The 57,270-nt window shown below is 62.7% G+C and carries 49 protein-coding genes and 1 pseudogene (1 of these 50 only partly in view); 22 read left to right on the top strand and 28 right to left on the bottom strand.

Going from position 1 to position 57,270, the window contains the following annotated elements:
• On the bottom strand, positions 1-730 hold the 5' portion of the coding sequence (locus G7009_RS20600; RefSeq protein WP_181131942.1) for an SDR family oxidoreductase. It extends 179 nt beyond the left edge of the window; only the first 730 of its 909 coding nucleotides appear in the window; the start codon lies at positions 728-730; its stop codon lies beyond the left edge, outside the window.
• Between the two features lie 185 nt (positions 731-915).
• Here G7009_RS20600 and G7009_RS20595 point away from each other — a divergent pair, with 185 nt between their 5' ends.
• Genes G7009_RS20595 through G7009_RS20585 form a run of 3 tightly spaced genes read left to right on the top strand, consistent with a single transcriptional unit; the run spans position 916 to position 2,398 of the window.
• Positions 916-1,419 carry a CinA family protein gene (locus tag G7009_RS20595; RefSeq protein WP_181131941.1) on the top strand — a complete coding sequence of 168 codons (504 nt, stop codon included), beginning with the start codon at positions 916-918 and terminating at the stop codon, positions 1,417-1,419.
• Between the two features lie 14 nt (positions 1,420-1,433).
• On the top strand, positions 1,434-1,940 hold the full coding sequence (locus tag G7009_RS20590) for a hypothetical protein (protein ID WP_181131940.1): 507 nt from the start codon (positions 1,434-1,436) through the stop codon (positions 1,938-1,940).
• Positions 1,941-1,948: 8 nt separating this feature from the next.
• Entirely contained in the window at positions 1,949-2,398 is a 450-nt protein-coding gene (locus G7009_RS20585; RefSeq protein ID WP_181131939.1) for a DUF421 domain-containing protein, read from the top strand.
• A 109-nt stretch (positions 2,399-2,507) separates the two neighbouring features.
• Here the strand turns inward: G7009_RS20585 and G7009_RS20580 are convergent, their stop codons facing one another.
• From G7009_RS20580 to G7009_RS20550, 7 genes are all read right to left on the bottom strand, one after another.
• A complete protein-coding gene (locus G7009_RS20580; RefSeq protein ID WP_181131938.1) occupies positions 2,508-3,470 on the bottom strand; it encodes a methyltransferase in 963 nt (320 codons plus the stop codon).
• Positions 3,470-4,807 carry an iron-containing redox enzyme family protein gene (locus G7009_RS20575; protein ID WP_181131937.1) on the bottom strand — a complete coding sequence of 446 codons (1,338 nt, stop codon included), beginning with the start codon at positions 4,805-4,807 and terminating at the stop codon, positions 3,470-3,472. Before G7009_RS20575 ends, G7009_RS20580 begins: the two co-directional genes overlap by 1 nt.
• Before the next feature lie 19 nt (positions 4,808-4,826).
• Positions 4,827-5,018, bottom strand: a complete 192-nt coding sequence (locus G7009_RS20570) for a hypothetical protein (protein WP_181131936.1) — start codon at positions 5,016-5,018, stop codon at positions 4,827-4,829.
• 65 nt (positions 5,019-5,083) lie between these two features.
• Entirely contained in the window at positions 5,084-5,248 is a 165-nt protein-coding gene (locus G7009_RS20565) for a KGG domain-containing protein (protein ID WP_181131935.1), read from the bottom strand.
• Between the two features lie 237 nt (positions 5,249-5,485).
• Entirely contained in the window at positions 5,486-6,784 is a 1,299-nt protein-coding gene (locus G7009_RS20560; protein ID WP_181131934.1) for an NTP/NDP exchange transporter, read from the bottom strand.
• Between the two features lie 4 nt (positions 6,785-6,788).
• The gene (locus G7009_RS20555; RefSeq protein ID WP_181131933.1) at positions 6,789-7,706 is read right to left on the bottom strand and encodes an aldo/keto reductase; all 918 of its coding nucleotides are present in this window, start codon (positions 7,704-7,706) and stop codon (positions 6,789-6,791) included.
• An 87-nt stretch (positions 7,707-7,793) separates the two neighbouring features.
• Positions 7,794-8,675 carry a Dyp-type peroxidase gene (locus G7009_RS20550; RefSeq protein ID WP_181131932.1) on the bottom strand — a complete coding sequence of 294 codons (882 nt, stop codon included), beginning with the start codon at positions 8,673-8,675 and terminating at the stop codon, positions 7,794-7,796.
• A 151-nt stretch (positions 8,676-8,826) separates the two neighbouring features.
• Here G7009_RS20550 and G7009_RS20545 point away from each other — a divergent pair, with 151 nt between their 5' ends.
• Positions 8,827-9,723, top strand: a complete 897-nt coding sequence (locus tag G7009_RS20545) for a bile acid:sodium symporter family protein (RefSeq protein WP_181131931.1) — start codon at positions 8,827-8,829, stop codon at positions 9,721-9,723.
• Between the two features lie 6 nt (positions 9,724-9,729).
• On the opposite strand, the gene G7009_RS20540 is transcribed toward G7009_RS20545, so the two are convergent.
• Positions 9,730-10,194, bottom strand: coding sequence for a sterol desaturase family protein (locus G7009_RS20540; protein WP_181132001.1), 465 nt, complete (start codon positions 10,192-10,194; stop codon positions 9,730-9,732).
• A gap of 558 nt (positions 10,195-10,752) precedes the next feature.
• On the opposite strand from G7009_RS20540, the pseudogene G7009_RS20535 reads away from it, so the two are divergent.
• Positions 10,753-11,139: pseudogene (locus G7009_RS20535) on the top strand (MgtC/SapB family protein); the annotation flags it as partial.
• Here G7009_RS20535 and G7009_RS20530 read toward each other — a convergent pair.
• Genes G7009_RS20530 through G7009_RS20520 form a run of 3 tightly spaced genes read right to left on the bottom strand, consistent with a single transcriptional unit; the run spans position 11,136 to position 13,796 of the window.
• Positions 11,136-12,710, bottom strand: a complete 1,575-nt coding sequence (locus G7009_RS20530) for a GGDEF domain-containing protein (protein WP_181131930.1) — start codon at positions 12,708-12,710, stop codon at positions 11,136-11,138. The pseudogene G7009_RS20535 and the gene G7009_RS20530 sit on opposite strands and share 4 nt — an antisense overlap.
• Before the next feature lie 45 nt (positions 12,711-12,755).
• Positions 12,756-13,550 (bottom strand): exodeoxyribonuclease III, encoded by a 795-nt coding sequence (xth, locus tag G7009_RS20525; protein ID WP_181131929.1) that lies wholly within the window; start codon positions 13,548-13,550, stop codon positions 12,756-12,758.
• A gap of 3 nt (positions 13,551-13,553) precedes the next feature.
• On the bottom strand, positions 13,554-13,796 hold the full coding sequence (locus tag G7009_RS20520; protein ID WP_181131928.1) for a hypothetical protein: 243 nt from the start codon (positions 13,794-13,796) through the stop codon (positions 13,554-13,556).
• A 169-nt stretch (positions 13,797-13,965) separates the two neighbouring features.
• On the opposite strand from G7009_RS20520, the gene G7009_RS20515 reads away from it, so the two are divergent.
• Together G7009_RS20515 and G7009_RS20510 are read left to right on the top strand one after the other, a co-directional pair.
• Complete coding sequence (locus tag G7009_RS20515) at positions 13,966-14,469, top strand: DUF4142 domain-containing protein (protein WP_181131927.1); 504 nt, start codon at positions 13,966-13,968, stop codon at positions 14,467-14,469.
• A 32-nt stretch (positions 14,470-14,501) separates the two neighbouring features.
• The gene (locus G7009_RS20510) at positions 14,502-14,753 is read left to right on the top strand and encodes a hypothetical protein (protein WP_181131926.1); all 252 of its coding nucleotides are present in this window, start codon (positions 14,502-14,504) and stop codon (positions 14,751-14,753) included.
• Between the two features lie 38 nt (positions 14,754-14,791).
• On the opposite strand, the gene G7009_RS20505 is transcribed toward G7009_RS20510, so the two are convergent.
• Complete coding sequence (locus tag G7009_RS20505) at positions 14,792-14,959, bottom strand: DUF6021 family protein (protein ID WP_181131925.1); 168 nt, start codon at positions 14,957-14,959, stop codon at positions 14,792-14,794.
• 24 nt (positions 14,960-14,983) lie between these two features.
• Positions 14,984-16,759, bottom strand: coding sequence for a thiamine pyrophosphate-requiring protein (locus G7009_RS20500; RefSeq protein WP_181131924.1), 1,776 nt, complete (start codon positions 16,757-16,759; stop codon positions 14,984-14,986).
• Between the two features lie 226 nt (positions 16,760-16,985).
• Between G7009_RS20500 and G7009_RS20495 the strand changes: the two genes are divergently transcribed.
• Both G7009_RS20495 and G7009_RS20490 read left to right on the top strand, forming a co-directional pair.
• Positions 16,986-17,366, top strand: coding sequence for a RidA family protein (locus tag G7009_RS20495; RefSeq protein WP_181131923.1), 381 nt, complete (start codon positions 16,986-16,988; stop codon positions 17,364-17,366).
• Positions 17,367-17,436: 70 nt separating this feature from the next.
• A complete protein-coding gene (locus tag G7009_RS20490) occupies positions 17,437-19,557 on the top strand; it encodes a TonB-dependent receptor family protein (protein WP_181131922.1) in 2,121 nt (706 codons plus the stop codon).
• 428 nt (positions 19,558-19,985) lie between these two features.
• Here G7009_RS20490 and G7009_RS20485 read toward each other — a convergent pair whose 3' ends face one another.
• From G7009_RS20485 to G7009_RS20460, 6 genes are all read right to left on the bottom strand, one after another.
• Positions 19,986-22,190, bottom strand: a complete 2,205-nt coding sequence (locus G7009_RS20485; protein ID WP_181131921.1) for a xanthine dehydrogenase family protein molybdopterin-binding subunit — start codon at positions 22,188-22,190, stop codon at positions 19,986-19,988.
• Entirely contained in the window at positions 22,190-23,176 is a 987-nt protein-coding gene (locus G7009_RS20480; RefSeq protein ID WP_181131920.1) for an FAD binding domain-containing protein, read from the bottom strand. The genes G7009_RS20485 and G7009_RS20480 overlap by 1 nt, the downstream gene beginning before the upstream one ends.
• Positions 23,176-23,697 (bottom strand): (2Fe-2S)-binding protein, encoded by a 522-nt coding sequence (locus G7009_RS20475; protein ID WP_181131919.1) that lies wholly within the window; start codon positions 23,695-23,697, stop codon positions 23,176-23,178. Before G7009_RS20475 ends, G7009_RS20480 begins: the two co-directional genes overlap by 1 nt.
• 473 nt (positions 23,698-24,170) lie before the next feature.
• Positions 24,171-25,604: an aldehyde dehydrogenase gene (gene aldA / locus G7009_RS20470; RefSeq protein WP_181131918.1), complete on the bottom strand. Its 1,434-nt coding sequence runs from the start codon at positions 25,602-25,604 to the stop codon at positions 24,171-24,173.
• A 7-nt stretch (positions 25,605-25,611) separates the two neighbouring features.
• Positions 25,612-27,831 carry a PQQ-dependent dehydrogenase, methanol/ethanol family gene (locus G7009_RS20465; RefSeq protein WP_181131917.1) on the bottom strand — a complete coding sequence of 740 codons (2,220 nt, stop codon included), beginning with the start codon at positions 27,829-27,831 and terminating at the stop codon, positions 25,612-25,614.
• 258 nt (positions 27,832-28,089) lie between these two features.
• Positions 28,090-28,320, bottom strand: a complete 231-nt coding sequence (locus G7009_RS20460; protein WP_181131916.1) for a hypothetical protein — start codon at positions 28,318-28,320, stop codon at positions 28,090-28,092.
• 209 nt (positions 28,321-28,529) lie between these two features.
• Here G7009_RS20460 and G7009_RS20455 point away from each other — a divergent pair, with 209 nt between their 5' ends.
• Positions 28,530-28,997 (top strand): hypothetical protein, encoded by a 468-nt coding sequence (locus G7009_RS20455; RefSeq protein WP_181131915.1) that lies wholly within the window; start codon positions 28,530-28,532, stop codon positions 28,995-28,997.
• On the opposite strand, the gene G7009_RS20450 is transcribed toward G7009_RS20455, so the two are convergent.
• The gene (locus G7009_RS20450) at positions 28,994-29,884 is read right to left on the bottom strand and encodes a polyprenyl synthetase family protein (protein ID WP_258198003.1); all 891 of its coding nucleotides are present in this window, start codon (positions 29,882-29,884) and stop codon (positions 28,994-28,996) included. The two genes, G7009_RS20455 and G7009_RS20450, sit on opposite strands and share 4 nt — an antisense overlap.
• Positions 29,885-30,123: 239 nt before the next feature.
• Between G7009_RS20450 and fni the strand changes: the two genes are divergently transcribed.
• From fni to G7009_RS20425, 5 genes are read left to right on the top strand one after another with little or no spacing between them, the layout of a single operon-like run.
• Positions 30,124-31,152 carry a type 2 isopentenyl-diphosphate Delta-isomerase gene (gene fni / locus G7009_RS20445; RefSeq protein WP_181131913.1) on the top strand — a complete coding sequence of 343 codons (1,029 nt, stop codon included), beginning with the start codon at positions 30,124-30,126 and terminating at the stop codon, positions 31,150-31,152.
• The gene (locus G7009_RS20440; protein WP_181131912.1) at positions 31,149-32,429 is read left to right on the top strand and encodes a glycosyltransferase; all 1,281 of its coding nucleotides are present in this window, start codon (positions 31,149-31,151) and stop codon (positions 32,427-32,429) included. The genes fni and G7009_RS20440 overlap by 4 nt, the downstream gene beginning before the upstream one ends.
• Positions 32,419-33,585 (top strand): lycopene beta-cyclase CrtY, encoded by a 1,167-nt coding sequence (crtY, locus tag G7009_RS20435; protein WP_181131911.1) that lies wholly within the window; start codon positions 32,419-32,421, stop codon positions 33,583-33,585. The genes G7009_RS20440 and crtY overlap by 11 nt, the downstream gene beginning before the upstream one ends.
• Complete coding sequence (locus tag G7009_RS20430; protein ID WP_181131910.1) at positions 33,582-35,072, top strand: phytoene desaturase; 1,491 nt, start codon at positions 33,582-33,584, stop codon at positions 35,070-35,072. The genes crtY and G7009_RS20430 overlap by 4 nt, the downstream gene beginning before the upstream one ends.
• Positions 35,069-36,064, top strand: coding sequence for a phytoene/squalene synthase family protein (locus G7009_RS20425; RefSeq protein WP_181131909.1), 996 nt, complete (start codon positions 35,069-35,071; stop codon positions 36,062-36,064). The genes G7009_RS20430 and G7009_RS20425 overlap by 4 nt, the downstream gene beginning before the upstream one ends.
• Here G7009_RS20425 and G7009_RS20420 read toward each other — a convergent pair.
• Positions 35,946-36,482, bottom strand: coding sequence for a sterol desaturase family protein (locus G7009_RS20420; protein WP_181131908.1), 537 nt, complete (start codon positions 36,480-36,482; stop codon positions 35,946-35,948). The two genes, G7009_RS20425 and G7009_RS20420, sit on opposite strands and share 119 nt — an antisense overlap.
• A 159-nt stretch (positions 36,483-36,641) precedes the next feature.
• Between G7009_RS20420 and G7009_RS20415 the strand changes: the two genes are divergently transcribed.
• The 4 genes from G7009_RS20415 (at position 36,642) to G7009_RS20400 (ending at position 44,518) form a co-directional block, all read left to right on the top strand.
• Positions 36,642-36,803, top strand: a complete 162-nt coding sequence (locus G7009_RS20415) for a hypothetical protein (RefSeq protein ID WP_181131907.1) — start codon at positions 36,642-36,644, stop codon at positions 36,801-36,803.
• Positions 36,804-38,034: 1,231 nt separating this feature from the next.
• On the top strand, positions 38,035-38,175 hold the full coding sequence (locus tag G7009_RS20410) for a hypothetical protein (RefSeq protein WP_258198002.1): 141 nt from the start codon (positions 38,035-38,037) through the stop codon (positions 38,173-38,175).
• Between the two features lie 399 nt (positions 38,176-38,574).
• Positions 38,575-39,435 (top strand): CAP domain-containing protein, encoded by an 861-nt coding sequence (locus G7009_RS20405; protein ID WP_181131906.1) that lies wholly within the window; start codon positions 38,575-38,577, stop codon positions 39,433-39,435.
• A 199-nt stretch (positions 39,436-39,634) separates the two neighbouring features.
• Positions 39,635-44,518 (top strand): NEL-type E3 ubiquitin ligase domain-containing protein, encoded by a 4,884-nt coding sequence (locus G7009_RS20400; protein WP_181131905.1) that lies wholly within the window; start codon positions 39,635-39,637, stop codon positions 44,516-44,518.
• Positions 44,519-44,560: 42 nt separating this feature from the next.
• On the opposite strand, the gene G7009_RS20395 is transcribed toward G7009_RS20400, so the two are convergent.
• Positions 44,561-47,065, bottom strand: a complete 2,505-nt coding sequence (locus G7009_RS20395; protein WP_181131904.1) for a UvrD-helicase domain-containing protein — start codon at positions 47,063-47,065, stop codon at positions 44,561-44,563.
• Positions 47,066-47,493: 428 nt separating this feature from the next.
• Here G7009_RS20395 and G7009_RS20390 point away from each other — a divergent pair, with 428 nt between their 5' ends.
• Together G7009_RS20390 and G7009_RS20385 are read left to right on the top strand one after the other, a co-directional pair.
• On the top strand, positions 47,494-48,192 hold the full coding sequence (locus G7009_RS20390; RefSeq protein WP_181131903.1) for a pirin family protein: 699 nt from the start codon (positions 47,494-47,496) through the stop codon (positions 48,190-48,192).
• Between the two features lie 126 nt (positions 48,193-48,318).
• On the top strand, positions 48,319-49,209 hold the full coding sequence (locus G7009_RS20385) for a universal stress protein (protein ID WP_181131902.1): 891 nt from the start codon (positions 48,319-48,321) through the stop codon (positions 49,207-49,209).
• A 13-nt stretch (positions 49,210-49,222) separates the two neighbouring features.
• Here G7009_RS20385 and G7009_RS20380 read toward each other — a convergent pair whose 3' ends face one another.
• Positions 49,223-49,966 (bottom strand): phytanoyl-CoA dioxygenase family protein, encoded by a 744-nt coding sequence (locus tag G7009_RS20380; protein WP_181131901.1) that lies wholly within the window; start codon positions 49,964-49,966, stop codon positions 49,223-49,225.
• A complete protein-coding gene (gene ptrR, locus G7009_RS20375) occupies positions 49,963-50,832 on the bottom strand; it encodes a putrescine utilization regulator PtrR (RefSeq protein WP_181131900.1) in 870 nt (289 codons plus the stop codon). The genes G7009_RS20380 and ptrR overlap by 4 nt, the downstream gene beginning before the upstream one ends.
• 105 nt (positions 50,833-50,937) lie before the next feature.
• Between ptrR and G7009_RS20370 the strand changes: the two genes are divergently transcribed.
• Positions 50,938-52,329 carry an aldehyde dehydrogenase family protein gene (locus G7009_RS20370; protein ID WP_181131899.1) on the top strand — a complete coding sequence of 464 codons (1,392 nt, stop codon included), beginning with the start codon at positions 50,938-50,940 and terminating at the stop codon, positions 52,327-52,329.
• An 85-nt stretch (positions 52,330-52,414) separates the two neighbouring features.
• On the opposite strand, the gene G7009_RS20365 is transcribed toward G7009_RS20370, so the two are convergent.
• The 3 genes from G7009_RS20365 to G7009_RS27530 all read right to left on the bottom strand — a co-directional run.
• The gene (locus G7009_RS20365; protein WP_181131898.1) at positions 52,415-54,319 is read right to left on the bottom strand and encodes an acyltransferase family protein; all 1,905 of its coding nucleotides are present in this window, start codon (positions 54,317-54,319) and stop codon (positions 52,415-52,417) included.
• A gap of 252 nt (positions 54,320-54,571) precedes the next feature.
• Positions 54,572-56,824 (bottom strand): catalase/peroxidase HPI, encoded by a 2,253-nt coding sequence (katG, locus tag G7009_RS20360; protein ID WP_181131897.1) that lies wholly within the window; start codon positions 56,822-56,824, stop codon positions 54,572-54,574.
• Between the two features lie 266 nt (positions 56,825-57,090).
• On the bottom strand, positions 57,091-57,270 hold a 180-nt coding region (locus G7009_RS27530), incomplete at its 5' end, for a hypothetical protein (RefSeq protein ID WP_219856706.1).

Genomic DNA, 57,270 nt, shown 5'->3' with positions numbered 1-57,270 from the left:
AGACGGTCCAGATCGGGCCTGGCGCCACGGCGTTGACTCGAATGCCGCGGTCGATGACCTGCTTGGCCAGGGCCTTGGTAAAGGCGACGATCGCGGCCTTGGTAGTGGCGTAATCCAACAGCGTGGCCGAAGGCTGATAGGACTGGATGGACGCGGTATTGATGATGGTGGCGCCCGCTGGCATCAGCGGCACGGCCGCCTGGCACAGCCAGAACAAGGCGTAGATATTGGTCTTGAGCGTATCGTCGAACTGCTGGCTGGTGATTTCGCCGATGTCCTTGCGCGCTTCCTGCTTGCCGGCGACGTTCACCAGGATGTCCAGCCCACCGAGCGAGCGAGCCGCCTCGGCTACCAGATTCCTGCAGAAACCTTCGTCCTTGAGATCACCAGGCAGTGCGACGGCCTTGCGCCCTTGCGCTTCGATCAGCTTGATCACTTCATCGGCATCGCGCTGTTCGGTCGGCATGTAGTTCAAGACGATATCGGCGCCTTCACGGGCGAAAGCGATGGCTGTCGCCCTGCCGATACCGGAATCCGCGCCAGTGATCAACGCCTTGCGGCCTTTCAGCCGGCCAAAGCCTATGTAGGTCTTTTCGCCATGGTCGGGCTCGGGATCCATTTTCGCATCCAGCCCTGGCGCCGCTTGTGTCTGAGCCGGGAACGGCGGCTGCGGATACTGGGTCAGCGGATCCTGCATGCTGAATTGATCCTGGGGTTTGCTAGTGGACATGAGCCATCTCCTCAAGTGTCGTGGGACGTTACTAAGTTCGAGAAAGCGTCTAGCTCGAAGGTTTGCTCGAATCCTGTCACGGACCGACAGGTGGTCTGCCTGACAAGCGCCCTGCATGCCTGCATGCCTTCTGAACCTTGACCCGACGCCAGCGTCAATCGCAAAAGGAACTTGAGGAACGGACCATGTCTATCGATGCAGTCCAGGCCGTGCTGGACTATCTCAAGGAGCACGAGCTGCTGTTGACTACCGCCGAATCCTGCACCGCCGGCCGTATGGTCGCGCTGTTGTCGGAGATACCGGGCAGTGGCGAGGTGCTCGAAAGCGGTTATGTCGTCTACTCGCCGACGGCAAAGCAACGCCTGCTGCGCGTCAGCGCCGACACCATCGAGCAATTCGGCCTGACCAGCGTGCAGGTCGCTAGGGAAATGGCGGTGGGTGCCCTGCAGGATAGCCCAGCGAACGTCGCCGTGGCGACCACGGGGGTAGCCGGACCCGAGCCCCAAGGCGATATCAAGCCAGGCACGCTGTGCTTCGCCTGGGCCTTTGCCGGGGAGCCGATCGCGGTCTTCACACGGACCTTGCACTTTGACGGCGACCGCGAAGCCGTGATGCACAAGTCCTCGCTACACGGCCTGGAACAGGTGCGGAACTTTCACCAACGTTGGCTGCGCGGCGAACGCGCCTGATGGAGCATGACAACATGACCGTCAAGGAGGAGGTCTCGCGTCGCCAGCCGGTCGAGGAGGACATGCGCCGGCAACATCGGGCATGGCGTTTCGAACGACTGGGCTGGTACGGCTTGGTGTTGATCGTGGTCATGGCTCTGGCCGGTGTATTCGGTCATGGCCCGCTCAGTGAGCAATCAGTGGCCAGTGTCGATGGCCGGCTACAGGTCGACTACCAGCGCTTCAGTCGCAACGGTTCTGTGGAGAACCTGAAAATCCGAGTCAAAGGTCAGCCTTCGGCTCAGGTGGCGTTGCTGCTCGACGGTCCACTGGTTCGCGAGGCCACTATCGAGACCCTGCAACCTGAGCCATTGATGTCGCAATCCCAGGGTCGTGCGTTACTTTTGCACTTGGCCACGGATGCTGAAGGCGAGGCGGCTCTCTATCTCAGCTTGCAATACGAAGGGATTGGCCCGCTACGCGCGCGGGCCCGGGTCGGCTCTACCAGCGCGGTCACTTTCACCACTTTCATCTATCCCTAGGAGCAGGCATGGAATCCATTTTTCGCGCCGCAGGCATGTATCTGGCCCTGATGATCCTGTTCCGCATTGCCGGCCGTCGTTCGCTCGCCGACCTGACCACGTTCGATTTCGTCCTGTTGTTGATCATTGGCGAAGCCACGCAGCAGGCGCTCCTTGGCGAAGACTTCTCCTTCACCAACGCGGTGCTGGTGATCACGACGTTGTTCGTGCTGGATATAGGGTTCTCGCTAGCCAAGCTCAGTTCCCTGCGGCTGTCGAGGCTGATGGACGGCCAGGCCCTGGTAGTGGTCGAGGAAGGTCGTTTCCTGCATACGCGCATGCGTCACTCACGCCTGACCGAGGACGACATCCTGGAATCGGCGCGTAGTACTCAAGGCATCGAAAACGTCAGCCAGATCAAATACGCCATCGTCGAGCGCAATGGCACGCTTTCTTTCATCCAGCGTGACGAAGAGTGACAAGACTGCCTTCGCGCCCCACTCTACTGGATTCGCAACCGCCGCTACCTCTGGTGCAGGAGATCCCATGTAGCATGGGATCTCCTGCACCAGATTTGTAAAAGCCCTGTCACGCCGGGCCCATGCTCCGGGTCACGCTGAGGCCAACCGCGGCGATGCGTTCCACGCGCTCGTAGCCAGGCTCCAGCAACTGTTCGCCAAATACGTCCGGATCGATCTCGTGGTAGTGCCACCGCCACTCTTTACCCGCCAGCCGCAAACGAACAGCTTCCAGCAACGCATCGCGACCTTCGACGATGGCCACGCCGGTATAGAGCAACAAGGTACCGCCAGGGCTCAGGCGGCCACACGACTCCTCGAGGATACGCAAGGACAGGTCCACGCCGAGGGAGCCGCCCCCATGGCGATAGGTACGCTCCGCGGCATCGAACATGTAGGGCGGATTGGCCACGATCAGGTCGAACCGGCCGGTGATTCCGTTCAGCACATCACTGGTCGCCACCGAGACGTTTTCCAGACCGGCCAAGGCAGCGTTGATCGTCGTATAGCGCAACGCCAGCGGGTTGATGTCGACGGCCGTAACTTGCGCATGGCGCGCCGCGCTAGCGATCAGCAACGCCCCTATGCCGCTTCCGCAGCCAATGTCCACGGCATGCTCGACCGGTGCGAAACGGTGCTGCAGGTGATCGCTGATGAATTGCGCGAAACGGTAGCTGTCGGGGCCGAAGAAGACCGCGTCCTGGGCATCGGTGGGATAACCCGAGTGCACCAGCAGCAGGTCGTCGAGCGTTGCCCAGCGCACTTGACTGTGCAGTAATCCGCCTTCCTCGCGCAGGGCCTGCGCCGACCACAATTGCTCCAGCTCGTCGGCGGAAATCAGGGACGGCGGGAAAGGCCTGTTCCAGCCAAAGGCGTCCCGCAAGGTATGGGCTTCCTGCGACCCTTCCCTTTGGTTATTGCGCGCCTGAGTGGCCGGAGTCACACACGTGAAGCGGTATCCATCCGCGCGCAGGCGCTGGCCGAGCTCGAGCAAGGCCTGGTCGGCCTGCGCCTGTTGTTGGTCAAGCTGCATCAGCAGGGTCTCCCGTAGGCAAGTCCGGTGAGTTGTGTATAGGCCTGGGTGGCACGCAGTCCCTGCGGGAGTGCGTGACGATTGCCAGCCATGGCCTCGATGAGTTCGTCGACATTGTCCGAAGGCGGCGGCGCGTCACCCGCCGACAGATGGCTGACGCTGTCTTCCCAACTGCCCGGCCGCAGCCGACGGGCCGGTGGAGCCTGCCAGTCGCCCGCGATCCAGTCATGCCAGAGCTGCATCTCGTAAGGGCTGAAGATCCCGAACATGGCCGCTGTGGGGCCGTCGATGATTTTCCAGAAACGACTCGTAGTCGGATCTTCATGACGCCGAACCCAGCCTTGGGCCTGCAGTGCCTGGAGAAAGTCGGGCATGCGTCCTGGTGTTGCCAGCCATTGGTTGATGGTCTGCCCTTGTAGACGGCAATGATCGGAGTGCATGTAGCGACCGAACCCGCGCTTGCGCTCCAGCGCCGCCACGAGTTCGGCTTCCAGGTCGAATTCCGCGATCAATGTCGGGGTATCGATACCCAGGTCGTTCAGACGAAAACCTCTGATAACACGCCTGTAGAACACGTCCGACTCGATCTGAGGACACAGCTGCCACAACGCATGGACAGACTTCTGGGCATGCCCACTGGCGGCGTTGTCGATAGTGATGTGCAGCCGGAAGTAGTGAGCATCGATACCCAGCTCGGCAAGCTCATGGGTGGTGATCAGCAGGTGCAGGGGCGGCTGTTCGTAGCCCAGGTTGTAGCCGATCACTTCAGGCAGGAACTCGTCGGCGTTGTATCCGAGCGCCAGTTGGATGGCACCTTGCAGATACCTCTCATCTGCCAACGGCACGGGCTCCAGGCAACCCAGGTGACTGAGCAGTCGCTGGTACACCAGCACATGATTGCAGCGTGGGTCACCGTCGCCCAGTTCCTCGAGGTAGGTTCGGATCAGACCATGGTAGCGCGGGTCCTGCCAATGGCGGAGGGTACCGTAAAGCCAGGCGCCGTCCACGGCCTTGGTGGGCGCGACCTGCTGGATGAAATAGATGGCCTGGGAACGGGTGGCGAAGTAACGACGCGGCGCGCCTTGCTGGCGCGCTTCAAGATAGGCCGCGAACGCTTTGGCGACCTGGGCAGATTTTCGGGCACTCCATTGCATCAGCGCCGTGGGCGAAACAGGAAGTTCGTCAGGCAGTTGATCGGCACGCTCCAGTTGCTCGGCAAGCCACTGTGCGCTGTCCGCACCGGGGCCCTCGAGCAGGGTCCGGTAACGCCCTTCCAGCCCTGTACAGATGGGCGAGGCCAATGCCCCGGGGGCGGCCTCGCGGGTCATGACCGTCATGCCTCGGCCCTCCGATGATTCAATTATCTTTTTCTTGGGACGTTATCGGCTGCTGGGCAGGCTGGCCCTCGCCGATCGTCGTGTCGGGCTTTTGCATCTGCAAGGACGGCTTGCTCTGGTCGGCGTCCTTGGCGGGGTGATCGCTGCGATCGAAGCACCCGGAGACCAGCGTCATGCTGCCAAGAAGACATATCAAAGAGGCTGTGCGCATGAGATCTTCTCCGTATTGCCGAGGTGATCGCAGTGCCAGACGAACCGGCACTGCGTTGCCTTCACTTACGAGCGGCCACCCTTCTGGCCGGACTCTTGATGGCTGCCACGTCCGGAGCTGGACTGGCCACCTTTCTTGCCTGCTTCGGATGCTTTCTCGCGGTCATTTGCGAAATTGCCAGAATTCTTCTGACCACCCTCTTTACCGGACTTGCCTTGGTTGTTAGCCATGATCTCGACCTCATTTGGGTTCAGGTACGCACGGCACCATGCCGTGCATAAGATCGGATTACGCGCTTGCCGGGTGATTCGCTTTTTTTACAGGAGCCCGGACCAGCGGCGTTAAATAATCGAACGGACACATTTGGTGCCCTAATGATCCGCTTGTGCTGTGGACCCTGCGTCGGCTGGGACAGTTCCGCGGATTTATCACACACTGTCTACTTGCAGGCAGCCCTGATCAAAAGGTCAGAAGCGTTCGGAATCATTGGCCTGGAGACGTTCGGCCTGTCGCTGACGCTTGCCGAGCCAACCGCCTGTGACGCCCCAGCACAGCGCGATGACCGCGCCGATCAGCATGGCCACCTGCGGATGATCGCCCATCACGTCCAGCGCCCGCTTGACCCAGCCGCTCAGCGCATCGCCGCCGCGGTAGACGACCGTATCGATGAAGTTCTTCGCCTTGTATTTGTCGCCTGCGGGCAGGACCGTGAACAGCATCTCTCGACCAGGCCGCACCAGCGCATATTCCCCGGCCCTGCGCACCACCATCACGACCACGAATACGGCGAATACCGGCGCAAGGGAAAGCCACAGAAAACCCGCCGCCATGATCAACGGTACCGCCACCAGCAACACGCTGACCCCCAGGCACCGCGCCAGGCGTCCGGTGATGAACAGCTGGGTGAGAATGGCCAGGACCTGGACCACCGCGTCGATGAGTCCGAACACCTGGGTCTGTCGGGTGCGATCACTGAAGGTCTCGCTGACGATACGGGCCTGCTCGAAATACAGAAACGTGCTGACACTGGCCAATAGCACCACGAACAAGGCGATGCCGGCCAGATAAGGTGTGCGCAGAACGGCGGTGGCCCCGGCGAAGGGGTTGCCGCCAAGCGGCCTCGATGGTGCGTGCTCGACGCCTGAAGGCAGTGGGCGACGTTCCCTCCAGCGTTGCAAGTAGAGTGTCGCGCCGATACTGGCTATCAGAAACACCCCTGCCAGGACCAGTAGCCCAGCGTGACCGAGGGGTCGCACCAGAAGCGCGCCCAGTATCGGCCCGGTCAACCCGCCCAGGCTGGCGCCGGCAGCCAGCAAGCCGAATAGACGCTTGCCCTGCTCGCTGGAGAACAGGTCGGCCAGAACACTCCAGGCCAGCGAAATCGTCAACAGGTTGAAGACCGACAACCAGATATAGAAGGCCCGAGCGGTCCAGAGATTCTCCGGGTCGATCGCAAGCAGCACGGCGAACACCATCAGGTTGGTGCTGAAGAACCCATAGGTCCATGGCAAGATCAAGCGCCGCTGCACCCGCGAGGCCAGCCAACCGAAGATCGGCAGACATGCCAAGGTGACGACGAAGGTGCCGGTGAACAGCCATTGAAGATTGTCCACGCCTCCCGCCACGCCCATGGTCTCGCGTACAGGGCGCAACATGAAATAGCCGGTGAACAACAGATAGAACAGGGCTAGGCCGGCCAGCACCGCCGGCCATTCTTCGGCCTCAAGATTGAAGACAGCTTCCAGGCGTCGTCGCCAGCGGCCCATGACGTCAGGCGAACTGCTTGATCAGGGCTTGCTGCTGCGCCTCGCTGAGCAGCTCCCCGGTGCCGGCCTTGAGCTGGTCAAGCTGCCGGTCGGGACGACCGGTGGCCGGTATCACGGCGGTCACCGCCGGATGGCTGAGGGCGAACTTGAGAAACAACTGCGCCCAACTGCCGATGCCCGCCTCTGCCGCCCAGGCTGGCAGCGCCTGGCCCTTGACCCTGGCGAACAGCCTGCCGTCATCGAACGTACGGTTGATCAACACCGCTACGCCCTTGTCCTGCGCAAGCGGCAGCAGCTCCTTAGCCGCCTCGGGCGAATTGACCGAGTAATTGATCTGGATGAAATCGAGAGGATGCTGACGGAGGATCTCGATCACCCGGTCCTGCCCGCTGGCCAGGTAATGGGTGATCCCCACGTAACGGGTCTTGCCCTGCTGCTTGAGCTCATGAGCATAGGGAAGCTGGCGCTGCCAGTCACGCAGGTTGTGGATCTGCAGCAGATCGACCTTCTCGGTACGCAGGCTCTTGAGGCTTTGCGCCCATTGCGCGACAGCCGCATCATGGCTGTCGGCGGCGATCTTGGTCGCGATGAAGCACTGACGGTGCCAGCCACCTTCCGCCAGTAACTGGCCAAGGATGGCGTCGGCGCCGCCATAGTTGGGCGAGGTGTCGATCACCTTGCCGCCCCCGGCGAAGAATGCCTGCAGTACCTGCTTGAGCTGCTGGTACTGCGCCGAACCGGCCTCTACCTCGAAGCTTCCGGACGTACCGGCGCCGATGACCGGCAGCGCCTCGCCGGTAGACGGGATCTTGCGCACCCGCAGGCCGCCAGGCATCGAACCTGCTTCGGCGCGCAACAGGGGGCTGGCGGCCAACAGGCCCAAAGCTGCACCAGTGCGTAGGACATCACGACGTCCGTACATAGGAAAGCTCCCGCAATGAAGTGGAAACTTTCAAGGCTAGCGGCTCTACCCTTGACTGTTAGGGCATTCTGTATCTGGATGTAAACATCAGGCTCGCAGCAGCAACCGCAGATCCAGACGCCCCTCAGTCATCGGTGGACACCAGTAATAGCCGCCGCTCAGGGGCTGGCTGAAGCGGTACAGGGCATCGGTAATGCCGTCGTCCAGGCCACTCATGCGGCGCAGCTGCGCCTCGAACGCATCGAAGCCATGACCGAAGGCCAGGAAGGCCAGACCGGCGCCACGCTCATCGGCCCAGGACAGCGAACGACGCACCATGAAGGCCTCGGGCGCGTAGCTTTCCTGGGCGGTGCGTTTGACGTGGGCCGATTCCGGGGCTTCGTCGAGCTCTTCATTGTCGCTCAGGCGACGGCCGATCATGTCGTCCTGCTCGGTCTGCGGCAGCGCCTTGAAATGACCCAGGTCATGTCTCCAGAGCTGGAAGGCGGCGAAGCTCGAGCCTGTCAGTCCAGGTGTATCGCCGGCTATAAGGGCCGCCTCATGGGCATCTTCGCCGCTCGGATTCTCGGTGCCGTCCTCGTATCCGGTCAGGTCCCGGCCACCCTGGTGGAGAAACGCATCGAGACCGTCAACCAGACGCAATGCCGGCGCCAGCACCTGCTCCAGCGCTTGCGCCCGCAACCACAGGTCGCCGCGTTCATTGCCTCTCAACCATAGCCAAAGAGCATGCTGAGTACTGGGGTTCTCGACAGCCGCCTCCAGGACGGGAAAGGCGCGCAGGCCTGGAATCTCGCGCCCCAGCGCCTTGGCCAAGGGCGCCCCGACGCCCAGGATCAGGCTCTGGCCGTCGACTTGCGACAGCAGCCAGTCCAAGGCGCCTGGCAGCGCCTCGGGCTCGGCGATGGTGAAGAACAGGTGGCGCGCATGGACCGGTATCGGGGTGGCCAGAATACCTTGCTGGAACGACATGACAGGCGAATCCTCGCAAAAGTCGCGCATCCTACAGAAGCCGTCGCAACCTGCAAGCACAAAGACGATGCCAGCCAAGCTCCTTTGCCAGGGGCCATGCACTCGAAAAGTCCGACTAGACTGGATCGATCATTCTCAAAGGACTGGCCCGATGACAGCATCTCCCTTGTTGACCGCTTTCCTGCCGCTTGCCTTGGGCATCATCATGCTCGGCCTCGGGTTGTCCCTGACCACCGCCGACTTCGCCCGTGTGGCGAAGTATCCCAAGCCCGTGGTCATCGGCCTGGCCTGCCAGATCCTGCTGCTGCCGCTGGTGTGCTTCCTGATCGCCAATGGCTTCGGCCTCGCGCCGGCGTTGGCCGTCGGCCTGATGTTGCTGGCGGCCTCGCCAGGTGGGACCACCGCCAACCTGTTCAGCCACCTGGCCCATGGCGATGTGGCGTTGAACATCACCTTGACGGCGGTCAACTCGCTGATCGCGATCCTGACCATGCCGCTGCTGGTCAATCTCTCGCTGGCCTGGTTCATGGCTTCCGATCAGGCGATCCCACTGCAATTCGCCAAGGTAGTGCAAGTGTTCGCTATCGTCTTGCTGCCGGTGGCGCTGGGCATGCTCATCCGGCGCTGGGCACCAGGGTTCGCTGCGCGCATGCAGAACCCCATGAAGCTGGTCGCCGCCCTGTTCCTGGCGTTCACCATCGTGCTTGCGCTGGTCAAGGACTGGGACACGGTGGTCGAGTATGCGCCAGTGGTCGGCTTGGCCGCGTTGCTCTTCAATCTGCTCAGCCTGGCCGTTGGTTACTGGGTGCCGCGCCTGCTGAACATCCCTCGGCGCCAGGCGATCGCCATCGGCATGGAGATCGGCATCCACAACGGCACCCTGGCCATCGCCCTGGCGTTGAGCCCGAGCCTGTTGAACAACGCAACCATGGCCGTACCCGCAGCCCTGTACAGCCTGATCATGTTTTTCACCGCGGCCGGGTTCGGCTGGTGGGTCAGCCGAGGGCACCGAGCCGTCGCCATTGGTGAAAGCGATACGGTCGGCTGAAGCGGCTCAGCCGTGCCGCCGCTGGCGCAACTGGCGCGCCAGCACGCGCAACGGCGGCGCATAGAAGAAGCCGAACGACACGCTGCCGGCCCGCCCCTTCACCGCATGGTGCAGGCGATGGGCACGCTGCAGGCGTTTGAGATAACGATTGACCGGTCGCGGCGCGCTCGGCCAGTGGCGATGGAACAGACCGTCGTGGGCGATCACATACAGCAGCCCGTACCCCGCCACCCCTGCGCCGACCCACTGCAGCGGCGCGTGACCGGCCTTGCCCCAGGCGACCAGGGCCGCGGCGATCAAGCCCAGGGCCGCGAGATAGAAGTCGTTGGTCTCGAGCATGCCGAGATGAGGTTCATGGTGCGAGCGGTGCAGCCACCAACCCCATCCATGCATGATGTACCTGTGAGCCAGGGTGCCGACGCCTTCCATGGCCACCAGGGTGGCAGTGAACGCGGCGAAGTTGAGCAGCATGTGACGGTCCGGCGTGGATAACGGAGCGCGCAAGGTTATCACCTGGCGATGGGCTTTTCACCGGATGGCCGCCGCCATGAACACATTGTCATAGAGTTGCCGTGGACGCGGCCAAACCTCGGGAGTACCGTGCTCGACGCTTTTCATCCCTCCGAAATTGAACAGGGGTCCTGCGTTGGACAGTAGCCCCAGTCGATTGCGACAGGTCCACGCGGCGAGCTAGTCCGGCAGCAATCCTGCCCCGGTCTCGCCGAGCACGGCAGCCTTGGTCGCTCAGCCTTTAGCTCCTGGGAGCTTCAGTGAGACTACTGGCCTATCGCGTAGCTCCTGGGATCTTCAAGGAGACTACTGGCCTATCGCGTACTTCAAGGAGACTACTGACCTATCGCGTAGCTCCTGGGATCTTCAGTGAGACTACTGGCCTATCGCGGGACAAGCCCGCTCGCCACCGTGAACCGCGCACCAGTGGCGAGCGGGCTTGTCCCGCGATAGGCCAGTAGTCTCACTGAAGATTTCGGTAATTGAACAAGAACGCCGGCCAATGAAATCTGATGACCTCTCGGTCTGTTGCTGGAAGCCGTGCTCGGCAGCCTGGTGGTGCTGTGTGCCAACATCCTGCTGCGCGAGATGGCCCAACGCCTCGATCGCGAGGACGTGGTGACGGCCACGGAGGTGGAACAGCGCTTCGAGGTACGTATCGTCTGCCGCGCCGAAGACGAAATCCCGGTGCGTAGCCTGGTCCTCCACAGTCTCGGCGGCCCTGGCCTGCGTCTGCAGTCGCTGCACAGCGAGGACCTGGCCGACCCGACACGCTTGCAGGTTCACGCCGAACTGCTCGGAACACCGCAAGCGCCCATTCAATTGGAGCGTCTGGTAAGTCGCATCTGCCTTGAAAAGGGCGTGTCGTCCGTGCGCTGGCAACTGCATGGCCTTGCCAGTGACTAGGGTTGGATCGCCGCGCTGACCACCGCGAACTGATACCGATCCCGCCCCAGGCGCTTGGCCTCATAGAGTCCCATGTCGGCCGCGGCCATCAGACGCTCCATATTCAACTCCTGCCGAGCCGGGTAGCCCACGGTGATGCCGGCGCTCGCGGTCACGACGCCGGCAGGGCTGGCGGCGTGCTCCATCCCTAGCCGGCGCAACGTCAGGAGGATTTCGTGAACGACCGAGACCGCGCCATCGGCATCGGTATCGGGCAGCAGCAGAATGAACTCCTCGCCACCGTACCGCGCGGCAAGGTCACCTGGGCGCTTGAGCGCCCCCTGCAGCAGTTCCCCCACGCGGCGCAGGCACTGGTCACCCGCGGGGTGACCGTAGCGGTCGTTGTAAAGCTTGAAGTAGTCCAAGTCGATCATCACCAGCGCCAACGGGTAATCCTGCCGCCGGGCACGGCGAATTTCCTGTTCCAGCACGGCGTCGAGCCGACGTCGATTGCCCAGGCCGGTCAGGCTGTCGGTCAGGGCCAGAGCCTTGAGGGTCTGGTGCGCCTGTTTCAGGGCGCGGTCGATAGCCAGCCGCTCACGCACCTGGCGCACCACTACCCAGCCGAACGCAGACATGCCGCCAAGCAGCAATAGCAATATCAGGGCCGTCTTGATCAGGTCATGCCGCCACGCCTGAATGATCGATTCGCGTGACAAACCGGCTTCCGCCACCAGCGGATAACTGCGTAGTGCCTTGTAGCCGTACAGGCGGGGCGTCCCATCGACGACCGCCGTGGCGTCCGCCACACCCTCATCGGCATAGGGCAGGTGATTGCGGAAGATCTCGCTGTTGGCCAGGCTGCGCCCCACCACTTGCTCGACGAACGGGCGACGAACGAGAATGGTGCCATCGCGCTTGGCCAGCACCAGCGCCCCCCGCTCATCGATCTTGAACGCACCGTAGTAGCGGACGAACCAGTCAACCTTGATCGTGCCCAGCAGGACCCCCGCGAAGCTTCCGTCTGGATGCTCCAGCCGCCGCGAGATGGGGATGATCAAGTCACCGGTAGAACGGCTCTTGACCGCCGACCCGACGCGTACCTGGCGATCGGTGTGATTACGGTGATAGACGAAATAATCGCGATCGGCATTGTTCGCATTGTCGGGCGTGACTTCCTGGTCGGTGACCAGCCAGCGGCCCGAGGCATCGTAGACGAACAATCCATGCAGCTGAGGCATGATGGTCGCCTGCTGACGCAACAGCGCCTGCAGGCGAGGCTTGTCCATCCTGGCCAGACCATCGCCTTCCAGACGCTCGGCCAGCGCGGCGGTAATGGCATCGATCTGGCGGATGGCATCCTCGGCATGCTGGGCGGTGGCCCTTGCCAGGTTGGTAACGGCGTTCTCGGCACTCTCGAACGCCTGCCGGTAATCACGCCAGATCCGCCATCCCTCGACCAGCACGAAGGTGAGCATGACCACCGTCATGAAGCCGATGATCAGCCGCAACAGCCCTGCCGGTCGATCGTCGCGCATGGAGAACAACGGATCGTTTTCCGTACCAGGCGTCCTCTTGCTGCCTGCAGACATTGGCACTCCTTTCTTGCGCACGCTAACCGGTCCTTGGCGGGCACATCAGCGACGTTTGCGCGTTGCCAACTCGATCCACACAGGGGCGTGATCGCTGGCATGTTCCTCGTTGCGTACCCAGGCATCCACACCGGCGTCCTTGAGATAAGGAGCCAGCGCCGGATTGAGCAACAGGTGATCGATACGCAGGCCCGCGTTGCGCTGCCAGTGATTGCGGAAGTAGTCCCAGAAGGTGTACACGCGCTCGTCCGGATACAGCGCGCGCAGCGAGTCCGTCCATCCCTGGCTCAGCAGGCGCTGGTAGCGGTCGCGCGATTCTGGCTGGAGCAAGGCGTCCTTGCGCCAGGACTTGGGGTCGTAGATGTCCTCATCGGTCGGCACCACGTTGTAGTCACCCGCGAGAACGACTGGATGGTCGCTCTCGCGCAGGCCGCGAGCATGTTCGATCAGGCATTCGAACCAGCGCAACTTGTAGTCGAACTTGGGCCCTGGCTGGGGGTTACCGTTGGGCAAGTACAGACAGCCTACCAGGACCCCATGCACAGCTGCCTCGAGATAGCGGCTCTGGGTATCCTCCTCCATGCCCGGCAAGCCACGGCGTACCTCGACGGGCTGGCTGTCGCGGGCAAGGATCGCAACCCCGTTCCAGGACGTCTGGCCCTGATAGAGACAACCATAGCCCGCCGCTTCCAGGGCGTCGCGTGGGAAGGCAGTGTCCGGCGCCTTGAGCTCCTGCAGGCAGGCGATGTCCGGGCGTTCTCGCTCCAGCCAGGCCAGCAGGCCCGGCAGGCGACTGCGAATGCCGTTGATGTTGAATGTGGCGATCTTGAGCGCTTTCATAGGTCAGCTATCGGGGTCGTTGACGTGGGCTTGCACGGCTTGCGAGACCGAATCTCTGTCGGCGGTGTCGGCCAGAATCTTGAGTGCCAGCCAGTCGTCCCAGTCGATCACGCCATCGTCGCGCAAGGCTTCGGCGGTACGGATCAACTCATGGTGGTAGGCATCCGGCGATTCCAGCTGATAGCTCTTGTCATCGTACTGGGCGTACCAGGCTGCCAGTTCCGGGATACTGCGTTCGATGCTCATGCGGCCGGTCCTCTTCAGTCCGTTCACCTTTGTGAGAACCTGGCAGCCTCCCATCGTTCAACGCGACGTCCACTCGGCACGGTCGACCGCAAAAAAAATCAAACCTTTTGCGCGCACGTGGCTCAACAGTACGCGACACAGACGTCGCGCCACCTGAATGGAGACTGCCATGAATCACCCAACTCTCAAGCAACTGTCGCTGGCCATTGTCCTGGGCATGGGCGCCATGCAAGGCGCATGGGCCGCCACTTCGGATGACTTTGTCGACGCGGCGGCCGAAAGCGGCATCGCTGAAGTCGAAACCGGCAAACTGGCGCTACAGAAGAGCCAGTCGGCAGACATCAAGAAATTCGCCCAACAGATGGTCGACGAACACTCCAAGGCCAACGAAGAACTAAAAGGCATCGCCACGAAACTGGAGATCACCCCGCCTGACGAAGCCGCGCTGATCGACAAGGCCAAGAAAGTCATCCTGGAATGGCGTGACGAGTCGTTCGACAAGTCCTACGTCAACAACCAGGTCGATGCCCACCAAAAGGCCGTCGCACTGTTCGAGAAAGAAGCCAATTCTTCCGACAAGGCCGAGCTGAAAGCCTTCGCCGCCAAAACCTTGCCGCACCTGCAGGAACACCTCAAAGAAGCCCAGGCGCTTCAGTCCACCCATGGCAAGTAAGCTCTCATACCACCGTCCGTAAGAGGTCCTCAATGAGCAACGATGAGCTGCAAACGGAAATTCTCACCCGCCTGCTGCATGCCCACCCCGCGGGTCTGGGCAAGGAAATCCTCGACAACTACCGCGGCGAAAAAGCCGTGGCCGGCATGCTCAAGACCTTGCAGGAGCAAGGGTTGATCCACGATGGCAGCGTCAGCGTCGATGCCGATCACCAGATCAGTGTCAACTATCCGATCAAACTGTCTTCAGCGGGCGTCGAACAGGCAAAGAAAGCCGAAGCCTGAAAACCCAGGGCCCCGCCAGAAGCGGGGCCCTTTGCCATTTACAGCTTGGAATCATTATCCACGGGCGGTTTCGCGGCGCCTTGCGGATCGACCTGCGGGTCTTCCAGGTCCGGCGAGTCCGGATCGAATCCCAGATCATCATCCTCGGCATGTTCCGAAGAGTGTGGGCCCTTGTCCTGTTGCTCTTTAGGGTGCTTATCGCTCATTTTCACTTCCTCCGTCATGGACATTCAGCGCTTTCGCGCCATCATCTGCTTCAAACTCTCGCGTATCACACCCGCCGCACGGGGATCCCTGCCGAGCAGCGCCTGGGTCAGTTTACGCGCCTGATCGAAATCGATATGCGGCGGCAGCGGCGGCACATCCGGGTCGCAGATGCACTCCAGCACGACCGGTCGATCCGCGGCCAACGCTTCACGCCAGGCATCCGCCAACTGTTCTGGATCATCGACGCGAATGCCCTTGAACCCCAGCAGTTCCGCATAACGGGCATACGGGAAGTCGATGACCTCCTGTGCCGCGTTGAACGCCGGATCGCCGGCCAGCGCGCGCTGCTCCCAGGTCACCTGATTGAGATCACGGTTGTTGACCACCAGCACGATGAAGGTCGGTAGCGACCAGCGCTCGCAATACTGCTGCACGGTGACCAGCTCGGCGTTGCCGTTCATCTGCATCGCCCCGTCTCCGACCATGGCGATCACCGGACGCTCGGGGTACGCCATCTTCGCGGCAATGGCGTAAGGCACGCCGCTGCCCATGCTGGCGAGCTTGCCCGACAGCGAACCGAGCATCCCAGGGCCCGCGTCGATGTGACGGGCATACCAGTTGGTGTGCGAGCCACTGTCGCCACACAGGATGACATCGGCCGGCAACTGGTGGGACAGCTCCAGGAATACGCGCTGCGGGTTGATCGGCTTGGCACTGGTCATGGCCTGCGCCCGCAGCTCCTCGCGACTGCGCTGGACACTGGCTTCGATGCGTCGGCGCCAGGCGCCATGGGATTTGCGCTTGAGCAACGGCAACAGACGCTGGAGCGTATCGGTGGCATCGCCGATCAGTGCCGATTCCACCGGGTAGCGAATACCGATGTTGCGAGCCTGCAGATCGATCTGAACCGCGCGCGCCTGCCCCACCTTGGGCAGAAACTCGCTATAGGGGAAGGTCGTGCCGATCATCAGCAGCGTATCGCACTGCTTCATCATGTCATCGCTCGCTCGGGTACCGAGCAGTCCGATGGCGCCCGTGACATAGGGCAGATCGTCGGGGACCGCCATCTTGCCCAGCAGCGCCTTGGCCACGCCTGCCGACAAGGCCTGCGCGATGGCCATCACCGGCACGGTCGCCCCCAGCGCGCCGGCGCCGACGAGGATCGCCACCTTGCGTCCGGCATTGAGAATCTCCGCCGCCTTGGCCAGCTCGGCGTCCGCCGGCCAGGGCCGTGGCAACGGCGTGCCGACCGAGGACGCCACATGACCATGCTTGTGCACAGGCTCCAGAATCGCGGGCATCTGCTGGACATCATTGGGGATGATCACCGTGCATACGGCGCGCTCGCTGGCAGCGATGCGCAGGGCACGGTCGATCACATGCGGCAGCTGGGACGGCGTCATGACGGTCTCGACATAGGCGCTGACGTCCTGGAACAGGTGCTGCAGATCGACTTCCTGCTGATAGTCGCTACCCAGGGAGCTCGCGGCCTGCTGGCCAACGATGGCCACCATTGGCTGATGATCGGAGCGCGCATCGTACATTCCTGCCAGCAGGTGGATGGCGCCCGGGCCCGAGGTTGCGAGGCAGACCCCCGTCTGGCCGGTGAACTTGGCATGGGCACAGGCCATGAACGCAGCCATTTCCTCATGCCGCACGCGGATGTAGTCGAAACGCTCGGCGGCGCGCCCCATGGCTCCCATGATGCCGTTGATGCCATCCCCGGGGTAACCGAAGATACGCTCGATCTTCCATTGGCTGAGCCGGTCCAGCAAATGGTCGCCTACGGTCTTCTGCATGCTGCCTCCTCTGTTCGCGGTGCGTCGCCCATTCCGGGGCGAACGCGTGGGCTACAGAGGGAAGAAAGCTCGATCCCGTCAGAGTTTTATTTATTTCCGGGCAATGACGACCAAGTGCCCCGTGGCCAGACGGACCGGACAGTCTCCAAGGGGCGCGCGACTCGACCCCAGGGCCCGGCTCGGTTAGGCTTGTGCCCCGATTGCCACTACGTCCCGCGAGCCTGCCATGAGCAACCCAGACCTGACTTTCCTTCCCGATCCGGATCCCGAGTCCATTTCCTCCGACGTCGCCGGTTTCGGCAACCTGCTGGTCAGCACGCAGATCCCGACCCGCGCCGATGGCAGCCTCGAGCTGGGCGGCATTGTCGAACAGAGCGAGTGCACGTTGCAGGCATTGAAGGACGCGCTCGAGCGCGCCGGCAGCTCGATGGATCGGGTACTGCATCTGACCATCTACCTGACCGACATGGCCGATCGAGCCGCCTTCAACGAGGTCTACCAGCGCTTCTTCGCCAGACCATGGCCGGTGCGCGCCGCCGTCGGCGTGGCCGCGCTGGCGGTGGAAGGCATGCGCGTGGAAGTGACCGCCATGGCCGCCAAAGCCTGATCCACGCAAAAACATCTTCACCAGCGTCCATTCGCCCCGCCTTTGCGCGGGGCTTTTTGCGGGAATCGCCATGATCCACCCTCCTCCCTTTACTCTGCGCTACCGCCTGCAGCTGCCTCTCCTGGTCTCGGGTCTGGGCATCTGCGCGCTGGCCCAGGCCCAGGCGCCCGTGGCCACGACCAGCGTGCTGGAACCGGTGGTCATCACGGGCAGCTATGTGCCCTCCGCCAGCTTCGACCTGCCCTTCTCGGTCGACACGGTCAGCGCCGAGCAGATCAACGACGGGCAACTGGGCGTCAACCTCTCCGAGGTCCTCGGCCGTGTACCCGGCCTGGTCGTGCAGAATCGCCAGAACTATGCGCAGGACCTACAGATATCCTCGCGCGGCTATGGCGCGCGCTCGGCCTTCGGCATTCGCGGCCTGAAGCTGATCAGTGACGGTATCCCCGCCAGCACTCCGGACGGCCAGGGCCAGGCGGCCTCGCTCAACCTGGATGTGGCGGATCGCATCGAAGTCCTGCGCGGGCCCACGTCGGCGATCTACGGCAGCAATGCCGGCGGGGTCATCCAGATGTTTTCCCGCGACGGCCAGGGCGCGCCGCGCGTGGGCGCCGAAACGACCTTCGGCAGCGACGGCTTCAACAAGAATCACCTCTACAGCGAAGGCGGCAACGACAAAGTCGGCTTTCTGCTCGATGCCTCGCGCATGGACACCGACGGTTACCGCGACCACAGCGCGGCGCGGCGCGACCAGACCTTTGGCAAGCTGACCTTCACACCGGATCAGGACAGCCGCCTGGCGCTGATCTACAGCAGCCTGGAGCAGAATGGCACCGAGGACCCGCTGGGGCAGACATGGGAGGCCTACAAGCATGACCCGCGTTCCGTATCCCCTGTCGCCGAAACCTACAACACACGCAAGAGTATCGATCACCAACAGCTGGGCTTGAACTACGAACGCTATATTGGCGACGCCACCTTGCAATTCAACCTCTATGCCGGCCGCCGGAGCGTGATCCAGTACCTGTCGATCCCCAGGACCGTAGCCTCCAATAGTCAGCGTGGCGGCGGTGTCGTGGACTTCGACCGCGAATTCCATGGCGGCACGCTGCGCTGGATCCAGCCGATACAAGGCGTCCCGGGCGATCTCACCATCACCGTCGGCGCCGACTACGACCGCAGCCGTGACGACCGCCGAGGTTTCCAGAACTTCAGCGGCGACACGCTTGGGGTCAAGGGCGAACTGCGCCGCGACGAGCAGGATACGGCGACCAGTCTCGATCCGTACGTCCAGGCGCACTGGGAACTCGGACGCTGGACAGTCGACGCGGGGATGCGCCACAGCACCATGGACATGGACGTCGACGACCACTACCTCGCCAATGGCGACGCGAGCGGATCGAAGAAGTACCAGCGCAATATCCCCTCACTCTCGGTGATGTACGCCTTCACGCCTGAGCTGCATGCCTATGTCAGCGCCGGCAAGGCATTCGAGACACCGACCCAGGCCGAGATGGCCTATGCGCCAGGCCTGGTGGAAAGCTTCAACTTCGGCCTCGAGCCGTCTACCAGTACCCAGTACGAATTCGGGCTCAAGGCGCGGCTGAACGAAAGGACGCGAGTCAACGCCGCAGTGTTCGAGATTCGTACCGAGGATGAAATCGTCGTTGCCAGTGCCACCGACGGTCGCACCAGCTACCGCAACGCGGGCAAGACGTTGCGCCGCGGCTTCGAGCTCGGCGTGCAGAGCGAATTGAACGACCACTGGCAGGCGACACTGGCCTACACCTTCCTCGATGCGACCTACGACGAAGCCTTCGAGCAAGGCACCACGCCGATCGACAAGGGCAACCGCCTGCCGGGCGTACCGCGCAACAGCCTGTTCGGCGAGCTGACCTGGAAACCGGTCGAAGGCATCGCCATGGGGCTCGAAGCGCAATATCGCAGCGATGTCCAGGTCGAAGACAGCAATGCTTCCAAGGCCGCCCCCAGCTATACCGTCTTCAACTGGCGGACACGTTTCGAGCAGCACCTGGGACCCTGGACCTTCCACCAATTGGTGCGCCTGGACAACCTGCTGGACCGCCAGTACGTCGGCTCGGTGATCGTCGGTGACAGCAACGGGCGCTACTACGAGGCAGCCCCCGGACGCGCCTGGTATGCCGGGGCAGGGCTCGAATACCAGTTCTAGCAGTGACCGGAATGGGCCTAGGCCTAATCCCTGTCAGTCAAGGAGAAGTCATCAGATTTCATTGGCCGGTGCTCTTGTTCAATTACCGAAATCTTCAGTGAGACTACTGGCCCTATCGCGGGACAAGCCCGCTCGCCACCGTGAACCGCGCACCAGTGGCGAGCGGGCTTGTCCCGCGATAGGCCGGCAGTCTCACTGAAGAACCCAGGAGCTACGCGATAGGCCGGCAGTCTCACTGAAGATCCCAGGAGCTAAAGGCTGAGCGTCAGCATTTGAATCGACGACTTCCCTTGACTGACTGGCATTAGGCCCAAGCCTGGCTTTCTGCTCCAGATCTTGACCCTGCACCGTCCTTGACGAGCCATGACGGGGCCGCGCCTAGCAATGCTGCCCCGTCCGGCCCTGACCCAAATCCGCCTACGCCCTGATCACTCCAGCACCTTGTCCACCGTCAGCGGGAAATCCCTGATCCGCTTGCCGGTGGCGTGATGCACGGCATTGGCCACCGCGGCAGCGACGCCGACAATACCGATCTCGCCGACACCCTTGGACCCCAGTTCATTGACGATATCGTCCGGTTCTTCGACGAAGATCACCTCGATGTCGTTGATGTCGGCATTCACCGGGATGTGGTATTCGGACAGGTTGTGATTCATGAAGCGGCCTAGCGGATGATCCAGCAGGCTGTCTTCGTGCAAGGCCATGCTAAGGCCCCAAACCACCCCGCCAAGGATCTGGCTTCGGGCGGTCTTGGGATTGATGACTTTGCCGGCCGCCACGGCACTGACTACCCGGCTGACCTTGATAGTACCCAGGTCCTCGTCCACCAGCACCTCGACGAAGACCGCCGAGTGGGTAGCGGTCGAATAGCCGCTGCGCTGTGAACCGGGTTCGGTATCGACCTGGGCTTGCAAGGCGCCATCGGGCTGGCCAGCGAGGATCTGCGCAAGGGGGAAGCGCCGCTCGCCCAGGTGCAGGAAACCCTCGCCGATCGATGCGCTATCTAGTTGCTCGCCCGCCAACTCCGGAAACTGCTCGCGCGCGGCCAGCAGCAGCTTGCCCCGCAGCACCAGACAGGCCTGGCGCACCGCCGAGCCGACCGAGGACACGGTGAACGAGCCACCTTGCAGGGGCGCTGTCGGCAACGAGGAGTCGCCCAGTTGGAAGGTCACCTCGCTGGGCGCCATGCAGGCCGCATCCGCGGCGATCTGGGTCATCACGGTGTAGGTACCGGTACCGATGTCGGTGGTGGCGCTGCTGACCGTCAAGTGGCCATGCACGTCCAGCACAGCCTTGGCGCTGGCCTTCATCTGCATGGCTTCCCACACGCCCCCCGCCATGCCCCAACCGATCTGCTGTCGACCACGATGCATGCTGCGCGGGACCGGGTTGCGCTGGCTCCAGCCGAAACGCTCGCTGCCCTGGTCATAGCATTCCATCAAGGCCTTGCTCGAGTAGGGCTTGCCTTCGTTGCCATTCTCGCTGGCGAAATTGAGTCGACGCAGCTCCAGCGGATCCAACCTGGCGGCCTGGGCGAGCTCATCCATGGCGCACTCCAGGCCGATCAGGCCCAGCGCGGCGCCAGGGGCACGCATGTCCAGCGGGGTGTAGACGTCCAGCGGCACCAGGCGATAGGCCAGGGCGACATTGTCGCACTGGTAGAGCATGCCGCTCCACTCGACCACGTGCTCGGTGAAGTCCTCGAAACGCGAGGTCTGGCCGATGGCTTCGTGACTGATGGCCTGCAAACGGCCCTGGTCATCGACGCCCATTTTCAGGTGCTGCAAGGTTCGCGGGCGATAGCCGAAGGTGAACATCTGCTGCCGGGTCAACGTCACGCGGACCGAGCGCTTGAGCTTGAGCGCCGCCATGACGGCGAGCGGCAGCTGGTACTGCGGCCGCAACCCGGAGCCGAAGGCCCCGCCGACGAACGCGGCGCGGATGCGGATCTTTTCCTTGGGCAGGTCGAAGACATTGTGCAGGTACTCCTGGCAGTTCTGCGTGCCTTGAGTCTTGTCATGGATTTCCAGGCTGCCATCGGCCTTGTAGATCACGGTCGAGGCATGCGGCTCCATCGGGTTGTGATGCTCCACGGGCGAGCTGTAGGACACCTCTACCTTGGCCGCGGCAGTGCTGAAAGCTGCCTGGAAATCACCCCGTGGCTTGGGCAGCTCGGCGGGCGCATCGTGAGCTTCCTCCAGGGCTGCGAACAGGTCGGTCCGATGCTCCTCCTCTTCATACTCGATGCGCACCAGCGAGCCCGCGTGGCGCGCCAGCTCCAGGCTGTCGGCCACCACGAGCGCCAACGGCTGGCCGCTGTAGAGGACGCGATCGTTGTACAGCGGACGGAACGGCGAGCCTTCGGCCGCGTCGTCATCGCTGTAGCTGTCGTCATAGCTGGCCAGATGTGGACGATTGAGATGGCTCAGCACAAGGACAACGCCAGGCACCTGCAGGGCGGCCTCGCAGTCGATGGCGCGCACGCGCCCACGGGCAATGGTGCTCGACACCACGCTGCCGTACAGCAGGCCTTCTTGGGGATATTCGCCCGCGTAACGGGCCTGGCCGGTGACCTTGGCGGCGCCGTCGACGCGGTCCATGGGCTTGCCGGAGGCTTTTTCGAATGCATTCATCAGGCTTGTCCTCCTGCGGCGGCTACGGTCAGTGCACGAACGATGGCACGTCTGGCGAGCTTGACCTTGAAACCGTTGTGGAGCAGCGGCTGGGCATTGCTCAGCAGCGCGTCGGCCGCTTGCTCGAAGGTCTGCGTGGTCGGCGGTTGACCCTTCAGCAGTCCCTCCACGCTTGTGTCTCGCCAGGGCTTGTGCGCGACACCCCCCAGCGCCAGGCGCGCCTCGACGATGCGCTCGCCGTCCAGCTCCAGCGCCGCGGCCACCGATATCAGGGCAAAGGCGTAGGAGGCTCGATCGCGGATTTTCAGGTAGTGGCTATGTTGTTCGAAGCGTGGCCGAGGAAGCTCGATGGCAATGATCAGCTCGTCGTCGGCCAGCGTGTTGTCGCGCTCTGGCGTGTCGCCGGGCAATCGATGGAAATCGGCGAAGGCGATATGCCGTTTACCTGAGCGTCCCTGTACATGCACCACGGCTTCCAGAGCGGCCAAAGCCACGCACATGTCCGAAGGATGCACGGCGACACAGGCATCGCTTGCGCCCAGGATCGCGTGAATGCGATTGAGGCCTGCGCGAGCCGGACAGCCGCTGCCAGGTTCACGCTTGTTGCACGGGGTGCCCGTGTCATAGAAGTAGTAGCAGCGCGTGCGCTGCAGCAGATTGCCACCTGTGCTCGCCATGTTGCGCAGCTGTGGAGAGGCGCCCGCCAGGATGGCCTGGGAAAGCAAGGGGAAACGTTGCTCGACCAGCGGATGCCAGGCCAGGTCGGCATTGCTGACCAGAGCCCCGATCATCAATCCGCCGTCGGCGGTTTCCTCGACCCCTGTGAGCGGCAGCCCGGTGATGTCGACGAGCTGCTCTGGACGGGCGATATTTTCCTTCATCAGGTCCAGCAGGTTGGTACCGCCGGCGATGAGTTGGCTGGTAGGTCCCATCAGGCCGACGGCTTCACTAATGGAGCTGGGCTTGCAATAGGTGAAAGGTGTCATCAGCGCGGCCCTCCCGCGTCGGTCTGCGCAGTCTGCATGAGCGGGATGGCCTCTTCGACGGCAGCGATGATATTGCCGTAGGCGCCGCAGCGGCAGAGGTTGCCGCTCATGCCTTCCTTGATTTCCTCGCGTGTGCAGGCCCGGCCCTCTTGTACCATTCCCACGGCCGAGCAGATCTGCCCAGGGGTGCAGTAGCCGCACTGGAAGGCGTCATGGGTGATGAATGCCTGCTGCATCGGATGCAGTCGATCGCCGTCGGCCAGGCCCTCGATGGTGGTCAGATCGTCGCCGTCGCACATGATCGCCAGCGTCAGGCATGCATTGACCCGCTTGCCGTTGCGCAACACCGTGCAGGCGCCGCACTGGCCGTGGTCGCAACCTTTCTTGGTGCCGACCAGGTCCAACTGGTCGCGCAACAGGTCGAGCAGCGTGACCCAAGGTTGTACCTTGAGCTGCCTTGGCGTGCCATTCAGCGTCAGGGTGACTGCCTGACATGCTTCATCCTGATAGATCTCGCTCATAAAAGCCTCACGGTGGTATTGGCGCGCAGTTGTCTGCATCTTCAAGGTACGACCGGAGGGGGCTTGCGAGCGTTCAGATTGGATGAGGAGTACGCAGTGTGCGGATTTGGCAAAGGCCAGGCTAAGGGGCTTTGGGATGGTGGATAGAGGGTTCCACTGCTATCGAGGTGATTTTCAATCTTCATTGCCAGGCGAGTCCTTCGGACTCGGTCGCGGGGCAAGCCCGCTCGCCACCGGTTTTGTGCAGGCCTTGAAAATGCAGTATCGAATCTGCGCAAGAGTCTGGTGCGCATTTTGAATCCGGTGCCGTTTTTGGGACCTGTACAAAACCGGTGGTGAGCGGGCTTGCCCCGCGACCGAGTCCGAAGGACTCGCCTGGAAACGCAAGGAACCAGTCAACGAATAGCAGAGGTAACAACAGGCATCCAGGCGGCCTATACAGAACGCCCGCTGCCCTATCAAGCCTCCGATACCTATCCTTGGATGTACACCACATGCGTATGCGTGTACTCATACAGCCCATGCTTGCCATCCGCCCCACCGATCCCGGACTTGCGCGTCCCTGCGTGATACCCCTGCATCGCCTCGAAGTTCTCGCGGTTGATGTAGGTCTCGCCAAAGTCGATCTCGCGGCAGGCCTTCAAGGCCGCGTTCAGGTCGCGGGTATAGATCGATGAGGTCAGCCCGTACTCGCTGTCATTGGCCAACGCAATCGCCTGGTCAAGATCCTCGACCACCTGGATCGGCAGCACCGGCCCGAAGATTTCCTTGCGCATGATCTCCATGTCCGCGCTGCAACCGGCCAACACCGTCGGTTGGTAATGGAACCCCGCGCCCAGATCCGCCACGTTGCCACCGGTAATCACCTGCCCGCCCTGCCCGACCGCCGTGCGCACCATCTGCGCCACCTTGTCCAGGCTTGCCTGGTTGACCAATGGCCCCATGTCCAAGTCATCCTGCTTCATCGGATCCCCATAGCGCGTCGCGGCCATGGTCTGGGCGATCTTGTCGATGAACGCATCGGCGACCCGACGCTCCACGTACACACGCTCGGCGCAATTGCACACCTGCCCGGTGTTGATGACCCGCGAGGCCGCAATGGCCTTGACCGCCAGATCCAGGTCGGCATCGGCGAGAACGATCGCCGGCGCCTTGCCACCCAGCTCCAGGTTCAGCTTGGTGATGTTCGGCGCCGCCGCCGCCATGATCCGCGCGCCGGTCGCCACGCTACCGGTAAAGCTCACCAGGTCCACCCCGGCGTGGCTGGTAAGGCCGTGGCCCACCGTCGCGCCCTTGCCGCTGACCACGTTGAACACGCCGGTGGGCAGATCGGTTTCGGCCACCAGCCTGGCGAACTCGAAGCAGTTGATCGGCGTTTCTTCGCTCGGTTTGAGCACGATGGTGTTGCCTGTCAGCAAGGCGGGCGCCATCTTGCGGGCGATCAGGAAGAACGGGAAATTCCACGGCAGGATCCCGGCGACCACGCCCAATGGCTTGCGCTGCAGGAAGATATGTTCGTTGACGCGGTCGCTGGTGAGCACTTCGCCTTCCAGGCGACGCGCCCACTCGGCCATGTAGTCCAGGTAATCGGCGGTGAAGTTGACCTCGACCATGGCCAGCCCCGGGACCTTGCCTTGTTCAAGCGTGATGACCCGCGCCAGGCGCTCGGCGTTGGCCCGCACCTTGTTGGCGATCTGGCGCAGGTAGCCCGCGCGCTCGATGGCGGGCTTGGCCGCCCAGCCTTTCTGGGCCTTGCGCGCCGCGGCAATGGCCTGCTCGACCTGGGCGCCGGACGCCTCCGGTATGCGCCCCAGCAACTGGGCGTTCGCCGGGTTGTAGACCTCGATCAACTGTTCGCTGCCGACGAAGGCGTTATCGATATAGTTCTGGTAGATCGCTTCATGCATGGCTGTATCACTCCTGATGGGTTTGGTTGTCGGCCAGCGGTCGATCGGCACCGGTAGCGACCGGGCGGGCACTGAACTGCTGCCAGGCATCGCCTTCGCGCTTGAGGTCATGAGCACGCTTGATCAGGTACTGGTGGACCTGCTCGACCTGCTCCGGCTTGAGCGCATCGGCGAACGACGGCATGCCGTCGGGAACACGACCGCCATAGAGAATGCCGAGGAACATCTGGTGCTTGTCCGCCGTCAGCTTGCGCAGATCGGGCAGGACCCCGCCGCTCACCGCATGGATACCGTGGCATTGCGAGCAGTTGCCGTCATACAGCGCACCGCCTGCGGCCACGGTCTGCTCATCGGCGGTCAAGGCCGGTGGCTCGGGTGCGTCGGTCGGTGGTGCCGGCTCGCGTAGCGCCGCGGTACCGCCCAGCTTGTAGGTCAGCACCTGGGAAAACGGCTGCACGCCGGCGCGCAGGGACAATGCCCCGGCAAAGGTCGAGAAGGCGCCCCCCCAACCGGCCATGAAGGTCACGTACTGCTCGCCATCGACCGAATAAGTCTCCGGCGCCGCCATCACGCCGCTTGCCGCGGGAGACTCCCAAAGCTTCTTGCCGCTGTCGGCGGCATAGGCGATGACCCGACCATCGGCGCTGCCCTCGAACACCAGGTTGCCCGCGGTGCTCAAGGTGCCGCCGTTGAAGATGGTGATGTATGGCACTTCCCAGGCCGGCGCTTGCTTGACCGGGTCCCAGGCGATCAGCTTGCCCGACCAGGTCTTGGCCATTTCCAGCAGGCCATCGGGCCCCTCGGGCATCATGCCGGTCTTGAGGCCGAGCTGGTACACGCTCTTGAACGGGTTGCGCGCCGGTGCGGTAGGCACGTGCTCGTAGTACGCCGACATGATGTGCGCGGGAATGTAGACCAGGCCGGTCTTCGGGTTATAGGACATCGGGTGCCAGTCGTGGGCACCCCAGAACGCCGGCGTGACCAGCTTGCGCTTGCCGTCTTTCCAGTAGGCCGCGGCTTCGTCGTCGACGATTGGCCGACCGGTCTTCATGTCGATGCCCTTGGCCCAGTTCACCGGCACGATGTTCTTCGCCGAGAGCAACTCGCCAGTGGCCCGATCGAGGACGTAGAAGAAGCCATTCTTCGGCGCCTGCATCAACACCTTGCGCTGCTTGCCGTCGATCGGCAGCTCGGCCAGGATCATGTGTTGCGTGGCCGTGAAGTCCCAGGCATCGCCAGGCGTGGTCTGGTAGTGCCAGGCGTATTCGCCGGTGTCGGCGTTGATCGCGACGATGGACGACAGGAACAGGTTGTCGCCCTTGGCCTGGCTACGCCATTTCGGGTCCCAGGTCGAGCCGTTGCCCACGCCGATGTACAGCAGGTTGAGCTCCGGGTCGTAGGCGAACGAGTCCCAGGCCGTGCCACCTCCGCCCTGCTCGACGAACGTGTCACCGAACCAGGTCTTGCTGGCGATCTCCATCGCCTTGTCTTCCGGCGGCAGCTTCGGATCGCCCGGCACGGTGAAGAAACGCCAGGCCTGCTTGCCGGTCTCTGCGTCATAGGCGGTGACATATCCCCGCACGCCGAACTCGGCGCCGCCGTTGCCGATGATGACCTTGCCGTTGACCACCCGCGGCGCGCCGGTAATGGTGTAGCTGCGCGCCTTGTCGCTGCGAGTGTCCACCGACCATGCGCGCTTGCCGGTCTTGGCATCGATGGCCTCGAGGCGTCCGTCGAGCACACCCACGTACACCTTGTCCTGCCACACCGCCACGCCCCGGTTGACCGCGTCGCAGCAGGCTTCGCCGGCGCGCTGGCGATCCGATTGCGGATCGTATTTCCACAGCAGCTTGCCGTTGCGAGCATCCAGCGCGTAGACCACCGAGAACGGCCCTGTGGTGTACATCACGCCGTCCACCACGATGGGCGTGGCCTCCACGCCCCGGTCGAGGTCGAGCTTGTAGCTCCAGGCCAGACCGAGCTGATTGACGTTGGCGTCGTTGATCTTGGTCAGAGGACTGAAGCGCTGCTCATCGTAGGTGCGCCCATGACTCATCCAGTTTCCCGGTTCTTCATCGGCGGCAATGATGCGCTTGCCATCCACCTGTGCGGCGAAGGCTGGCGCCAGGCAGATGATGCCCAAGGCCAGCGCTGCCATGCGCGTGGTTCTCATCAGGGCAGATGGCGGCGTCGGCACGCCCCGGCAATGCAGGCCAGTTCGATTCATCAAGGGATCTCCGTTCTTATTAGTGGCCGCGAGCTGATGCCGTGGCACAAGCACAGGAGCAATGCCTGTGCCAAGGCTGGCGCGTGGCCGCAAAGTGTTGATTCAGAGGGCTCGAAGAGCGAATGCGAGGGTGTCGCGGGACCGCACAGCTGAAGCATGCATGGCGCAGCTGACGCAACAATGACACAGGTGTGTCAGGCGCCTGGGCGACGCCTGAGGGAGAGGTGCTACAGATTCAAATGAGCATCAGGGCTGCGATCACCGATCGATCTTGCGCTCGTTCTCGCGGTTCAGGCGCTCGATCTCGCTCACCATGGCCTCTTCCTCCTTGATCGAGGTGGGGGTGATCACCTTGTCCACGGTCTCGGTAGCAGGATCCGGATTCTCCAGGACTTCGTCTGGCGGGCGATGACCCTGTCCGCGTTGGGCCTGCTCGGAGCTGACCGGATGTGGAGTCTTGTCGCCGTAGGCATGATCATCGTGTTTCATGGTGTTCTCCTCGAGATGAATTCGCGAACCTGCGACGGTTCGCATGAACGACCTTCGACGCGCCTGTCCTTCCCGGACAAAGCCGCCAAGCGTTAAACGGAAGAAAGCACGAGCGCGTAAAAGTTTGATCCGTGTACCGCGCAGTCATCGTTTGGCTTTTGCCGCAGACCCCTCTATCGTTCAGCCTCGACCCGATACGAGTGACTGTCATGCGTGCAATGCTCCTCCTGGCGATCAGCCTGTTCTGCACCACGCTCTGGGCGCAGGGCACGGCACCCGCTTCCAGCCCCTGGACCTTGAAGGACCAGTTCGACCAAGCGTTCACCCTGGACGCGAAAACCCGGGTACTGATCATCGCCCGGAGCTTCTCGAGCGCCCGGCTGGTCAACAGCGCGATCGAGGATCGACCCAAGGGCTTTCTCGAGGACCGAGGGGTGGCCTTCGTCGCCGATATCGAGATGATGCCGACGATCGCCAAGGCCGTGATGGTGCCTGCCATGCGCTCGGCCAGCTACCGCATCCTGCTCGATCGCGATGGCAGCGTCGCCAGTCGCTATGCAGGCGACCGGGACACGGTGCAATGGCTGGAGCTCGGCCCGGACGGCGTGGCCCGCGAGCAGCGCTTCAATGACATCGGCAGCCTGCGCCAGGCGCTGGCAGGGCTGGCCTATCGTTAACGCTTGAGCGCCTTGGCAAACATCGCCTGAACGAAGCGCGCCAGCGTGTCGTCCGGAGCGATGGCGCGGCTCAGGCACGCCTCGGCCTGGGCCAGGTGACGCTGCAGGCGTTCGCAGACCTTGGCCTCGCCACACAGGGACACCAGGGTCGACTTGCCCTGGTCCTTGCCTTGGTCCTTGCCGCTTGCCGGATCGCGGTCGCGCAGGTCGTCATAGAGCTGGAAGGCCTGGCCCAACTCATCGGCGAACTGGTTGAGCAAGTGGCAGACCTCCCCACGCGCCGAGCTGATCAGACAAGCCATGTCCAGCACCGCGGCGAACAGCGCGCCGGTCTTCAAGCTGTTGGTCACGGCGATTTCATCTGCGTTGCGCGGTGCCTTGCCCTGGCGCAGATCCTCGAACTGGCCTTGCACCAGGCCTTGATTGCCGATGGCCGTGGCCAGGCTGGCCACCAACTGGTTACGCACCTCGGCCGACACCGAGTCGATGGCGGCCACGACACCGAAGGCACGTGACAACAGCGCGACCGCAGTCAGGATTGCCACATCCTCGCCAAAAGCCAGGTGTACGGTCGCTCGCCCACGCCGCAGCTGGGCGTTGTCCATGCAGGGCATGTCATCGAGCACCAAGGAGGCGGCATGCACCATCTCCACCGCGCAACCCAGGTCCAGCGCGGCCTGAAACGGCCCGCCCAACCCTTCGGTGGCCAGCATCAGCAACAGCGGACGCAAGCGCTTGCCTGGCGCCAGAGCACCTTCGCGCATGGCCAGGACCACCAGTTCGCGTTCGTTTCCCGCCGGTGGCAGCAAGGCTTCCAGCCGCTTTTCGAAAACAGCGCGGCGGCTGGCAAGGTGTTCATCGATACCTGGGTCTATAGTTGCGGACATGTGAGCTGCCATCGTTCCCTCTGCTTGTCTCTGGCCTCTCAGGCCGCTGGTGGACGCGTTTCGTTGCAAACCTGTTGTCCGCTTTTCTAGCGTAGCTGATTGTTTTGCCACCTCAGTGGAACGTCTCAACCCCGGCGTTGCCTGAGCCTTAGCGCAGCGAAAGCTATACAGACAAACAATTTTGTACAACATCACTGACAACGCGCCGTACCGAATGATTCCTGGGCAAGGGAGCCAGCATGAAAGAAAGCGAGTTGAGTCGACGCAAGGACGAGCACCTGGATATCGTGCTCGACCCTGACAAGGCGCAGGGCCAGGCTCGCGCCGGCTGGGCGGCGATCCGGTTCGAGCACTGCGCGCTTCCCGAGCTCGACCTGGACACCATCGACCTGAGTGCGTCGCTATTGGGGGTCCCGCTCAAGGCACCGGTATTGATCAGCTCGATGACCGGCGGCGCTCGCCTGGCACCTGCCATCAACCGACACCTTGCCGAAGCCGCCCAGTCCCTGGGGATCGCCATGGGCGTGGGCTCGCAGCGGGTCAGCCTGGAAACCGGCAACGATCTGGGCCTGTCCCGCGATCTCAGACGCATCGCACCGGACATCCCCCTGCTGGCCAACCTCGGCGCCGCGCAATTGCTCCAGGCCAATGGCATGGACTTGGCACGGCGCGCCGTAGACGCCTTGGAGGCAAACGGCCTGATCATTCATCTCAATCCCTTGCAGGAGGCGGTGCAGCCCGGTGGCGACCGCCAGTGGCGCGGCGTGCTCGAGCGGATCGCTCACGCCGCTTCGACCTTGCAGGTGCCGATCATCGTCAAGGAAGTCGGTGCAGGCCTGTCAGCAACAGTCGCCCGTCGCCTGGTGGAGGCCGGTGTGCAGGTCATCGACGTGGCTGGCGCCGGAGGCACGAGTTGGGCAGCGGTGGAAGCCGAACGCGCCGGCACGGCGGCCGAGCGCGAGATCGCCATGGCATTCGCCGACTGGGGCATTCCGACGGCGACCTGTGTGCGCAACGTCCGCGCGGCTTTGCCGGATGTCGCGCTGATCGCTTCGGGCGGCATCCGCAACGGGCTGGACGCAGCCAAGGCCATCCACCTCGGTGCCGACCTGGTCGGCCAGGCGGCAAGCGCGCTGCCGGCGGCCACCCAGTCGACCGAGGCGGTGATCGAGCACTTCGACATCCTGATTCGCCAGCTGCGCATCGCCTGTTTCTGTACGGGGTCGGCAAGCCTGGCCGCACTGCGCGAGGCGCCGTTACTCGCATGAGCCATTTCGCCGTGGTCGCCCCGGCTTACCCCAGCCACTTCCAGGCGTTCGAAGTGCTCGCCGGAGAGCTGCTGGCCCGTGGTCACCAAGTGACCTTCTTTCATCAGGCCGACACCGCCCGCTGGATCAGCGATTCGCGCATCGGCTTGCGCGTCGTGGGCCAGGCCAGTCATCCACCGGGCAGTCTCGACCGACAGCTGCGTCTGGCGGCGTCGCCCGGCACGCCCTGGGGCCTATGGCGGCTGATCCGCCAGCTGGCTGCCACCAATGCCATGTTCTGCGCCGAGCTGCCACGGGTCTTGGCCGAACAACGGGTCGATGCCATGCTCTGCGACCAGATGGAAGGAGCCGGTGGGCTGGTCGCCGAAGCCTTGGGGCTGCCGTTCGTGTCGGTAGCCTGCGCGCTACCGATCAATCGCGAGCCTGGCCTGCCCCTACCGGTCATGCCATTCGCCTACGGCAAGGATGAACGCAGCCTGCGCCTCTGCCAGGGCAGTACCCAAGTGCATGACTGGCTCATGACGCCCCTGGCCAAGGTCCTGGAGCACGGCGCCCGGCAGTTGGGGCTTCCGCCGCGGCGAGGCCTGCACCAGTATCTGTCGCCCCTGGCGCAATTGAGCCAGACGGTTCCCGCCTTCGACTTTCCACGCCAGGCACTGCCCGCGCATTGTCATGGAGTAGGCCCTTTGCGCCGAACGCTCGCCGAGTCCCCGGGGCCCTGGCCGATCGATGCGCGGCGGCCTTTCATCTTTGCCAGCCTTGGCACGCTCCAAGGCGGTCGACTGGGCATGTTCGAACAGATCGCACGCGCCTGCCGGTGCCTGGGAGCACAACTGCTGATTGCCCACTGCGGCAGCCTGGGCCCGGCACAGGAAGCCCATCTGCAGCGCTGCGGCGCGACCTGGGTCACGGACTTCGCGCCGCAGCGCTGGGCCCTGGCCCAGGCCGACGCGGTGGTCACCCATGGCGGCCTGAACACCGTCCTCGATGCCATCGCGGCGCGTACCCCCATGCTGGTAATGCCGATCGCCTTCGATCAACAAGGCGTGGCGGCGCGGGTCGAGTACCACGGCATCGGCGTGCGTCTCTCGCGTCGCGCCGGCGCGGCGGATATCGCCCTAGCGCTGGACGGTTTGCTCAAGAATGCCGCGCCGCGCCTGGAAGTGCTGGGCGCCGAGCTCGACAAGGCCGGAGGCGCGCCGCGCGCGGCGGACATCATCGAATCGGTGGTCCGCCAAGGGCAACCGATCATCGCGGGAGCCTGTAATGGCCCATGACCTGATCCTGGCCGGCGCCGGCCTGGCCAACAGCCTCATCGCCTGGCGCCTGCGCCAGGTCCGCCCGGAGCTGGACGTGATCTGCGTCGACGGCCGAGACAGCGCGGCCAGCAATCACACCTGGTCGTTCCATGACGGCGACCTCGACAGCGCACAACGGCGTTGGATCGAACCCCTGGTTACGTATCGCTGGCCCAGTTACCGGGTGCACTTTCCACAGCTGTCGCGGACCTTGCACAGTGGCTATGCCAGCATCACCGGCGAGCGGTTCGCCGAGGTCATGGTTCCGGCACTGGGCGAGAGCCTGCGATTGGGCCATTCCATCGAGTCGCTCGGCCCGACCCAGGTGCGTCTGGAAGACGGCACGGTCCTCGAGGCCAAGGCCGTGATCGATGGCCGTGGCGCGCGTCCCAGCGCACACATGGTCTTGGGACAGCAAGCCTTCATCGGCCAGGTGCTGCGCCTCGAGCGACCGCATGGTTTGCTCGCTCCGGTGATCATGGATGCGCGAGTCGATCAAGGCGACGGCTACCGTTTCGCCTATGTACTGCCCTTCTCCGCCGACACCCTGCTGATCGAAGACACTCACTATGTGGACGAGCATCGCGCCAGCCATGAGCAGTTGCGCGACAACATCGCGGTGTATGCGCGCCAGCAAGGCTGGACGATCCGTGACTGCCTGCGCGAGGAACAGGGCGTGCTGCCCATCACTCTGGCAGGCGACTACAACGCGTTCAGCGTCGCGTTCGCCGACCAGCCCACGAGCGGTCTGCGCGCGGGGCTGTTCCACTGCACCACGGGCTATTCCCTGCCCGAAGCCGTGCGCCTGGCGGACTGGCTGGCGCGCCAGTCTGCCTTCGAAGCCCATCTGCTGGCCCCCGCGCTGGCGCGCTATGGTCAGGCGCACTGGCAACGCCAAGGTTTCTACCGCCTGCTCAACCGCATGCTGTTCCTGGCCGGTCGGCCGCAGGACCGCTGGCGGGTGATGCAACGCTTCTACACGCTGCCGGCACCGCTGATCGAGCGTTTCTACGCCGGTCAGAGTCATTGGCAGGACCGTGCACGCATTCTTTCGGGCAAGCCGCCAGTACCGGTCGGCCAGGCCATTCGCGCCGCCTTGCGGCATTCTCCACGGCACTTCGGGACACCTTCATGAGCTCAGGCAAATCCGCCATCGTCATCGGTGCCGGCTTCGGTGGTCTGGCATTGGCCATCCGCCTCCAGGCGGCCGGCCTGCGTACCACCTTGCTCGAACGACGGGATCAGCCTGGCGGGCGAGCCTATGTGTATCGCGACCAGGGGTTCACCTTCGACGCCGGTCCGACCGTGATCACCGATCCGTCGGCTATCGAGGCGCTGTTCGCCCTGGCGGGCAAGCCGATGTCCGACTATGTCGAGCTGCTGCCGGTCAGCCCGTTCTATCGTCTGTGCTGGGAGGACGGCACACAGTTCGACTATGCCAACGACCAAGCCGCGCTGGATCGGCAGATCCACGCCCTCGAGCCTGCCGATGTGGCAGGCTACCGCCGTTTTCTGGAGTACTCCAAGGCCGTTTTCGAGGAAGGTTATGTGAAGCTCGGCTCGGTAGCCTTCCTGTCGTTTCGCGACATGATCCAGGCCGGGCCTCAGCTGGCTCGCCTGCAGGCCTGGCGCAGCGTGCACGGCATGGTGTCGCGCTTCATCCGCAACGACAAGCTGCGCCAGGCCTTTTCCTTCCATTCGCTGCTGGTCGGCGGCAATCCCTTTGCCACCTCCTCCATCTACACCCTGATTCATGCCCTGGAGCGCCAATGGGGCGTGTGGTTCCCCAGAGGCGGTACAGGCGCGCTGGTGCAAGGGCTGACGCGGTTGTTCGAGGACCTGGGCGGCACCGTCGAGCTCGATGCCGACGTCACGGCTATCGAAGCCGAGGGTGATCGGTTGACACGAGTCATCGCTCGCGATGGACGGCGATGGGACGCCGATGCGGTGGCCTCCAACGCCGATGTCGTCCACACCTATGCCGACCTGCTGGCCAAGCATCCACGCGGACGCGACGAGGGCAGGCGACTCAAGGGCAAGCGCTTCAGCAATTCGCTGTTCGTGATCCACTTCGGTCTTGAGCGCGCGCAACCGCACCTGCAGCACCACACCGTGTGCTTCGGGCCGCGTTACCGTGAGCTGATCACCGAAATCTTCGGCGGATCCACGCTGGCGGAGGATTTCTCGCTTTATCTGCACACGCCGTGCGTCACCGATCCGAGCCTCGCTCCGCCCGGCTGCTCCAGCCATTACGTCCTGGCGCCCGTACCGCACCTGGGCAATGCCCCGATCGACTGGGCGGTCGAAGGGCCACGCTACCGTGATCGGATCCTGGCCTACCTGGAGAAGCACTACATTCCCGGCCTGCGCGATGACCTGGTGACTTGTCGGATCTTCACGCCCGAGGACTTCCGCGACACCCTCAATGCCCATCATGGCTCGGCCTTTTCCCTGGAGCCTGTGCTGCGCCAGAGCGCCTGGTTCCGCCCGCACAACCGCGATGCGCAGCTGCGCAATCTGTACCTGGTAGGCGCCGGCACCCACCCCGGCGCCGGGGTGCCTGGGGTCATCGCCTCGGCCAAGGCGACGGCCCAGTTGATGCTGGAGGATCTTGGCGCATGAGCTCGAACGTCGACCAACCCTTGCTCGCCCATGCCGAGCAGAGCATTGCCCAGGGTTCGAAAAGCTTTGCCGCGGCTTCGCGCCTGTTCGACCCGCGGACACGTCGTGCCGCGGTCATGCTCTATGCCTGGTGTCGTCACTGCGATGACGTGATCGACGGCCAGGAGTCGGGGCACGACGCCACCCTGTTGTCCCCGACGGAGGCCGGGCAGCGCCTGGCACGCCTACGCGAGCAGACCCGCGCCGCCTACACCGACGCGCCCTTGCACACGCCTGCCTTTCAAGCCTTTCGCCAGGTGGCGAGCGATCACGGAATTCCGGCCGACGAAGCGCTCGACCTGCTGCAGGGTTTCGAAATGGACGTCAACGGCCAGCACTACGAGACCCTGGAGGACACCCTGCAGTATTGCTACCACGTCGCCGGTGTGGTGGGCCTGATGATGGGCCGCGTGATGGGCGTGCGCGACGCCGCCACGCTCGATCGCGCCTGCGATCTGGGGCTGGGCATGCAGTTGACCAACATCGCTCGGGACATCATCGAAGACGCCCAGGTTGGCCGTTGCTACCTGCCGCAGGAGTGGCTGCGCTTGGCCGATATCCCTCCTGGCGACCTGGCCGAGCATGAGCACCGGACCGCCCTCGGGTTGCTGGCGGGACGCCTCGTCGAACATGCCGAACCTTACTACGCCAGCGCCGAAGTCGGGCTTGCCGCCCTGCCCTGGCGCTCCGCCTGGGCCGTGGCCACGGCGGCATCCGTGTATCGGCAGATCGGCCTGAAGGTGCAACAGGCAGGCCAACATGCCTGGGATGGGCGCATCTCCACCAGCAAGCCGGAAAAGCTGGCCGCCGTGCTGGCGGGCTTGTGGCGCACCCTTACGCGCCGTTGGCGCGCTCGCCCGGCTCGCTCGCGATCGCTGTGGCAGCGGCCTGATCCGTCTTGCGCAAGGGCCCGGCATGCCGCGCCCGCAGCTGTGTCCGCAAGCGGGAGATAGAAGGCGCATAGAGAAATCCGAAGGACACGCAGCCGTCCTTGCCATCGACCGCGTGATGCATGAGGTGCGCCTGATACAAGCGCTTGAGGTAGCCGCTGCGGGGCACTACCTTGAACGGCCAGCGGCGATGGACCAGGCCGTCATGGGCGATGAAGTACAACAGCCCATAGCCGGTCATACCGGCCCCGATCCATTCCAGCGGATGCCAGCCCGCGTTGCCCAGGGCGATGAGCACGATGGCCAGGCCCGCGAACACCACCGCATACAGGTCGTTTTTCTCGAACCAGCCCGTGCGCGGCTCGTGGTGGGAGCGGTGCCAACCCCAGCCCCAGCCATGCATGATGTACTTGTGCGCCAGGTAGGCGACGCCTTCCATGGCGGCCAGTGTGGCCAGAAAGATCAAGGTATTGGTCATCATCGGTTCGCATCGGCGCAGAGAGCCTTCATATGACTGGAGGGTGCGCCCGCGCGTTCACTCCATCAATCTTTAATGAACGATGAACAAATCGACTGAACGGCCGTCCCTCCCGGCAGCCTAACGCAATGCCAGGCAAACCTGTGCCCTAGGAGGTAGAAAATGTCAGACCCAAGGCAAATCGATGGCGATCGGACGCCTGATCCGTACGTGGACGAGATTCCTCATAGCCCCGGCGACACCATTCCCCATCCCAACCCTGAAGAGCAGGCACCTGAATGGCCTGAAGGCCAGGTACCACCAGAGGAGCAGTCCGACGGTTGATCGTTCTGCACAGTCGGCATGGGACCTGCCCTCACGGGTAGGTTACCGGCTCCCGACGTTTTTTCTGGCATGCTGGAGCGCCACAAAATGACTCTCGACTTTCAATCATCGCGTTCAACCTGATTAGCGCTAGTCAGGAGCGTGGGACCACCTGATCATATTCCTGCTCAGTTGGGCTCTGTCGAGGGCAATCCTTGTCGTGTCGTTGTTGTTCATGGTCTCTCTTTGGCACACAGATAGCCCTGAAGCCTAATGTCAGTCAGTTAAGCCCCACAGTCTGCAATGGGGCTGCTTCGCACCCCTTCGCGGGCAAGCCCGCTCCCACAAATTGAGCGCTGAATTCAGGAACTGCGCACTTCTTGTGGGAGCGGGCTTGCCCGCGAAAGGGTGCGAAGCAGCCCCATTGGCCTTGACTGAAAAGCATTAGCCCTGAAGCCCGCTATTTTCTCAAACACTGGGTAGCCGCTTGAAGGTCCAGTAGAACCTGACGAGCGTCAGTCATGTTCTGCTTTATGACTGCTAATTTTTCGCCGAAATAGGGGTTTCGCTTGAATCCACCATACAGACTGCTTTTTGAATGGAAGGAAGTTTCAATAGAGTCGCTCTGTAAATTCACGTAGCGAACACATGCCTTATCCATGCTTTTTGTAATCGCCTTTCTTCTCTGAAAGTTTGCATGCACCGAAAGGTCTCTTGGAGTTTCTTGCGAGGCATCTCCTGCAAGAAACTGCAAAATTGTTGCTGTTCCCTTCATCGACACCGTTTTTCGAGTTTTTACAGAGCCAAGTCTGGACGGGGTTACCGAGCAATTGTGCTGAAGCGCACGCCTGTGCGAAACAATAACTCACTTAATCCGTTGATTTTGCAAACGATCTTTCGCATGGATCACCCCTGAGCAAGAGATTCCATTAGTGCTTGAGAGCCCTCTACAGATTCCATGCACCATAGAATCTTGTATGGCAGCTCTAGAAGTTTTTGTAAGGCTGATGGCCTATCGCGGGACAAGCCCGCTCGCCACCGGTGCGCGGTGTAGCTAAGACACATCCCCCGGTGGCGAGCGGGCTTGCCCGCGATAGGCCATCAGCTTCACAGAAGATTCCAGAAGCCGAAGACTAATCTCCAGCATTTGAATTGAATAGTTTTCCTTGACTGACCGGCAGATGAGTATCCCAGCAACCATCACCCAGAAGACCTGGAGCCCTGCGGGTACGAAGCTCGACTCCAGCCTGGCATGGCCCTGTGCGTCGAGGCCTATGTCGGTGAAGTGGGCGGACGCGACGGGATCAAGCTGGAAAGTCAGCTCCTGGGCACCGAGCAAGGTTGCGAGGTGCTGACCTACTACCCTTTCGACGACAGCTTCCTGAGGGACTGAAATGTTCCGAGCTCGGCAGCCCTAATGGAAGCTCGCCTGCCAGGCTAGCCTTGGCCGATGTCGTGCGCACCCGGTATGGTGCGCTGAAAGCCTGGACCGTTGGCCGTCTGGATGGGCGCGCCGACGGAACAGCGGGAGCCGTGCAGAGTCGGACGATAAGCACAGGCCCTGCCGCGACGGGCCTGACTGCAGGATTAAAGAGCCTCGGGCATGCCGGGTTTTCGGTACAGGCTGTGACTTGTCAGGTAAACGCTGCACTTTTCACTCAACCGGTGGTCTACTTCAACCTTTGCCCTGCACGAACGATTGTCGCCCTTGCCTGCTTTCGCGCACGAAGCGCGGTCAGGCAGACAGCGCAGGGCCAGCAGAGCATTCATGGCCAGTCATAGGGAGATATTCATGCGCGTGCCGCCATTCGTTGCCTGCCTGGTAGGCCTGCCGCTCGGCCTGGCATTCTGCGCCAGCGTCCAGGCCATGACGGGAGACGAGGCGCAGTTGATCGAGGCGATCAACAGCTATCGCAGCCAGGCCCAGCGCTGTGCCAGCGGCGGATCCTTGGAGTTGCCCCCATTGAACAGCGATACCCGCCTGGCGCTGTCACCCGAAGGCACCCGGGACCTGCAACAGGCCATGACCCGAGCCGCCTATCCGATGGTCAATGTCCAGGCCATCAGCCTGTCCGGTCCCCGTGATGCGCGGGCAGCCATGAACGTGATCGAGGAAAGCTTCTGCCAAGTGGTGCTGGACCCGCAGTTCGTCGACATCGGTGTCAGCCAAGAGGGCCGCGACTGGCGTATCGTGCTGGCCCGGCCACTGCTCAGCGGTCGCTTGGGCGACTGGCAGACAGAAGGCCAGAAACTGCTTCAGGAAATCAATGCCGCTCGTGGCCTGCCCCGACAATGTGGTGGGCAGCCGTTCGCCGCCGCGTCCCCCTTGAGCTGGAACACTACCCTGGCCGGTGTCGCCGCCACCCATACCCGAGCCATGGCCAACCAGAATTTCTTCGACCATATCGACCGCGACGGTCGTACTCCAGGCGATCGGGCGGAACTCGCGGGTTATCTCTATCAGCAGGTGGGCGAAAACATAGCGGCGGGTCGCGATACACCACGCAAGGTAGTCGATGGCTGGCTGGCGAGCCCCGGCCACTGCGCGACCTTGATGAACCCGGCTTTCCGGGAACTTGGCGCGGCGTATGCGGTGGACCCGAAAAGCGATGCAGGCATCTACTGGACAGGCCTGTTCGGCATCGCCCAGTAAGGGTCAGGAAACTAGCCTGGTGCCGCGCGGCAGATCGTCGGATGGCCACCACCAGACGCGAGGGCATCTCGCGGTCTTGACTCGTCGCTTGTTTTCCGGCGCCGAGCGTACTGGCTGCATGCATGGGTAACCGTTATATATCACCCTCCGACAGGCACGACCGCTTTACATGGGCCCTCCTTCAATACGGAGATACCCCATGCAGACGTCCCTCTATCACCAGGCACAGATCGTTCGCACCCTGCCTGCCTGGTCCAAGCAACTAAACCCGACGCAGGCCGCGCAGGTCATGCGCCACGTTCGCAAGCCGCACTTGGACGAGACCGGCAATCCTGCGTCCTGGTACGGTCTTGCCAGCATCGAGCTGCGGACCGCCCTCGATGCAGCGATGAAGTCGCAGGCGGACAGCCGTACACAATTGGCCGCTGCCCTCGAAGCTCTGCAAGGAATCAACGATTTCTGCGAGCCGCTTCTGCAACAGCAGCTGGGTGACGGCATCGCGGTCACCCAGGCGCAATACCGGTACCAGCCATTCGAATACATCAACACTCTGGTGGAGCCACCCCCGATGGATCTGCCGCTTGCCCCAGGCATCCAATATCCATCCGTACAAGTGCGGCCGGTCGGCGATCCGCAGAGGCGCAGCCTGCTGGAAGCCGCCCTGCATAATTTCGAAGGACTGGAGCAGGCCGGCGAACTCAGCGGCCTGGAGCGCAGCCGGACGGACACCACCGCGCTGGAAGGCCTGTCCCTGCATCGCTTCGTCAGCGTATGCCGCCAATTGGATCTTGGTCAGCGTTACCAGCAGCACCTGCGCGAGGTCTATGACAACGATGAAACCCAGCCCGCGCTCAAGGCCGCCTCCCTGCGTGCCTGGCGCGATGAGCTAAGGGTACAGACGTTGATCGCTTTGATGCGCGGCCTGCTCAGCCAACCGGGTTGCCAGGCCCTGTTGCGGCTTTGCGACGGCGATCGGGCGCCCGACTACGCGGGCCGCCCCATGGTGTGCGGCGCGCTGACCATGTTCGGGATAGTGATCCATGACGTGCTCTTGATCCGTACCGACGAGACGGATCAACAGAACCCCTGCATCGTCTACGTCCCAGGTGACGAAGAGCGCCCGGTCAGGGAATATCCCCATCCGCAAGGTTTTGCCCGCGACCTGACTCGCCGTCTGATCAAAACATCGTTTCGCAAAAGCTTCCTGCGGTTCGTCAGCCAGAAGGACCAACCCACGTTCTCTCGTCGCTTGCTCGAGGCCTTGTTCGAAGAGAGAGAGCACGCCGGAGGAACCGTGCTGGCACCCCGCGCCAAGCCTGCGATGAAATTCGACGAGTCGACGATGCCCGCCCAGCCCTGGTCGGTCCTGTTCGAGGCGCATGTCGAGCGCTTGAAGGAAGACGCGCGAGCGATCGTGGTACCGACCGCCGAGGTCGACGCCACGGTGCGTGAACGCAGGCTGCAGCACTGGCTCGAGCTGGGCCTGGACGTCCTCAATGTGGCGGCGATGTTCGTACCGGCGCTCAACGTGGTGGCGCTGGCGGCCTCGGGGTATCAGCTACTGGGCAATGTCTTTCACGCCTATGCCTCCTGGCAGGACGGCGACGCGGTCGAAGCGATCGCGCAGGTGGAGTCGCTACTAGTCGCCGTGGCCAGCACGGGCGTGCTGATCGGTGCAGGTGTCGTCCTGAAGACCAACGGTTTCATCGACACCATGGAGCGTATCTGGCTGGATGACGAGGAGTTGCTCTGGTATCCCGACCTGTCGGGCTATCGGAGCACCCGCGTGCTGCCCCCCGCGCTGGAGCCTAATGATCTCGGCCAATACCACTTCGAGGGCAAGGATCATATTCGTCTGGACGGCAAGCTGTACGAGCAGTACCAGGACAGCGATGGCCACTGGTATGTTCGACACCCGACGAACGACGCCGCGTATCGTCCTCGGCTTCTCCACAATGGAGCTGGCGCCTGGTCGCTGGCGCATGAATCGCCGCTGGAGTGGACCGACGCGCTGGCCGCGCGGCGCATGGGGCCGCTCGCCGATGGCCTGGACGACGATGAATTACTTGCCACCTTGGCCGCCACGGGTACCGAGGAAGGTGTCTTGCAACGCATCCATCTGCGCAATGGCTCACCCCCTGCCCTGCTGGCCGACACCCTGGCCCGCCTGCAAGCCGACCACGGCACGAACCGCATCATCGAGGCGGTTCGCGAGGGAAAGCCTCTGGTCGCCCACAGGAATTTTGCCTTGTCGGCCTTGACCAACCTGCCGGGTTGGCCCGAAGACCATGTCCTCAAGGTGTTCAGCGGCGCAGAACGCTGGGGCGAGGCTACCCGCTACGGTACCGCGACGCAGTCGACTGCCATGGCGATCGAGATTGCCCGAAGCGAGCTCGAACAAGGCGAGCTGGCAACGGCTGTCCTCAGTCAGATGGAAGCCGAGGATATCGATCGACTGCTTGGCCCGACAACGTCCTTGGGGTCACGCGTACAAGCGTTGCAGGATGCCCTGGCAGATCGTTTGCATGGGCAACGCCAGGCGATATTCGAGCAGATCTACCAGGGCCATGCAGAACCGCTGGGCCTGGCCGAGCAGTGCCTGGCCCGCCAGTTCCCAGGCCTGTCGCGGTCGGTGCTGGAAGAGCTGGCGAGCCACGCCAATAACGCGGAACGTGCGCAGATGATCAGTGCCAATGGGCGCGTTCCATTGCGCATCCTTTGTGAAGCGCGGTTGATGCAGGCGCGTCAGAGGCTTGATCGAGCGATCATCGGTATCCTTTATCCCGACCTGGCCACCAGCGATACTGTGCGCCTTCTGGAAGGGCTGCGCGTCGAACATCCACAGGACAATGACAAGGCACTGTTCGAGATCGCGGCGAAGGACCGCGTCAATGCCGCCCGGTTGATCGGCCAGCAACCGATACAGCCTGGTTTTCGCTCGCCCCTGCGCCTGAGCGATGGCCGTATTGGCTATCCACTGAGCGGCAGAGGAACACGCGCACGCGCACGCACCGTCGATCAGCGCCTGCAGGAACTCTACCCGGAGCTTTCCGGATGGGCCCGGCGCAATCTACGTAATCGCCTGCAGCGTGAAGGCGACCTCGGCGAGCAGATCGGTCGGCTGGAATCCGAGCACTGGGCACTGACGAGCCAACTGGACACCTGGGTTCGACAGGCACCCGACCTGATGACCCAGCATGATCGTGAAGCCGCGCGGGATGTGTTCCTAAGTGCCTGGCGCCAGCAGGACGGCGAATTGCGCAATACGCTCAGGCTGGAGAACCTGGAATTGCCCGAACTGCCGGCTATCACGGCGCGTTTCCCGCATATCACCCACCTGAGATTGCGCAATCTCCAACTGCGGCGACTCGATCCCGGGTTCCTGCACGCTTTCCCTGGCCTGAATGCCATCGAGGTGGCAGGCAACCACGATCTGGATACCGAATCGCTGTTTCTCGCCTTGCGTTCGCGACCGCAGCTGCGCGAAGTCCATCTCATCAATGTGCCGATCCAGGCCCTGTCCGCCGAAGCGCACACGACCCTGGCAGCGATGAGCGACCTGCGTTCGCTGCAAATGCGCGCCTGCCAGCTGAGCCTTACCGACGCAGACCTGCGGTTGCTCGCTCGCACTCCCTTGGAATTCCTCGACCTACGCAGCAACAACATCACGCTCGACGCGCAGATGGCCTCGAGATTCCAGGACATGCCGCACCTGACGTTTCTGGACCTGGGTCACAACCGCTTGGGCGTTGCGCCAGATATCGGTTTCATGGGTCTGCTTCGGCGCCTGAGGTTGGATTACACCGGTATCACCGAATGGCCACGAGGGCTCACCACCTTGATGAGCCAGCGCAACTTCCAGCTGCGTTTCCTGGACCTGGACGGAAACCGGATTACCACGGTGCCTGATCTGGACACGCTCGTAGTGACCCCCTTGGCGCTCGGCGTACAAGCGCAACCACACTTTGTGGAATGGCACTTCAACTACAACGGCCTCGAACCGGAAGCCTCTCGCCGCCTGGGAGAAATCGGCGTCTCAGTATTCGAACATGAGCCCGAGGCACCTGCGCAGGCCCAGCCAGTGATATGGCAAGCCTATGCGCCGCCGGGCAGCGAGCACCTCTGGAGTGAGCTGTTCGATGCCGATGGCAACCGTGACCTGTTGCTCGTGCTCGATCGGGTAAGCCACTCGGCTGAAGCGCAACAGAATCCGGACGGGCTGGCCAGGCGGGTCTGGACGATGCTGCAGGAAGCGGCCGCCGATCCGACCCTGCGTGAACGTCTGCTGGAGGTAGCAGACGAATTTCCGATCACTTGCGGCGATGCCGGTGCCGATGCCTTCAGCGCCCTGGAGATCGAAGTGATGGTGCGCGATGCCGCGCTTGCCGGACAGGATGAAGGCGCCGGCCTTGCCCAGGTATACCGCCGTATCTACCGCCGCGAGCAGGTCAACGACCTGGCCCAACGCATCGGCTCGCGCCGCCTGATCCGTCGCGCGGCCCTGATCGATCGGCTTGCCAGCCCGCCGGACCTTGATCCCCTGGACGATCTGGACGATGCCGACTTGCTGGCCGGAGCCGTCGATGACATCGAAATTCGCCTGGCATTGCGTCAAGCACTCGCGGCATCCCTCGACTACCCGGAACCCAGCCACGGCATGCTCTATCGAGCCACGGCGATGATTTCCGACTCGATCATTGCCAATGTCGAGCGCGCCGCGCGCGCGCTTGAGGTCGACGACCAAGCCCGGCGTGCCTGGTTGCTGCGGCAACCCGGTTGGGCCAGCTACCTCAAGCGGGCCCATGCCTCCAGGTTCCAGGCGATCAGCGAGCGCTGGAGCCTGGGCAGCGATTTTCTCGAGGAATGCCTTCAACCCACCGAAGAAACCCTGGTGCCCCTGGCCCCCGAGGTGTTCGAAGCGTTAAGGGCGGTATTGCCCGATCTGGCCCAGGACGCAGAACATCGACCGAGCCTTTTGCCGCTGACTGACGGGCTCTACACCACTGCGCTCAAGGCCCTGCAAACGGGCTTGCTGCAAGCCCAGGACGACCTGCTCGACGAGATCACTCGAAACCTCGGCTGAGTGGATAACCGACCGCAGCCGCCCTTCTCGGTCGGCTGCGCGTCACTGTCCGCGCAGGTCTTCGAAAAACGCCTGCCGGCCCTGCACCTGACTGGAGGCGCGAGGCAACTGCCTTGCCTCGTCGCTGGCCTGCTCCACATGCCAATAGCAGTGGCTGATCGCCCGGGTCACGGCGACATAGGCCAAGCGCTGGACCTCCTCCTTCTGCGCCGTATCGAACGGCTGCGCATCGCCCGTCCGCCCCAGGTCGGCCAGGCGGTAGACCTGATTCTTGTACGGCGAACTGGTCAGGTAGCTGCAATCGCCCAGCATGAATACCGCGTCGGCCTGCAGTCCCTTGGCGCTGTGGTACGTCAACATACGCAAGCGGCGCTCGGCAGGCGGCAAACTGGATTCCCGCTGAACCACAGGCAACAAGTGCTGCGAAATCAGTGCCTTATCACTACTTTTTCGATACAGCATCATGACGGTTTCACCGTTCTGATAATGCTCGATCAGGGTCTGCGCCAACCCCGCTTCGTCTCGATCCATGACCCTGACCGGCTCGAGAGGTCGTTCGGCTGCCGGGCCGCAGGCCTTGGCCTTCTTACCAGGGATCGATGGCGTCCCTTTGACCAGGTGTTCCGCGGCATCGATGATGTGTTGATGGCTGCGATAGTTGTCGACCAGCATGACACGGGTATTGGCTGGCGAAGGAAAGGTCTTGGTGAATTCCATGAAGTACTTGGGCGAGCTTCCGCGCCAGCCATAGATCGATTGCCAGTCGTCTCCCACACACAGCAGCGAGGAATGCTGGGCAATGCGTCCGATATGCATGGCCGAGCCTCGACGACGAATTTCGCCCAGGCAAGCGCGCAACCAGCTGACGATCTGCGGCGAGACATCCTGGAACTCGTCGATCATCAGATGCGCCAACGGACGCAGCAATGGATCGGGCAGCAGACGAAGGTTCTCCGGGCTGTTCTCGCCGAACAGGGCGAACATGCGGTTATAGCTCATGATCGGTGGCGACTGCGCCAGCAAGTGCGATTCGAGCGCCTTCCAGTACAGGCTCAAGGCCTCGAAAAACAACGCATCGGTATCACCCGGCGGAAAACTCATGCCACCGACGGCCACCGCCACATCGAGACCGAGATTCTCGATGAAGTTTGCCGCGGCCACGAAGGCATCGAGCAGCGGCGCGGGCGCCAGTTCGCCCTTGACCTTGTACTCGAAGCCAGGTCCTGCCACCGCATCTCCCGCAAGGGATGAAGCCAGGCGTTTAGCGCTGGCATAGTTTTCCAACCAAATCAACGGCTTATCGCAGAAAGCTTGAAACAGGGTGCGCTTTATCACCCATTCGGCCCACACCGGTAACTTTGCGCCAGGGCGCTTGTATTGCTGGCTCTCTACCGGGTCGAAACCCAGAACCACCCAGGCGTCCAGTTCTGTCAGGTACCCATGGACGTGGAAGCGGCTGCCACGGATTTCCACGGTATCCCGACAGGGTTCGACACCCTTGATCGGCCAGACACCCGCGGCGAACCAGAGGTCCTCGATCACATCGCAGAGTTCCTCGTCCCGTTGCGCCGACAGTTGCGTGACGGCCACACGCTTCTGTACGTCGGGATGATCGGGATCCAGGGGCTTGAGCTGCAAGGCTTCGCGCCGCAAGCCGCCGATGAGCTCGGCAAAACGTGGGCTGCCCTGCAGCAGATCGCGGTAGCACAGATTCAACTGTTGCCGCTGGGCGTCGTTGATACGCAGGTCGAAAGGGTTGCTGTCGGCATTGGCTTCGGCGCCTTCGGGAAGCTCGCTGCCGAGGGTCTCGAAGGCACGCACCTGGCCGAAACCCGGGAGGCTGCGGATCAGTGGCAGGATGCGGGAATGGAATGTACGCACCAGTTCACGCGCTTGAGGCTGGCTCATGGGCGCCTGCCAAAGGTCGAACAGCTGGATCAAGCGCTTGATGAAATCCTTGCGCGATTCGCGGGTGAAGGTAACTACTGTCATGGCGTCCAGCTCGTAGCCCAGGTACTGGCGTAGCAACAGGATACGCAGGACCAGCGACGTGGACTTGCCCGCGCCTGCTCCCGCCACCACGCAGGTGGACGGCGTCTCGCTGAAGATCATTTTCCACTGCGCCGCACTGGGCTGCGCTTCGACAGGCAGGCGCTGAGCGACGTCGGTCTTGAAGCGCTTCTTCAGTTCGGCGGTCAACGGCAGGCGCCAGTCGTCGAAGAGCTTGTCGTCCTGGCCAGGTGCGCCATGTCCCTCGGGTCGGCTGTCACGAATCACCAGGACCTGACGGCCTGCTTCATAGCCGTCGACCCGTCCACGATCGTAACCTTCGCGCAGGCCATCGGCATGCCCGGCGCGTTGGCCGGTGGCATGGCCGAGGAACCATGAATCACGGTGTTGCGCCTGCATCCGGCTCAGGCCTCGCCCCAACACGCGAGCGACGAGGCGTCGGAACCAAGGCAATTGGGCTGGCGGCATCAGCTCGGCCGAGCCCTGGGGATGGTCGTGGGACACGCTCACTCCACTTGAAATTGAACGAGGCGTCATGGTGGCGGAATCCGCCGCAAGCTGCCAGCGATTGCTTGGATATCAGTGAATTAGCCGCCCAAGTGCATGTTCGATCATAGGATGTCTGACGCATACGGGAGACTTCATGGTGTCGTCAGCCTCGGTATGCACCCCCTTGATCCTCTGTGACGCAGATGGCCTCATCGCGGGACAAGCCCGCTCGCCATCGCTATCTCATGCCCCAGTGGCGAGCGGGCTTGTCCCGCGATGAAGCCATCTGCATCACCAAAAATTTGGAAGCCGAACGCCAAGACTCCGCCAGATAAGCAGGCTCCTTGACGCGTTACTAGTGCGGTCGCCCTGTATAAATCGATAAAGCTGATAATTATTAGCCGATATTTACGCTTAAATTCGATACTTCAAAAGCGCATCATTGCTCCATCTCAACGATTCAACGGAGCAAGATCATGCTGCAGCTCAGACCTTTCGTAGCACTTGGCCATGCCAATCACGGTTGGCTCGATGCCCATCATCATTTCTCCTTCGCCGAATACCACGATCCCGCTCGCATGGGCTGGGGCAACCTGCGGGTCTGGAACGATGATCTGATTGCCGCTGGCAGCGGTTTCCCACCGCATCCGCACCGGGACATGGAAATCATCACCTATGTCCGCGAAGGGGCGATCACCCACCAGGACAGCCTGGGCAACAAAGGCCGCACCGAGGCCGGCGACGTGCAAGTCATGAGCGCCGGAAGCGGCATCGTCCATAGCGAATACAACCTCGAATCGGTCGACACACTGATCTTCCAAATCTGGATCATCCCGGAACGTGCCGGCGATGCGCCGTCCTGGGGCGTTCGGCCATTTCCCAAGGGAGAACGCGGCGAAGGCTTCGTGACCCTCGCCAGCGGTCGTGCTGGCGATGAAGAGAGCCTGCGGATCCGTACCGATGCGCGCCTGCTGGCGGCTACCTTGGGAGCGGGCGAAAAAACAGAGTTCCACTTGGAACCAGGCCGCAAAGCCTATCTCGTATTGGCCAAGGGATCGATAGAAATCAACGGGTTGCGCGCCAATGCTCGAGACGGTGTAGCTATCGATGATGAAACAGTGCTCAGTGTCGAAGCGCTCGAGGAAAGCGAAATCGTCCTCGTCGACGTTGCATGAGGTACAGGGGTCGATCGACGATGATCGGCCTCCCTGTCGGTGATCGGGGGACTAGACTCAAGAGTGGAACCGGGCGGGGCCGGGATATCGTAGTGTATCGGGGGTTTTCGCACCGGGAGGTGTGGGATGAGCCAGTTCAAGCGATTGTTGGTCATGCTCGGGCCGCAGATGCGCCATACCCCTGCCCTGCAACGAGCAGCGGCGCTGGCACAATCGAACGGCGCGCTGCTGGATATCCAGGTGTTCGTCGATGACATCGATACCTTCGGCCTGATGGGCGAGAGCCAAGCGCGCGATCGTCTGCTCGACGACAATCGGCAATGGTTGCTCGATGAGATGGAGCAGATGCGTGACCTTGGCATTGACGTATCGACCGACCTGATTCTCACACGTGACCTGTTGGACAGCACCCTGCAGCGGATCGAGCACCTGGGTTGTGATCTTGTGGTCAAGGATGTTCAGCATGAGCCGGCGCTCAAGCGCCTGCTGGTCACGCCACTGGACTGGCAGTTGCTCAAGGAAAGCCCAGTCGCGGTACATCTGGTCAGCGAGATCCGCTGCCCCTTGCCCCGACAGATAGCCGCCGCCGTCGACCTCGCCAGCCTGGGCGCCGGAGAACACCTCGACCAGCAGGTCATTGGCGCAGCGCATGCCTTGGCCTTGCAATGCAACGCCGAGATGCACCTGCTGCACGTCTGCGATGCAGCTCGCACCCACCTGGCCGATTTCGGGGCCGGTACAGTGACCATGCCCGGCTTCGATGGCAGCGTGCGCAAGGCACAGCGCATGGCATTCAATCGCTTGGGCGATCATCACGGGATCGCGCTGGAGCATCGCCATTTTCTCGAAGGGCCCGCCACCCAGGCGATTGCCCACTATGTCAGTCACAGCCGCACCGATGTGATCGTCATGGGCACTCACCATCACGACGCGCTGCGCACTTTCCTGGGTGGAACCACCGCCCATGTCGTCGAGCATCCGCTGTGCAATGTATTAGCTATCAAGGCGCCACGCTGAGCCGACACGCCGCTCAATCGTATTCGGCCTCCGCATGCTCGCCCAGGAGTCGACGCTGCCGGGGCGTGGCGGCAGCGATCACGCGGGGGTCGAACTGCCATTGGAGGTAAGGCGAGAACTTCTGGGCGACCATGCGGCGCCCATAATGCACTTGCAGCATGTCGCGGGCATGGTCACTGCCATTGGCACCTCCGGCATGCCAGAGCTCGCTGCGAAATACCAGCACATCGCCTGCCCGGCACAAGATGGGGCGTGCCTGCTCTCCCCGCCAGCCGCATTCGTCGGCCAACGGCGCCCGCCCCGCCCGGTGACTGCCCGCGACCACCCAGGTAGGCCCGATGGTTTCATCGATATCCGTAAGGTACATCTGGGCCGTGAGGATCTGCATGGGCAGATGAAAATCGGCCCGTGCCCAGACCCATTCCGGCAGCGCCATGGCCAGGTGATCCAGGTGCAGATCCATGCCCGGATAACCGGGATGGCTACGCCACGCGGTCTGACCGATGACATGACAGTCGTCTCCAAGGCAGGCCTCGGCCAGGTCGATGAGCGGGGCAAGATCAAGGAACGGCAGCCACGACGGATCCCGATTGAAGACGCACTTGTAGTGCTCGAGCAACCCTTGATAGTCCCAGTGCAGGGGCGTCAAGCCATCGATGGCGCGGCGCAGACCGGCGATCTGGGCGTGGTCCAGGACGTCGGGGATCAACACGAACCCCTCGTCATGCAAGGCACTGACACAGGCATCCAGTTTCATGAGAGCACGCGATACTCCTCCAGCAACTTGACGAAGGTGCTCAGGCTGCGCGACACGGTGCCGCGACGCCAGACCAGCCAGGTCTTGAGATAGCGGAACTGCTCCGACAACGGCCATACGCTTACCGTACTCGCTCCAGGCATGCTGTCGAGCATGCTGCGCGGCATCAGAGCAAGCCCGGCACCGGCACTGACGCAGGCCAGCATGCCATGGTAGGACTCCATCTCATGGATCTTGCCCGGTACCGCCTCGTCACGCACGAACCAGCTTTCGAAGTGGTGACGGTAGGAGCAATTGGCTCGGAAAGCATAGATGTTCTCGCCATTGACATCACGGGCACGGGTCACGGGGGTATGGTTGAGCGGACCGATGATGACCATTTCCTCCTCGAACACGGCCATGCCTTCCAAAGTCGGATGCAGCACCGGGCCATCGACGAAGGCGGCCACCAGGCGCCCGGCGAGGACCCCTTCGAGCATGGTCCCGGAGGGACCGGTGGACAGATCGAGGTCGACCTTGGGATAGCGCTGGTTGTACGCCGCCAGCATCCCCGGGATGCGCACCGCCGCTGTGCTTTCCAGCGAACCCAGGGCGAAAGTGCCTTGCGGATCCTCGCCTGCCACGGTCAGGCGTGCCTCATGGACCAGGTCAAGTATACGTCGGGTGTATTCGAGAAAGTTCCAGCCCGCCGGGGATAACCGCAGGCGATGTTTTTCTCGAATGAACAGCTCAACGCCCAGGTCCTGCTCCAGCTGCTTGATACGCGTGGTCAGGTTCGACGGTACCCGATGAATATGCTGGGCGGCTGCACTGATACTGCCTTGCTCCGCGACGGCCTTGAAGATCTCCAGCTGCACCAGGTCCACAGTCGTTCTCCAATCGTGAATGTTTCGCTCATTATTATTCAGTTTTCAACAAACCCCCAGCCCATTAGTCTGGATATCACCAAAGCCAACAACGAGAGTCCAGCCATGCCTGAGATCAGCAGCCTGACCCATGCCATTTCCGTCGACCCGCACAACGGCGAACGGATCGGCCATTACGTATTCGATACCGACGCCGAGCTGGAAGCGGCGCTGCAACGCGCCAAGGTCGGTTTCGCGCAATGGCGTCGAGTGTCGCTGGTCCAGCGCAGCGAGTACCTGGTCGCTCTGGCTGACGCACTCCAGGCCAATATCGATGCACTGGCCACGATGATCACCCGCGAAATGGGCAAGCCGATTGCCCAGGCACGCGGCGAGGTCGGCAAGTGCGTGAACCTTTGCAAATGGTACGCCGAACATGGCCCGGCCATGCTCGCCGCCGAACCGACGCTGGTAGAAAACGACAAGGCGCGTATCGAGTACCGTCCCATGGGCTCGATCCTGGCCGTGATGCCTTGGAACTTCCCGATCTGGCAGGTGCTGCGTGGCGCGGTCCCAGCCCTGATCGCCGGCAACACCTACGTCCTCAAGCATGCGCCGAACGTGATGGGTTGCGCCTATCTGCTGCTGGACGTCTTCAAGCAGGCCGGCCTGCCGCAAGGCGTGTTCGAGGTACTCAACGTCACTCCGGACGGCGTTACCCGAGCCATCAACGACCCGCGCATCGCCGCCGTCACTCTGACCGGCAGTGTCCGCGCCGGCATGGCCATCGGTTCGCAGGCAGGGGCGGCTTTGAAGAAATGCGTTCTGGAGCTGGGCGGTTCGGACCCCTTCATCGTACTGGCCGACGCCGACCTGGATGCCGCCGTCAAGGCCGCGGTCATTGGCCGCTATCAGAACACTGGCCAGGTCTGTGCCGCTGCCAAGCGCATGATCGTGGAACAAGGCATCGCCGCCGAGTTCACGCGCAAGTTCGTCGAAGCCACGCGTCAGTTGCAGGTCGGCAACCCGCTGGATGAGGCCACCTACATCGGCCCGATGGCCCGCTTCGACCTGCGAGACGAGCTCGACGGTCAGGTTCAGGCAACCCTGGCCGAAGGCGCCACCTTGCTGTTGGGTGGCAAGAAGGCAGACAGCGCGGGCAACTACTACGAACCGACCGTGTTCGGCGACGTGACCCCGAGCATGACCGCCTTCAGGCAGGAACTGTTCGGCCCGGTGGCCGCCATCACCGTTGCCCGCGACGCCGACCATGCCGTGGAACTGGCCAACGACAGCGACTTCGGGCTGGCTGCGACCATCTACACCGCCGACGCGGCCTTGGCCGAGCGGATGACCGAAGCGCTGGATACCGGTGCCGTGTTCATCAATGGTTACTGCGCCTCGGATCCACGCGTCGCGTTCGGTGGGGTCAAGAAGAGTGGGTTCGGCCGTGAGCTGTCGCACTTCGGCGTTCGCGAGTTCTGCAACGTGCAGACCGTGTGGCTGGACCGCAACTGACCAATCGCTCGAAGAATCCGCTCGCGAACGCGTCACGAGGCGCCCCTGTTACAGGGGCGCCTCGTGACGTCGGCGAAGCTGCAGGTCAGGACCTCGCCGGCGGGTCCTTGAGCAACGAGAAGCCCCTGTCGAGCAGCGTCTTGCCGATGTAGCGGGAGCCCACTTCATTGAGGTGGGCGTTATCCAGGTACAACAGCTTGTCGTCGATCAACGGACTGCAATGCCCCTGCGGGCAGATAACCTGGTTGGGGTCGATGAAGCGCACCTGGGGAAACTTGTTGCGGATGTCGGTCCAGTAGTGAGGTCGGGCAGCCTGCAAGGCGTCGCAGTGGCGTTTCGGATTGAACATCAGGCGGCGGATGGGACAGGTGGCCGCATCTTCGATGGGCTGATTCTTGAAGATGACGATGACCTGCCCGCTGTGCTCGACAGCGCGTTGGATACTGGCTTCGATCAGTTCCTCCGCGGCTTCGTCGCGCGGCCAACTCCCGGCCAGCACGACATAAGGGTAGTTGTTACGCTCGATCAGATCGTATACACGCTCGTTGCGTCGCTTGCAGTGCTCGGCATAGACAGGAGGCATGCCGCCACTGTATCCCAGGACCGGCAGGCAATAGTCGACGGTATAGTCCATCAGGCTGATATTGTCGGGCCGTGCCAGGATATCCACCATCCCGCTGAAATGATTGGCGAACGAGTCGCCGACCAGGATTCCGTCGATCGCGGGCTTCGGCGCGCCAAGGCGGCAATCGCCATTCGGCGCTGTGCCATACAGGGCGTTGGCGACGTGACAACCGCGGCGGATTTCAGCGGGCTTGTCCTGTGTCATGGCTTCCAGGCGCTCGACCGTGGGATTGAAGCGCTGCGGGAAACCATTGAACGCCTGAGTCAGACCGGCCAGCAACATCAGGCACAGCGCCGGCATCGCGAAGCGCCGGCTGACCACCTGGGTGAAGCCTAATCGCGCGCCCGAGCGGCGGAACGGCTTTTCGACATAACGCCAAGTCAACCACGCCAGCAGCACCGCGATAACCACCACCGCGCTCGCCAGGGTCAGGCTGATCGGTATGTCCAGATAATTGAGGTACGCGATGAGCGGCCAGTGCCAGAGATACAGCGAATAGGAAATCAACCCGACGAACACCATGGGCCGGCTACCCAGCAGCGTCGCCGTCCGCCCCCCAGACCCAGCGTGGATCAACAACGCCGCGCCCAGGCATGGCCATAGCGCGTTGATCCCTGGGAAGGCTGTGTCTTCTCCGATCAGCAGCAGCGAGGCGCCGATCAACACGTATCCCACCAGGCGACACGCCCATGCCTGGGCCTGGCCTACCTGCGGTGTCCGTTGCAGATGCCAGATGCCCAGCCACCCTCCCAGCATCAGTTCGAAGAAGCGCATCGGCAGCAGGTAATAGGAGGCTGTGGCGAACACGCCGGTGGCATATTCGGACAGACCGACTGCCAGCACCACCCCCACGCCCAGGATCCATAGCAGGTATCGCGGCGCGAATCGGTAGACCAGCAGCACGGCCAACGGCCAGATCACGTAGAACTGTTCCTCGATGCCTAGCGACCAGGTATGCAGCAGCGGCGCCTCACCCGCGTCGGCGGCGAAGTAATTGCCGTACTTGACCCAGATGAAGAGGTTCGACAAACCCAGCAAGGCGAACAGTGCGTTGGCGTTCAGCCGCGCGAGGTCGAGCGGTGAGAGCAACAGGGCGCCGATTGCAACGCATGCCAGCAGGACCGTGGCCAGCGCGGGAACGATGCGATTGATACGGCGTTGGTAAAACTGCCTGAGGGAAAAACTGCCCGCACGCACTTCCTGAAATACCTGCGAGGTAATGAGGTAGCCGGAAATGACGAAGAAAATATCGACGCCTATGAACCCACCTGGCAACACACTCGCGCTAAGGTGATGGATGAAAACGGCGATCACCGCTATTGCCCGCAAGCCGTCTATGTCGGCGCGGTAACTAACTTGGCGCATGGAATGTGTCCCTTCTTGAACGAGCTGCGCAGGAATTAAGGCAATGTGCCACTCCTAGGTGTAGCCCTGAATCTCTCATTCGCCAAGGGCATTAGTCAAATATTCGTCTATCATCCGAAAAAGTCAGTATAAAGGCACCGAAATAGTCAGTTTTTTGACTATCTCACCTGTTCAGTACAGCGTACCCACCGTCATCTGTTGGCATCCGCACACCCGAGCGGCCCCCCGCGCGCAATGCGCGGGGGGTCGAGCTTATGCCAGGTCGAAGCGATCCAGTTCCATGATCTTCACCCAGGCGGCGATGAAATCCTTGGTGAATTTTTCCCGTCCATCGGCACTGGCGTAGACCTCCGCCAAGGCACGCAGTTGGGCATGGGAGCCAAACACCAGATCGACGCGGGTTCCTGTCCATCTGACTTGCCCGGTCCGCCGATCGCGGCCCTCGAAGCGCTCGTTATCTTCCGATACAGGTTGCCACTCGGTCCCCATGTCCAGCAGGTGAACGAAGAAGTCATTGCTCAAGGTGCCCGGCTTGTCGGTGAACACTCCGTCCGAACTCCCCTCCGCGGTAATCCCCAGCACCCGCAGGCCGCCGACCAATACCGTCATCTCGGGCGCACCAAGGTTCAGCAACTGCGCCTTGTCCACCAGCAGCTTTTCGGCGGCGACCTTGAACCGGCCCTTGGAAAAATTGCGGAACCCATCGGCCTGAGGCTCCAGGAAGCCGAACGACTCGACATCGGTCTGCTCTTGCGAAGCATCCATCCGACCCGGCCGGAACGGCACACTGAAGCTGTGCCCTGCATCCTGGACAGCCTTTTCGAGGCCCGCGCTGCCCGCCAGGACAATCAGGTCGGCAATGGAAATCCTTTTCCCACCGGACTGAGCACCGTTGAATTCGCCCTGGATCTTCTCCAGCACCTGGAGCACCTTGTCCAGTCGCTCTGGCTGGTTGGCCGCCCAGAACCGTTGCGGCGCCAGGCGCAGGCGACCGCCATTGGCTCCGCCGCGCTTGTCGGAGCCGCGGAAGGTCGAAGCCGCCGCCCAGGCGGTGGATACCAGTTCAGGCACGCTCAGGCCAGAATCCAGGAGCTTGGCCTTGAGCGTCGCGATATCCTCTTCGTTTACCAGCGCGTGGTCCACATCCGGTATCGGGTCCTGCCAGAGCAATTCCTCTTCGGGCAGTTCCGGGCCGAGAAACCGTGACAGCGGACCCATGTCACGATGAATGAGCTTGTACCAGGCTCGCGCGAATGCGTCGGCGAGCTGATCGGGGTTGTCCTTGAAACGGCGCGCGATCGGTTCGTAGATCGGGTCGAAGCGTAGCGCCAGATCGGCGGTCAGCATGGAGGGTGCATGACGCTTGTCGGGATCGTGCGCATCGGGAATCAGATTGGCGCCCTCGCCGTTCTTCGGCTTCCACTGGTGCGCCCCGGCTGGGCTCTTGGTCAGCTCCCAGTCGAACTTGAACATATTCTCCAGGTACTCGTTGCTCCATCGTGTCGGTGTCGAGGTCCAGATCACCTCCAGGCCGCTGGTGATGGTGTCCGGGCCCTTGCCGATACCATGGCTGTTCTTCCAGCCCAGGCCCTGCTGTTCCAGGCCTGCCGCTTCCGGTTCGGCACCCACGGCAGTCGCAGGTCCCGCGCCGTGGGTCTTGCCGAAAGCGTGGCCACCGGCAATCAATGCCACGGTTTCTTCATCGTTCATGGCCATGCGACCGAAGGTTTCGCGTATGTCCTTGCCTGAAGCGACCGGGTCGGGGTTGCCTTCGGGACCTTCGGGGTTCACGTAGATCAGGCCCATCTGCACCGCGGCCAGCGGACTCTCCAGGTCGCGACCTGGCGCGTCGTTGCGACTTTCTTCAGTGCCGTGCAACTGCGGCTCGGCGACGAGCGGGCCTTCGCCGCTGCCGGCATAGCGCACATCACCGCCCAACCAGGTAGTTTCCGACCCCCAGTAGACCGCCTCGTCCGGCTCCCAGACATCCTGGCGGCCACCGGAGTAGCCGAAGGTCTTGACGCCCATCGATTCCAAGGCAACGTTGCCGGTGAGCACCAGCAGGTCGGCCCAGGAAATGTTGCGACCGTACTTCTGCTTGATCGGCCAGAGCAGACGCCGGGCCTTGTCCAGGCTGACGTTGTCCGGCCAGCTGTTGAGCGGCGCGAAGCGTTGCTGGCCGGAACCGGCTCCGCCGCGGCCGTCGGCGGTGCGGTAGGTCCCTGCGCCGTGCCAGGCCATGCGGATGAACAGCGGACCGTAGTGGCCGAAATCGGCGGGCCACCACTCCTGGGAATCAGTCATCAGTGTCCGCAGGTCGGCCTTCAGCGCGGCAAAGTCCAGGCTCGCGAACGCCTTGGCATAGTTGAAGTCAGGGTCCATCGGGTCCGACTTCTCGGTGTGTTGATGCAGGATGTTCAGATTGATCTGGTCGGGCCACCAGTCGCGATTCCGGGTGCCGCCGCCCGCAGCGTGAAGGAACGGGCATTTCGATTCGTTCGCCATCTGCTTGTACCTTTGGGGTCGGTTTCTTGGTTCGGCAGGGCCACAGGCTGCTGCTGATCCTCATCGGGTGTGTCGGTCTCTGTCTTACAGGCTTGTCCCAGCGCCAGATGGCCGGGTGCACAAAGCAGACGGGGCGGTTTACGGCCGGGTATCCAATGGACGCGCTCTGATCTGCCATGGTTATCAAGGGGTGCCGAAACAAAGACTAGTCAACCTGGAGAAGACTTCTAATAGAGCGAACATTGAGGCTTGATAGACGAGATCTCTTAGCCGGACGGTTTAGGGCATCCAAATCTGCCTAGGGTCAGGATGCAGGCCCTGAACGAGCCCCATGAAAGACAGGACACCGTTCCGCCCTTAAGATAAGGGATAGGCAAACGGGTATGTTTATGACTAACAGCAACGACAAGGGTGGCGAACTGCTCGGCCAGGAACGCCGACGCCGC

This window comes from Pseudomonas capeferrum (assembly GCF_013523055.1).
Classification (GTDB): Bacteria; Pseudomonadota; Gammaproteobacteria; order Pseudomonadales; family Pseudomonadaceae; genus Aquipseudomonas; species Aquipseudomonas capeferrum_A.
The sequence above is the reverse complement of the archived record's forward strand: the minus strand, read 5'-3'. Positions and strand labels throughout refer to the sequence as shown.

Excerpts from the sequence above, each read along its gene's own strand:
- G7009_RS20365 (WP_181131898.1), bottom strand. The coding sequence starts at position 54,319 with ATGCGCCAAGTTAGTTACCGCGCCGACATAGACGGCTTGCGGGCAATA.
- G7009_RS20385 (WP_181131902.1), top strand. The coding sequence starts at position 48,319 with ATGAGCCAGTTCAAGCGATTGTTGGTCATGCTCGGGCCGCAGATGCGC.
- G7009_RS20400 (WP_181131905.1), top strand. The coding sequence starts at position 39,635 with ATGCAGACGTCCCTCTATCACCAGGCACAGATCGTTCGCACCCTGCCT.
- fni (WP_181131913.1), top strand. The coding sequence starts at position 30,124 with ATGAAAGAAAGCGAGTTGAGTCGACGCAAGGACGAGCACCTGGATATC.
- G7009_RS20405 (WP_181131906.1), top strand. The coding sequence starts at position 38,575 with ATGCGCGTGCCGCCATTCGTTGCCTGCCTGGTAGGCCTGCCGCTCGGC.
- G7009_RS20530 (WP_181131930.1), bottom strand. The coding sequence starts at position 12,710 with ATGTCTGCAGGCAGCAAGAGGACGCCTGGTACGGAAAACGATCCGTTG.
- xth (WP_181131929.1), bottom strand. The coding sequence starts at position 13,550 with ATGAAAGCGCTCAAGATCGCCACATTCAACATCAACGGCATTCGCAGT.
- G7009_RS20390 (WP_181131903.1), top strand. The coding sequence starts at position 47,494 with ATGCTGCAGCTCAGACCTTTCGTAGCACTTGGCCATGCCAATCACGGT.
- G7009_RS20465 (WP_181131917.1), bottom strand. The coding sequence starts at position 27,831 with ATGAATCGAACTGGCCTGCATTGCCGGGGCGTGCCGACGCCGCCATCT.
- G7009_RS20495 (WP_181131923.1), top strand. The coding sequence starts at position 16,986 with ATGAGCAACCCAGACCTGACTTTCCTTCCCGATCCGGATCCCGAGTCC.
- G7009_RS20550 (WP_181131932.1), bottom strand. The coding sequence starts at position 8,675 with ATGTCGTTCCAGCAAGGTATTCTGGCCACCCCGATACCGGTCCATGCG.
- G7009_RS20440 (WP_181131912.1), top strand. The coding sequence starts at position 31,149 with ATGAGCCATTTCGCCGTGGTCGCCCCGGCTTACCCCAGCCACTTCCAG.
- G7009_RS20425 (WP_181131909.1), top strand. The coding sequence starts at position 35,069 with ATGAGCTCGAACGTCGACCAACCCTTGCTCGCCCATGCCGAGCAGAGC.
- G7009_RS20515 (WP_181131927.1), top strand. The coding sequence starts at position 13,966 with ATGAATCACCCAACTCTCAAGCAACTGTCGCTGGCCATTGTCCTGGGC.
- G7009_RS20480 (WP_181131920.1), bottom strand. The coding sequence starts at position 23,176 with ATGACACCTTTCACCTATTGCAAGCCCAGCTCCATTAGTGAAGCCGTC.
- G7009_RS20420 (WP_181131908.1), bottom strand. The coding sequence starts at position 36,482 with ATGATGACCAATACCTTGATCTTTCTGGCCACACTGGCCGCCATGGAA.
- G7009_RS20555 (WP_181131933.1), bottom strand. The coding sequence starts at position 7,706 with ATGTACGGACGTCGTGATGTCCTACGCACTGGTGCAGCTTTGGGCCTG.
- G7009_RS20585 (WP_181131939.1), top strand. The coding sequence starts at position 1,949 with ATGGAATCCATTTTTCGCGCCGCAGGCATGTATCTGGCCCTGATGATC.
- G7009_RS20580 (WP_181131938.1), bottom strand. The coding sequence starts at position 3,470 with ATGCAGCTTGACCAACAACAGGCGCAGGCCGACCAGGCCTTGCTCGAG.
- G7009_RS20415 (WP_181131907.1), top strand. The coding sequence starts at position 36,642 with ATGTCAGACCCAAGGCAAATCGATGGCGATCGGACGCCTGATCCGTAC.
- G7009_RS20560 (WP_181131934.1), bottom strand. The coding sequence starts at position 6,784 with ATGGGCCGCTGGCGACGACGCCTGGAAGCTGTCTTCAATCTTGAGGCC.
- G7009_RS20370 (WP_181131899.1), top strand. The coding sequence starts at position 50,938 with ATGCCTGAGATCAGCAGCCTGACCCATGCCATTTCCGTCGACCCGCAC.
- G7009_RS20460 (WP_181131916.1), bottom strand. The coding sequence starts at position 28,320 with ATGAAACACGATGATCATGCCTACGGCGACAAGACTCCACATCCGGTC.
- G7009_RS20545 (WP_181131931.1), top strand. The coding sequence starts at position 8,827 with ATGACAGCATCTCCCTTGTTGACCGCTTTCCTGCCGCTTGCCTTGGGC.
- G7009_RS20455 (WP_181131915.1), top strand. The coding sequence starts at position 28,530 with ATGCGTGCAATGCTCCTCCTGGCGATCAGCCTGTTCTGCACCACGCTC.
- G7009_RS20490 (WP_181131922.1), top strand. The coding sequence starts at position 17,437 with ATGATCCACCCTCCTCCCTTTACTCTGCGCTACCGCCTGCAGCTGCCT.
- G7009_RS20510 (WP_181131926.1), top strand. The coding sequence starts at position 14,502 with ATGAGCAACGATGAGCTGCAAACGGAAATTCTCACCCGCCTGCTGCAT.
- crtY (WP_181131911.1), top strand. The coding sequence starts at position 32,419 with ATGGCCCATGACCTGATCCTGGCCGGCGCCGGCCTGGCCAACAGCCTC.
- G7009_RS20475 (WP_181131919.1), bottom strand. The coding sequence starts at position 23,697 with ATGAGCGAGATCTATCAGGATGAAGCATGTCAGGCAGTCACCCTGACG.
- G7009_RS20520 (WP_181131928.1), bottom strand. The coding sequence starts at position 13,796 with ATGAGCATCGAACGCAGTATCCCGGAACTGGCAGCCTGGTACGCCCAG.
- G7009_RS20590 (WP_181131940.1), top strand. The coding sequence starts at position 1,434 with ATGACCGTCAAGGAGGAGGTCTCGCGTCGCCAGCCGGTCGAGGAGGAC.
- katG (WP_181131897.1), bottom strand. The coding sequence starts at position 56,824 with ATGGCGAACGAATCGAAATGCCCGTTCCTTCACGCTGCGGGCGGCGGC.
- G7009_RS20430 (WP_181131910.1), top strand. The coding sequence starts at position 33,582 with ATGAGCTCAGGCAAATCCGCCATCGTCATCGGTGCCGGCTTCGGTGGT.
- G7009_RS20505 (WP_181131925.1), bottom strand. The coding sequence starts at position 14,959 with ATGAGCGATAAGCACCCTAAAGAGCAACAGGACAAGGGCCCACACTCT.
- G7009_RS20540 (WP_181132001.1), bottom strand. The coding sequence starts at position 10,194 with ATGCTGCTCAACTTCGCCGCGTTCACTGCCACCCTGGTGGCCATGGAA.
- aldA (WP_181131918.1), bottom strand. The coding sequence starts at position 25,604 with ATGCATGAAGCGATCTACCAGAACTATATCGATAACGCCTTCGTCGGC.
- G7009_RS20575 (WP_181131937.1), bottom strand. The coding sequence starts at position 4,807 with ATGACGGTCATGACCCGCGAGGCCGCCCCCGGGGCATTGGCCTCGCCC.
- G7009_RS20450 (WP_258198003.1), bottom strand. The coding sequence starts at position 29,884 with ATGTCCGCAACTATAGACCCAGGTATCGATGAACACCTTGCCAGCCGC.
- G7009_RS20395 (WP_181131904.1), bottom strand. The coding sequence starts at position 47,065 with ATGACGCCTCGTTCAATTTCAAGTGGAGTGAGCGTGTCCCACGACCAT.
- G7009_RS20500 (WP_181131924.1), bottom strand. The coding sequence starts at position 16,759 with ATGCAGAAGACCGTAGGCGACCATTTGCTGGACCGGCTCAGCCAATGG.
- G7009_RS20570 (WP_181131936.1), bottom strand. The coding sequence starts at position 5,018 with ATGCGCACAGCCTCTTTGATATGTCTTCTTGGCAGCATGACGCTGGTC.
- G7009_RS20410 (WP_258198002.1), top strand. The coding sequence starts at position 38,035 with ATGGCCCTGTGCGTCGAGGCCTATGTCGGTGAAGTGGGCGGACGCGAC.
- G7009_RS20565 (WP_181131935.1), bottom strand. The coding sequence starts at position 5,248 with ATGGCTAACAACCAAGGCAAGTCCGGTAAAGAGGGTGGTCAGAAGAAT.
- G7009_RS20595 (WP_181131941.1), top strand. The coding sequence starts at position 916 with ATGTCTATCGATGCAGTCCAGGCCGTGCTGGACTATCTCAAGGAGCAC.
- G7009_RS20485 (WP_181131921.1), bottom strand. The coding sequence starts at position 22,190 with ATGAATGCATTCGAAAAAGCCTCCGGCAAGCCCATGGACCGCGTCGAC.
- G7009_RS20380 (WP_181131901.1), bottom strand. The coding sequence starts at position 49,966 with ATGAAACTGGATGCCTGTGTCAGTGCCTTGCATGACGAGGGGTTCGTG.